Below are 57,671 nucleotides of genomic sequence, written 5' to 3'. Positions count from 1 at the left end.
CCTTTTGGCGATTATGACGCACTCTATGTCTGGGCTTTGCTTCGACCTGAATCGGATGAAATATCCGACTACATCTCTTATATGGAGCATGGCCCGGATCAACACATGTTCGAACAGCTTGTTCCGCATATTCCTTTTTTAACCTTTGAAGAATCTTTACGCATACGTAAAGTGTACGCCCCCCTACTCAAATTATGGTATCGTGATTATTTTCGGGCTTTGGAAGGAGAACTGCGCGTGCTGGCAGAGGAAGACGCTGCAGAAAAGCGTATGCTTCTGAACAAGATGGAGCCGGAGGCATTGGTTGAATACGCAACCGCCGGATTAATCGTTCCGCATATGGAAGATCTGGATACGGTTGTCCTGTTTCCGGTCGTGCACAATCGCCCGATTAATTCATACTGTTTTTATTCGCGCATGCTGCTGATCCAGTATCCGGTTGACATACCCGAGGACAGCGAGGAAGAACCGCCTACCCTCCTGCTGCGGCTCACCCGGGCGGTCAATGATCCGCAACGACTGCGTATTTTGCGTTATGTAGCCCAAGGCCCTAAATCTCTGGAGGAGATGCGCCATGATTTGAGCCGATTGGAAGACACACTCATGTCTGATATGATGATTTTACGAGTGGCTGGTCTGCTTCGCATTCATATCGGACGCTATCACAAGGAAAAATTCAGCATCCGTCCGGACGGAGCGGCTGATTTACAGGTATTTTTGGAATCCTATATTGGACTATAATTTAAACTGCACCTTTAGTTAAACGGATCGCCATACGTTATACGGAACGCCGTTAAAGCTTTGGTTTTGGAAGGAGTATGTAGCATGCCGTATCCGAAGCAGCACATTTTATTTGATCTTGATGACACTTTAATCTACTGCAACAAATATTTTGACCTGATTCTCAGTCACTTCTTCGATCTGCTTCAGGAATGGTTTGCAGACTATCATCTAACGAAAAATACAATTCGTGAGAAACAAATCGAGATTGATGTGGCTGGAGTTCATCAGATCGGCTTTGCCAGCGAGCATTTCCCACAATCCCTGATAGATACGTACCGCTTTTTCTCGAAGCAATTCGGACGCCATATCGATATACGGGACGAGCAGGAGCTTCACTCGCTTGGCCGAAGTGTGTACGAGCACGAAGTCGAACCGTATCCGGGAATGGTTGAAACATTAAACTCGCTCAAAAAAGCGGGACATTCCCTATATCTCTACACCGGCGGTGAACAGGTCATTCAGAAAAGAAAAATTGATCAAATGAAGCTGACCAATTATTTTGATGATCGTATCTACATTCGCCAGCATAAAAATGTCGAAGCACTGGAGGAAATCATTCAGACGAATCGACTGGACCGGAGCATCACCTGGATGATCGGCAACTCTCTGCGTACCGATGTATCTCCAGCTCTTGCGGCAGGTATTCATGCGGTATATCTCAAGCAGCCCAAGGAATGGATTTATAATATGGTCGAACTGCAAAAAAACGTGAATTCCATGATGTATACGATACAGAAGCTCACAGAAGTGCCACGAGTGATACACGAAAGCATACAAATGCATCAACAGAAACGAACCCTCTGATAGAAAGCCGATAGGCTCTCCTCCAAGTAGACCCTCAAAGAAGTCCACCTTGTAATCATGAGCATCGAGGGAAACCAAACGGGGCTGTCCTAAAAGTCATAAAAATGACGGGACATCCCTTTGTTCAAAGATGTAAAACAAAAAGTAACCGTTCTTGGTAAAACGGGTTGCGGGATTCTCTTTCATGTTGTTTCATCAACTCCTGTAAAATTTTTCTAGAAAAAATTGCGTTTTCGTTATAAACGATAACCCTTATCAATTGTATTGGTTGGAGACTGGAAAATGTTTAATGTAATATTAATTTAGTGTATATTAAATAAGGATTTTTAGGATGTAGCATCATGTGCTGCAGCTCCATTTGGCACCAATGGGCATAAAAAAGATGACTGCTGGTGAATTCAGAAGTCATCTAATAACAGCCAAAAAAAGGCCGCCTTTTTCAAGCTGTCGAATTTATGTCACATACCTTTTATATATTCTCCTCACGAACACGAAGCTGTCCTGTATCTGGTTCATTCAGAATAATTCGTGCTTTGACGGTCGATCCATCTTTACGCTTAAAAGATAGCAGCTGTGTCTGTCCCTTCGTCAACAGTGACTTGAGCATCGTCTCCGTAATCTGCTTGCCCGCATATTCCTTCCAGACGACAAAGCTGCAGCCCTGCTTGTAATGGCTGCACCCATATCCTTTGCGGCCTTCAATAATACTTCCGCCGCAATTAGGGCGCGGGCAGCTCCCCAGAGCCTGCCGTTGGCCCGGTGAAGCGCCTGGCCCACCGCTAGACGAGCCGCGTACTGCTCCCGCAGCTGAACCTGTCGCGTCCGCGGTGCGCTCCAGCGTTGCGCTTGCGGCGCTGCTGCCGCTTTCTGACAGAGCGCGCCCTGTCCCTTTAGCGCCAGTCCGTCCACTCGCACCTGCACCGCGAGCACTTCCCTTGCCACCCGCACGCTTCCCCTTCGCTTCCTCGCCAAAAGCATTGGCCGGAGCCGGTGGCTGCTGCTTCACCTTGTCAATGATGGACAACGTAAATCTTTTAACATTGTCCATAAACTTCTCCTGAAGGGCCTCGCCCTTGGAAATTTGGTGCAGGCGGCGTTCCCATTGGCCCGTCATCTCCGGCGAGGCCAGCAGATCAACCCCTGCATGACGGATCAGCTCAATTGCCATTTTGCCCTTATCCGTAATGAGGATTTTTTTCCCCTTCATTTCTATGTAGCCGACCTTCTTCAATCGTTCAATGGTGGCGGCACGGGTCGCAGGGGTACCTAATCCGGCATCCTTCATGGCCTCGCGTAATTCCTCATTCTCCATCTGCTTGCCTGCACTTTCCATCGCTTTTAGCAGTGTGCCCTCGGTATAGCTTTTCGGTGGCTGAGTCACCTTTTCTTTCATCTCGGCGCGAGTACAATCCACCTGTAGCCCAGCGTCGATCTCGAACTGCTTGTCCGTCCACTCCTCTGTCTCCTCTTCTTCCTCCTTCTTGGACGCTTTGCTCTTTTTGCCTTTATCCTGGTCAGCCTTGCTCAAAACCACCTTCCAGCCCAAGGATAGAAGCTCCTTAATACTGGTTTTGAATAAGTGCTTGTCCACCTGGGTCATCACAGTGTGCATTTTATATTCAGCAGGCGGAAAAAAATGAGACAAAAATCTGCGAATAATCAGGTCATAAATATTTTGCTCCTCCTTGCTCAGCGTTCCTGGTCTTTTTAAGGTCGGCAAAATAGCATGGTGGTCTTCAACACGCGACGGATTGCAGACCGACTTATTCTGTTTATGGACCAAATTAGGATTGGCTTGCTGTGCCAGCTCGGCATATGGGCCTGTACCTAGCATACGCAGCGCTTTGTGCATGCCGTCTATATTTTGTTCTGTTACATAGTTAGAGTTGGTACGCGGATATGAAATGACCTTATGGCGCTCATAAAGGGCCTGTGCGATATCCAATGTTTTTTTGGCCGAATAACCGTACTTGGCATTCGCTTCGCGTTGAAGCAGCGTCAAATCATGCAGCTTAAAAGGATACTCCTTCGTCTGCTTCGTATCATATTTGGTAATACTGCCTGTTTTGCCGCGAACCGCCGCAGCGATCGCCTCGGCTTCTTCCGGTTTGGTCAGCCGATCTCCCTGCCACGTCCCTTTGTATTTGGACTTGTCTTGCTTAAATTCCGCCCATACATCATAAAAAGTTTGGGACTGAAACGCCTCAATTTCCTTTTCCCGATCATGAATCAATGCCAGTACAGGGGTCTGTACCCGTCCTACCGACAGCAGCGTGTTATGTCGTGTTGTGAAGGCTCTGGAGGCGTTCATGCCAATCAGCCAATCTGCTTCACTTCGTGCCCGTGCAGCCTGAGTCAAAAATTCAAACTCTGAAGCATCCCGTAATCGTTCGAAGCCTGAAGCAATACTTTCCGCGGTCAAATCTGAAATCCACAGCCGCTTGACCGGCTGACGGAGCTTCAACTGCTGTTGAATCAACGCAAAAATATACTGCCCTTCCCGCCCGGCATCACAAGCATTCACGATGGCATTGCAGCGTATGGCCAGCTCACCAATCATTTTCAGCTGATCTTTTGTTTTGGGATTCGGCACGATTTTGAATTGCTCGGGGATAATCGGAAGATCCTGAATATTCCATCGTTTGTACCTGGCATCATATGCATCCGGCTCAGCCAGTCCCAGCAAATGACCGATTGCCCAGGTTATAATATACTTCTCCCCCTCCAAATAGGTGCGGTTATTTTTAGCCCGCGGCTCCATAACAGCGGCAATCGTTCGCCCCATATCCGGTTTTTCAGCAATAATTAACGTTTTCATTCATATTCCATTCCTTCCTGACGGCCTTCTGTTTTCCTACCACGACTTATACATATATGGGATGTACGGGAAACACAGGTTGCATGGCCTCATGCAAAAGGAGCTTTCTTTCCACGAAAGCTCCCGTGTAAATTCATTAAGTCTGACGCTTCAACACTATACGTGTATTATATCATAGATAGCCTTGTTCTCTCAGTTCATGATTTACGAAACTTGGGAAGAAGCATTTTTCTATTCCCATTTTGGGTGTGGCCAGTTATATTCCTGTGTTTCAGCTCATTATCACCTGACAAACGCAGCAAAGCCCCATCCGAAGATGGAGCTTTGACTTGATCGTAATGATTGAGCTTTTATTTACACTAAAACGGTAGCACCCATGAGGTATTTGTCGACCTCACGCGCAGCTTCCCGGCCTTCATTAATAGCCCACACGACGAGACTTTGCCCGCGACGCATATCACCTGCAGCAAAAACCTTATCCACATTTGTAACATATTGGCCACAGCACGCTTTTACGTTGGAGCGACGGTCCGTTTCCAAACCGATTTCTTCTATTATCGTTTGTTCAGGACCATCAAATCCAATGGCAATGAATGCAAGCTGTGCCGGAAATACGCGTTCTGTCCCCGGAATCGGTTGATAGATTTTACGCCCTGTTTCATCGACAATACGTTGAATTTGGATGGTGTGCAGCTCTTTCAAATTGCCGTTCTCATCACCTACAAATTTAGTCGTCATGATGGAGAATTCACGCGGATCTTCCCCGAATAACGCCTTTGCTTCCTCCTGTGCATAGTCAAGTGTATACACATTAGGAAATTGTGGCCAAGGGTTGGCAATCGGATCACGTTCCATCGGAGCTTTGGCATGTGTACCAAATTGAGTGACACTCCGACAGCCGTGACGCAAAGAAGTAGCTACACAGTCCGAACCGGTATCACCACCACCGATTACAATAACATCCTTGCCCTCGGCAGATAAATAGTTGCCATCTTGTAGCTTGGAATCCAGGTAGCTCTTGATGGTGCCATTCAAATAGTCCATTGCATAATGAATCCCATTCAAATCGCTGCCTTCAATATTAAATTCTCTCGGCTTGGTCGCACCACCACATAATACAACCGCATCATACTCAGCGATCAACTGCTCAGCAGGAATGTCCTTGCCAATCTCCGTATTGGTAATGAACTGGATGCCCTCAGCCGCCAGCAAATCTACACGACGCTGTACCACCTTCTTATCCAGCTTCATGGAAGGGATTCCATACATCAGCAATCCACCCACACGGTCCGCGCGCTCATACACAGTCACACTGTGTCCTGCTTTGTTAAGCTGGGCAGCAGCAGCTAAGCCTGCCGGACCTGAGCCGACAATAGCTACTCGCTTGCCTGTACGCTTGTCTGGCGGATCAGGGACAACCCAGCCCTCCTCAAAACCTTTTTCAATAATAGCTTCCTCGATCGTCTTAATGGTTACAGACTGCCCGATCAGGCCAACGGTACAGGAGCCTTCACACGGCGCAGGACAGACACGGCCTGTGAATTCCGGAAAGTTATTCGTTTTGTGCAGCCGATCCAGCGCTTCCTTCCACAAACCGCGATATACGAGATTATTCCATTCCGGAATAAGGTTATGAACCGGGCAGCCTAAAGTTGCTCCCATGAGATCCATCCCCGTATGACAATAAGGAGTTCCGCAGTCCATACAGCGCGCCCCTTGGGTACGCAGTTCTTCTTCAGACATATGCCTATGGAATTCTTCCCAATCCTTAATACGCTCTACCGGGTCACGGTCCGCAGGAATTTGTCGTGTATATTCCATAAATCCAGTTGGTGTAGACATGTTACGTTCCCCCATCTCTTCGCTTATGAACCCCGTTCATCCATTCAGAATTTGAGTCAATTCGAATTGGTCTGTTTGTATCATGAAAGGGTCTACTCTCGTTGAATTTGATTTATTGTATCACAATACAGCGCAAAAGTAATGAAAACTTATGCAACTTTCTGCATCAACAGCCAAAAGGATTTTTTATATGGTTCATAGATTTTTCAAATGGGTGTGATCCATTGTACACTAACCTTACGTTGTTCTCTCGTAAATAACAAAGCGATAGTCATACGGATTTCTGTCATCCTTGATGCCTGGAGTCTCACTGACGACATGCCAGTCACTCCAGTCCAGCTCAGGGAACGTTGTGTCCCCTGCAAACGTCTCCTCAATTCGGGTCACGATCAGCCGGTCAGCATATGCCCAAAAGAGTGAATATATTTCTGCTCCGCCGATGACCATCAGTTCCTCTTCCGCTGCCAATCGGAACCCTTCCTCGAGTGAATGGATCACTTCCGCACCCTCGGCTTCGTAGTGCCGATCCCGGGTCAAAACCACGTTGCGCCGGTTGGGCAGACTTTTTCCTCCAAAGGATTCCCATGTCTTGCGCCCCATGAGTACGGTTTTGCCCAGCGTCTGCTCCTTGAAAAAAGCCATGTCCCTTGGGAGACGCCAAGGAAGACTGTTGTCACGGCCAATCACACCATTTTGGGCCATGGCCCATATCATCGAAATCCCCATGCTATCCACTCCCCTCTAATCAGATGGCGACAGGCGCCTTGATCGTTGGATGATACTCGTAATTTTCAAAGACAAAATCCTCGTAAGTGTAATCAAAAATAGAGTCTGGCTTGCGCAAAATCTTCAGTTGAGGCAACGGGTAAGGTTCACGCTCCAGCTGTGTGTGCACTTGTTGCATATGATTTGAATAAATATGCACATCACCCCCTGACCAAATAAATTCACCCGGCTCCAGGTTACATTGTTGTGCAACCATATGCGTTAACAATGCATAACTTGCGATATTGAATGGCAATCCAAGAAAGGTATCCACCGAGCGCATGGTTAGCATGCAGGAAAGCTTTCCTCCAGCGACGTAGAATTGAAATACAAAATGACAAGGCGGTAGCTTCATTGATTCAATGTGAGCCACATTCCAGGCGCTAACGATGTGACGGCGTGAGTCCGGGTTATTTTTAATCGCCTCGATGACATTGGCAATCTGGTCAATATGCTGCCCGTCGGCTGTTTCCCACGAGCGCCATTGCGATCCGTATACAGGACCCAAATTCCCCTGTTCGTCCGCCCATTCATCCCATATCGTAACCCCGTTCTCCTTGAGGTAAGAAATATTGGTTTCCCCCCGTAAAAACCACAGTAACTCATGAATCACCGATTTCAAATGTACTCTTTTGGTGGTCACCAAAGGGAAGCCTTTAGACAGGTCAAACCGGAGCTGTCTGCCAAAAACGGATAGCGTCCCCGTTCCTGTACGGTCCTCTTTTTTCACACCATTCTCTAATATATCCTCCAGCAATTCCAAATAGTTGCGCACTTTGTTTCTCTCCTTTAAGCATAGATAAACATCTGGCAGCGCCAGATTCCGACCTTGAAAAGCCACTTTCACACATTATATTTAGTGTATCATGGACGATGCTTCATTGACCATGCACTGTGTGAATTTTCATGATCGTCCTAGAAAATCCTAATGCATACAAAAGAGGCAAAGAACGCATTGCGCTCCTTGCCTCTGTTGAACACGTATGAAAAGCAAAAACGAGATAATGAAACGGGATTAGCGACGTGGCACCAATGCGTGGATTGGGTGGCCCATTACGACTTCCGCTGCTTCCATCACGAGTTCGCCCAGTGTAGGGTGAGCATGAATAGTCAGGGAGATATCTTCGAGTGTAGCACCCATTTCAATCGCCAGACCCAGTTCGGCAATCAGGTTGGAAGCTTCCAGACCTACGATTTGCGTACCCAGTACCAGACCCGTATCTGCGTCAGCTACGATTTTTACAAAGCCTTCAGCAGCGTTCAGGGAAACGGCACGGCCATTTGCTCCATAAGAGAACTTGCCAACTTTGACATTATAGCCCTTTTCTTTGGCTTGAGCTTCTGTGTAACCTACGCTGGAGCATTCTGGATCTGTGAACACAACAGCCGGAATACATTTGTAGTCTACAACAGAAGGCTCTCCTGCAATTACTTCAGCGGCCACTTTGCCTTCGTAAGAAGCTTTGTGAGCCAGAGCGAGACCAGGAACAATATCGCCGATTGCGAAGATGTGAGGGATGCTAGTGCGTCCTTGGTGGTCAACTTTCACCAATCCGCGTTCATCCAGTTCTACACCGATCAAATCCAGACCCAGTTCTCCATCTGTATTTGGACGACGTCCAACAGTTACAAGCAGGTACTCAGCAGTTACTTCTTTGCTTTCGCCGTTAACAGAGAATTTCACTGTTACGTCTTTGTCTGTTTGTTCCGCACTTTCCGCTTTAGCGCCAGTGAAGATTTCGATGCCTGTTTTCTTCATGCTTTTCGCAACGATGGAAGTCATGTCTTTATCAAAGCCAGGAAGAACGGTATCCATACCTTCAATGATGGTTACCTTGGAACCGAATTTGGAGTACATTTGTCCAAGCTCTGCACCAATATATCCACCACCGATAACGATCAGGCTTTTCGGAATTTCAGGCAGGTTCAACGCTTCAGTAGAAGACAGAATGCGTCCGCCAAACGGGAATGGCTTCAATTCGATAGGGCGGGAGCCTGTTGCAATAATTGCATTTTTAAAACGGTAGCGTGGTGATTCATGTTCGTTGAATACACGCGCTTCGTTTTCATTGATAAACATGCACTCGCCGTTGAAAACTTCGACTTTGTTGCCTTTGAGCAAGCCGCTTACGCCGCCTGTCATTTTCTTAACAACACCGTTTTTAAATTCTTGTGTTTTAGCAAAGTCTACTTTTACATTCTCAGCCGTAATACCGAAAGTCTCGCCATGTTTAGCTGCTTCGTATTGATGAGCTGCAGAGATCAAAGCTTTGGATGGAATACATCCACGGTTCAGGCAGACACCGCCTAGCTCGGATTTGTCAACGATCAATACGCTTTGTCCCAGTTGTGCAGCACGGATGGCAGCTACATAGCCGCCAGGACCCGCACCGATAACCAATGTGTCAATATCCAGAGAAGCGTCTCCTACTACCATTGATTACACCTCCATAACAAGCAGCTCAGGATTAGCGAGCAGCTGTTTAATATAGTTCATAAAGTTTTGCGCAGTTGCACCGTCAATAATACGGTGGTCAAAGCTCAGGGAAAGAGCCATTACTGGAGCGGCAACAATTTCGCCGTTTTTCACAACTGCTTTTTCGCTGATGCGACCTGTACCCAAAATCGCAACTTCAGGGAAGTTGATGATTGGCGTAAAGAACATACCGCCAGCGGAACCGATGTTCGTGATGGAGATTGTGCTTCCTCTCATTTCGTTGGCAGCCAATTTTCCATCACGGCCGCGTACAGCCAGATCACGAATGGAATCAGCGATCATCCAGATGCTCTTACGGTCAGCATCTTTGATAACAGGAACGATCAGACCGTTGTCTGTATCTGTAGCGATACCGATGTTGTAGTACTTTTTGTAGACAATTTCGTTAGCTTCTTCGTCGATCGAGGCATTCAGAGCCGGGAATTGACGGGAAGCAGCAACCAAAGCTTTAACGATGAATGGCAGGTATGTTACTTTAGTACCTTTCTTCTCAGCAATTGGTTTCAAGCGAGTACGGAAAGCAACCAGATCGGTTACATCCACTTCGTCCATAATTGTAACGTGCGGAGCTGTGTAAGCCGATTTAACCATGGCATTGGAGATAGCCTTACGGATACCTTTAAATGGTACGCGCTCTTCCTCAGCACGCGGATCTGCGACTGGTGCGGCTGGTGCTGCAGCTTTCGCTTCTTTTTTAGCAGGCTCTTGTGCTTTTGCAGCTTCTTTTGCTGCTGGTGCAGCCGCTTGGCCACCGCCATTTTTGAAGGCTTCTACATCTTCTTTGGTGATTTTGCCGTTTTTACCGGTACCACTCACTTGAGCGATGTTTACACCTTGCTCACGAGCAAATTTGCGCACGCTAGGTGTAGCCAGCACGTCTTTGTTCGATGCAGCTGGAGTTGCAGCCGGTTTGGTGGCAGCTCCACCTTGTGCAGCACCCTGTTCTTGCTTAGCAGCCGCCGGTGCGTCTTCTTGTTCAGGAAGCTCGCCTTCGGCAGCAATGACAGCCACAACTTGACCTACTTTAAAGATGTCTCCGTCTTTGGCGAATACTTCTTGAATCGTACCATTAACTGGACATGGAACTTCAACCACAGCCTTGTCGTTTTGTACTTCCATGATGATATCTTCATCAGTTACTTTGTCGCCGGTTTTGATGTGCATCTTGATGATTTCGCCTTCGTGAAGACCTTCACCCAGTTCTGGGAATTTATATTCAAATCTGGCTGCACCTGCAGCTCCACCCGCTGCAGCACTTGGCTCAGGGCTAGCAGCAGCCGGTGCTTCCGGTGCACCTTCTTGCTCAGGAAGTTCACCTTCTGCATCAATAATAGCCACGACTTGACCAACGTTAAAAACGTCACCATCTTTGGCAAATACTTCTTGTACTGTACCATTGACTGGACAAGGTACTTCAACTACAGCCTTGTCGTTTTGTACTTCCATGATGATGTCGTCATCTGTTACTTTGTCGCCGGGCTTGATGTGCATCTTGATGATTTCGCCTTCATGAAGACCTTCACCCAGCTCCGGAAATCTATATTCAAATTTTGCCACGTTTAAAACCTCCCAAATTTACGGTGTGCTTTAATTAAAATTCCAATACTTTATTAACCGCATCAATGATACGCGTTGGCGTTGGCAACCAAGTATCTTCAATTTGAGCAAAAGGATAAACGGTATCTGGACCAGCTACACGCAGAACTGGCGCTTCCAGATGGAGAATTGCTTTTTCGTTAATTTGTGCAATCACTTCAGCAGCTACGCCGGCGCTCTTTTGCGCTTCCTGAACAACGATAGCACGATTGGTTTTTTGGATAGAAGCAATGATCGTATCAATGTCAATCGGGCTAATCGTACGCAAATCGATGATTTCCACTTTGATGCCTTTTGTTTTTTCCAGCTCATCAGCAGCCTTGATGGAAGTGTGTACCATCATACCGTAAGTAATGATCGTTACATCGGAGCCTTCACGAACCACGTTTGCTTTACCCAGCTCAATGGTGTAATCATTCTCAGGAACTTCAGTGCGGAATGCATGGTACAGGTTCAAATGCTCCATGAAAAATACTGGGTCGTTATCGCGGATAGACGCGATCATAAGACCTTTTGCATCATAAGGGTTGGAAGGAACGACAACCTTGATACCAGGTGTTTGGGCCAAAAGACCTTCCAGGGAATCGGTATGCAGCTCAGCTGCCTTAACACCGCCACCAAAAGGTGTACGGAATACGATTGGAGAATTGTAACGTCCACCGGAACGGTAACGCATACGGGATGCTTGAATTGCCATTTGGTCGAGTGCTTCAAAGATAAAGCCTACGAACTGGATCTCAGCTACAGGGCGAAAGCCTTGGATACCGAGACCGACAGCAAGCCCCCCGATTGCGGATTCCGCCAGCGGAGTATCGAATACACGCTCTTCGCCAAACTCTTTTTGCAAACCTTCTGTTGCGCGGAAAACGCCACCTACATGGCCTACGTCTTCACCGAAGAGCAGGACATTTGGATCGCGTTTCAACTCTACGCGAAGTGCGTCACGAATAGCTTCTTTCATGTTCATTTGTGCCATTGCTTCATTTCCTCCTTAAACATTACAGATCAGTTTCAGTTCAGGTCCAATTGAAAAACAGACCGGATCGGGTTGCCACCCGGTCGCTTTCAAGATCAATTATTTAAAATCAGCCTTTTGTTCTTCCAAATGTTTAGGCGTAACTTCGAACATGCTGTCGATCAGACCAGGAATTGTCATTTTTTCTGTTTTCTCGGCTTTTTTGATCTCTTCGTTCACTTTCGCTTTAGCCTCTTCTTTTACACGAGCTGTATCTTCTTCAGTCCACAGACCTTTTTTCTCAAGGTATTTCGCAAGACGGGCAATTGGGTCTTTCTCGCTCCATTCGCTTTCTTCTTCTTTCGTACGATATTTAGATGCATCGTCGGAAAGGGAGTGCGGACGGAAACGGTATGTTACCGCTTCAATGAGTGTAGCGCCTTCGCCATTGCGTCCACGTTCTGCGGCTTCTTGAACAGCCTTGATAACGGCAAGCACATCCATACCGTCAACTTTCACGCCTTTAATACCGGCAGCAACCGCTTTGTGAGCGATGGAAAGGGCAGCTGTTTGCTTCGCAAATGGAGTCGTGATAGCGTAGCCATTGTTTTGCACAAAGAAAATAACTGGCAGCTTGTATACACCAGCATAGTTCAGACCTTCGTAGAAGTCTCCTTCGGAAGAACCGCCGTCACCTGTATATGTAATGACGACTTGTTTTTGTTTTTTCAGTTTGTAGCCCATTGCAATACCCATCGCATGCAGAATTTGCGCGCCGATGATAATTTGCGGCATCAGTACGTTAACGCCATCCGGTACTTGACCGCCATGTTGATGACCACGGGAGTACAAGAAAGCTTGGTATAAAGGCAGGCCATGCCAAACGAGTTGCGGAATATCGCGGTAGCCTGGTGCAACAAAATCTTCTTTTTGGAGTGCAAATTCACTACCAACCATGGTTGCTTCTTGTCCGGATACCGGAGCGTAGAAGCCGAGACGTCCTTGGCGACCCAAGTTAACAGCACGGTCATCCCAAGTACGTGTAAATACCATACGATACATAATTTCTTTCAATTGATCATCTGTAAGTTTAGGCAATTTATCTTTATTGATAATTTCACCATCCGGAGAAAGCACGGATAGAGCCTCAACTTCCTCTGTGTACACTTCATAAGGAACCTTGCTCATTTTCTTCACCTCAACAAAAAAATTTGAATATCAAGTTCCGCTGTTATAGAATTATTATACACCTGTTATATTGCCGGCGTCAAAGATTTAGTTATTTTTTTTGAGTTTGTCATATTTTTGTGTATGTAACAGGTGTACAAAAATAATACAACAGCTTAGTACATGATTGGATTTTTAAGCATCTTTTAAGCATTTTTTAAACATCTATTGCAATCAGGGTAATCTTAACTTATTGTGAACCCGAATGCAAAATAATAACCGAGAAAGGTGACGAAAAATGACGGATTCCCGGTTTTTAAAACGAACCATCCTTAAAGACGAAGTAGAAAGCCGCTTTCTTGGCGAAACCAGAACCCTCCGTATATACTTGCCGCCCGGCTATAATGAAATATTGAGTTACCCAGTCGTATACTGTCAGGATGGAGAGGAATTTTTCAATTTTGGCCGCATAGCAACTCATGCCAATCGCCTTATCCTGGATGAAGGCGTCGAACCTTTCATTATTGTTGGTGTCGAAGTTAACACCAAAATCAGAACCCAGGAATACGCCCCCTTTGGTGATCGTTTCAAGGCGTATACCACCTGTTTTGCAGAAGAGATTATTCCCTATGTAGAACAAAAGTATCCTATAAGAAGTGATGCATCGTCCCGCATTTTGGCTGGCGATTCGCTGGGAGGCAGTGTGTCTCTGCATTTGGCCTTGCTGTATCCGCAGCTCTTCAACCGTATCATCAGCCTGTCCGGCGCTTACTATGAGGCTTCGCAGGAGATCATCGCCCGTGAGAAAGATCTGTCCCGCCTGCGGGTGTGGATGACGGTCGGCCTACAGGAGGATGCATTTGAGAGCGATACCGGCATTTATAACTTTGTAGAGCTTAACCGTCAATGCTCAAATTTGCTGCGCGAACGGAACGCAGAGGTTTCGTACCGTGAAAAGGATGGCAAGCATTTGTGGGGCTTTTGGCAAAACGAGCTGCCTGACGCGCTCATGTATTTTTTGGAACGCGCCTGAGCCTCCTTCTTCCAAGCTTCAGCTACAGGAAATGGGCATGGATCGGCCAGATTTGGCTGTCATGCTCTTTTTCGCTTTCACCCAAAATGATTGCGCTTTCAATATGTTTGAAATGAAAAACGGCAAGCATTGCCGCTTTCTGTCGTTCACATTATAGCTTTTCCTCTGCGATTTTGTCCAGCAGAGCCTCGCATCCTGCGTCCATTAACCGATAAGTCTCCGCAAAATTGCCGGTGTAATAAGGGTCAGGTACTTCTCTCAGCTTTTCTTGCGGAAGCAAGTCCATAAATTTAAGAATGTCAACGTGCGCACCGCCTGCAAGCTTACGCAAGTTACGTTCATTCGAATCATCCATGCACACAATATAATCAAACGCTTCAAAATCACGCTCCCCTATTTGCCGCGCCTTTAGGCCCTTCCCGCTGATGCCGTGCAGCTTGAGCTGTTTTAGCGTTCCTTCATGCGGAGGTTTTCCGATATGCCAGTCACCTGTACCAGCCGAGTCTACCCTGATTTGCGCTCCTAGTCCCCGTTCCTGCGCTTTATGTCTTAGCACCGCTTCCCCCATTGGGGAACGGCAAATATTGCCCAAACACACAAATAAAACGTTAATCATTTCATTCTCCTTCCTGCTGCACGCTGCACTGTCTTTTTCTGTTTCATTGTAGCTGTGCCCTCCAAAATTGTGCAAGCCATATTTAACACGTTATACTTAAAAGCTGATGATACATAGACGGACTTAAGGATGAAAGGATGTTAGATATGAAGAAAAAGCGCGCCATTGTATTTTCCGGCGGTCGCCTTGGCGAAGAAGACTTGCAGTACATACAACCTGAAGATTTTATTATAGGTGCAGATAAAGGAGCTCTTTTTCTGATTGAGCACGGTATTATACCACATGTATCTGTAGGCGACTTTGATTCGATAACACTGCAGCAAAAAGAACAGGTTGAATCGGCAAGCAAACGCATGATTGCATGTGATCCAGTGCATAAGGACCTGACAGATACGGAGCTCGCCTTGGAGATCGCGATGGACGAGCAGGTAGATCATGTACTCATGCTTGGCGTAACTGGCACGCGATTGGATCACACGCTGGCGAACATTCAAATATTGGTACGCGCGATGCAGCATCGTATGAGCTGCGCTATTATGGACGCACATAACTATATCGAGCTCACCGGATCAACACTCGAGATCAAACCTATGGGCTATACATACACATCGCTGCTTCCTATGACCGCTGAAGTCACAGGGATAAATCTGGAAGGATTTATGTACCCGTTGCACAATGCCACCCTCAAGATGGGTCAATCGCGGGCTGTCAGTAATAAGCTAACCGCTTTGAAGGGTACGATTTCCATCGAAAGCGGGCTATTGCTTGTCATTCAAAGCAAGGATTAGTTATGACATTATTGTAATCTTCACAAAGGCTACTTTGATGCTCAAAACACTTGCTACGATAGCATTTTTCACAAATACCAGATTTGTAGTGTGTTTTATTTTTTTACAATTTGTAATTTTTAATCGTTTTTTAATAATTGCCATGCAAGCCTTGTCCCTCAAGCAATCGGGCCTATTTTTCCAACTATTGGGAGGCTCCAAAGCTGTTATACTCAACGCTGTCAGTAAATTAGCAAATCAGCAAAATTTTGCACCAATCATTTTTTGGAGGTACCTACAACATGAACAGGCACAATATCATAAAAAAGGTAATTATCGCGGGAATTGCAGCCACGATCGGTTTTGGAACATTTGCAATTGAGGGAACAAATACGGCACAAGCGTCGGCTGCTACTACGACTTCACTAGGTCAAAAAATAATTAATTATGGTGAAAAATATATGGGAACTCCTTATCAGTTCGGAGCTTCTACAAGCACCACCCGCTATTTTGACTGTTCTTCTTTCATGAAGCATATTTTCAAAAAACACGGGGTAGACTTGCCGCGTACTTCTGTTCAGCAGTCAAAAGTCGGACGAGCTGTATCCAAATCCAATCTGAAAAAAGGCGACTTGGTTTTTTTCTCAAGCGGCAGCCGTGCTAACGGACACAATATTACCCATGTAGCCGTTTATATGGGCAACGGTAAAATTCTGCACACTTATGGCAAACCTGGCGTTACCATTTCCAATCTGAACTCAGGCAACTGGAAAAGAACTTACATTAAAGCACGTCGCGTGCTGTAAGTATCAAACTTGTTTAAATATGTAAGCCGGGAAGAATAGTTCCCGGCTTTTTTATATCCCTCAATGCTAATGCTATTCTGCTGGAGGCGGTGTTCTGAGTGAATAGCCAATCCCCCGTACTGTACGAATCATTTTGAATTTCTGCCCTTTATCTACCTTCACTCGCAAATGCCTAATATACACGTCGACTACGTTCGTATCTACGATATAATCATGTTGCCAAACATCTTTCAAAATTTGCTGTCTGCTGCAAACCTGATTAAGACGTACAGCAAGATGAAACAAAAGATCGAATTCCTTTGGAGTTAATTCCAGCTTTCGCCCCCCTCTATTCACCATCCTGCTTGCATGATCGATGTGTAAATCACCCGCCTTGATTGCCCCAGCTGCATCATGTACAATACCAAAAATCCGCAGTAAATTAGCCACTCTGGCTAGAAACACTTTGTGAGAAAAAGGGTGTGCCATTACATCGTGTGCTCCCTGCTCAAAGCAGGAGACAATATGGTTCTCGTCATCCGATGAGGTCAATACAAACAGCGGTACATGAGAATGGCTTTGCCGTAGGATACGAATCATGCCGTATGCATCCGCTTGCTCGTCCCTGTTGTTCAGAAGCAGCATATTTATAGGACTATCGGCTGCGTAGTTCCTTCCCTCCGACATATGACGGGCGTTAGCCACCTGATAGCCTGCCTGCTCCAACAAATGTACATATACATCAGACACTTCGTTTGCATCTACAAGTAAAATGAACGGGCTCATCTTTTCACCCACCTGAATTGGACATGCATTACATTAGGAAACGAACCATTTGTTTTGGATCAGCCATTAAAGCATATTTATATTATTGTAACAAAAAAGCAGAAAATCATTCCTGGAAGAATGGTTTCCTGCTTGTTAGAGTTAGCCTAAATAACGGTGATATATACTCTTTGCTTCTGACACGTCCTTAGTTCCGTGAATCAACGCTCTCCCATCTGCAAATACGACTAGGCGAAGCATGCCTGTGCTCAAGGAGACCAGAAACGGATTTTGCTCTACCTTTCCCGCTTCCACCGAAGCAAGTCTGTCTGCTAATTCATTAAGATTCAGCTGTGTTGGTTGGACAGGTCGAATCTGAACGGTGTCCCGACCGCACAAAACATCTGTTTTCTGCCGATGTGAAGCTGACAAATAAGGGTACGTCGGGTGATTGCCGCAAGAAGGACAATCCGCTTTTTTCAAGCTGTGAACGGATATCGCTGTGTATTCGTTACGCCATACATCAAACGAGAGCAGCTTCCCTCTCAGCTCTTTCGGATATCCACCGAGAAGCTTGAAGGCTTCTGCGGTCTGGTTAGCTGTGACCATTTGTACGGCCTGCGGTATAATTCCGGCTGTATCACAAGTTTCTCCTCCAAACGGAACGGTCCCGAGCAGACAGTGAAGACATGGTGTTTGCCCAGGCAAAATGGTATAGGTTACCCCATAGCTTCCTACACATCCCCCGTAAATCCACGGTATATGATGCTTTAGCGCCATGTCGTTCATGAGCAGGCGGGTCTCGAAATTATCGGTTGCATCCATCATCAGGTCAACTCCCTGAATCAGCGCTTCCAGCTCCTCTACCCCGACGTCCAGTACATGGGCGTGTATGACCGTTTCCGAATTAATGTCTCTTAATCTTCGCTGGGCAGCCACCGCTTTGGGACATCTCTCCACGGCGTCGCTCTCCTGAAAAAGCTGCTGTCGCTGCAAGTTGCTCCATTCCACATAATCCCGGTCTACAATGCTTACCGTACCTACGCCTGCACGGACCAGCGTTTCCGCAATACCTGTACCGAGCGCTCCAGCGCCTATGATCAGTACATGTGAGGAAGCGAGCCGGCGTTGTCCTGCTCGTCCAAAAGGAGCGAATCTTTCCTGCCTGGAATAACGATCGCTTTTCATTCCTTCTACCCCGGATTTTTCAGCTGCCATCATGCCTGAATCATGCCTTCTGTCGGGCTGCTTGCTGAAGCATAACGTTTGACGGGAATCAGTCCTGCCTCAAAACCATATCTGCCCGCGCAAACAGCCAGCTTCATGGCCTCGGCCATTTTCACAGGGTCCTTTGCTCCCGAGACAGCCGTGTTCAATAGAACGGCATCTGCTCCCAGTTGCATTGCCATTGCCGCATCACCGGGCGAGCGAATACCTGCATCCACAATGACCGGGACCTCTGCCTGTTCAATAATTAACTCCAATGCAAACGGATTAAGCAGGCCGCGTCCTGTACCAATCGGTGAGGCTCCGGGCATAACGGCATGTACTCCCAGCTCTTGCAGTCTCTTGGCCAAAATAACATCATCCGATATATAAGGCAGCACAACAAATCCTTCCTCCAGCAGCTTTTCACTCGCTTTCAATGTTTCAAAGGGATCAGGCAGCAGCGTTTGGCGATCGCCAATAACCTCCACCTTAATCATATCGCACAGGCCCGAGGCTTTGGCCAATTTCGCAATGCGAATGGCCTCCTCCGCTGTCGTCGCTCCTGCCGTATTAGGAAGAAGTGTATACCGGTTTAAATCCAGCGTATCTAGAAAATGCGGCTTATCTCGTTCGTCCAGATTTAATCTCCGCACGGCAAAGGTCAATATTTCAGCTTCTGCAGCTTCTACAGCCCGGGATTGGATATCCAGGTCAGAGAATTTTCCCGTTCCCAACAACAATCTGGATGTAAAAGATGCTTTTCCAATGGTTAACATGATCAACCGCCTCCCACAAAATGTACAATTTCAAGGCTATCCCCGTCCCGGAGTACCGCTTCTGCATGATCCTCCGGGGTCAATATGTGCCGATTCAGCTCCACCACTACCGTTTTTACCTTTAAATCAAGCTCTTGCAGCAACTGATTCACGTGATTGATTTGGTTGGAAAAGGTCATGTTCTGACCGTTAATCGTCAGTTTCATACAATTTCCTCCTTATAAGCACTCGGCAGAAAATCCACTTATTCCAAGTTCAACCGCACCAGCTCCTGCAAGCAAAGCAGCCATTGCCCGCCCGGTAGCATCACTCAACAGGACACCATTGCGATAATGTCCTACTGCAGCATATACCCCTTCCAAACCGGGAACAGCCCCAATGAAAGGACGTTCCGCTGCTGCCTGGGGACGCAGGCCCGCCCACGTGCGTATAAAAGAAGCTTCACGGACACGCGGCAGCCAAGCAGAAGCACGTGCCAGCAACCCTGTCAAACCGGCTATAGTTACTTCATCGTTATCGTGGTGCGGAAGACTTGTCGCCCCAATCCAAAGCTCGTTATTCTGCTTGGGTACAAGGTAAATATCATCGGCATAAATGGTATATTCCAAAGGATGCTCCTTTAAGGATACGGCAATAGCTTCCCCCTTGACCGGGTATAGCGGATAATGAAAGCCAACCTGCTCTAGCAACTGCATGCTGTCCAAGCCCCCGGCAATAATGACCTGGTTGCAGGTGAAAAAGCCCTTGTCTGTTACTACACCGCGAATCCGGCCATTCTGTACGACCAACTGCTTTGCATGAGTACCTGACCATATGCTGGCTCCCAACACAGCAGCAGCTCCTGCATAAGCACGGCAAAGCTGTACTGGAGCCAGCTGTGTCTCCTTTGATCGGTATATAGCTCCAATTGTTTGACGATCCAAGCCCGGAATCCGCCTGGCCAGCTCTCTGGCATCCCACCACTCAGCATGGTCATTCTCTTGCGTCCTGGCAGCTTTCCAGCGTTCATGTCCTTCGGTCTCCGAACGAAAAGGAGTTACAAACCCTTCTGTGCGAAATTCTACGGAAACCCCTGACAAGCGCTCCAGCTCCCGCACAAGCTCTGGGAATGCATCCCGGCTTGTGCGGGCAAAACGCGCCAGCTCCGGGTCGGTGAATTCCTCACTCTCCGCTGCCAGCATTCCGACGGCTGCTTTTGAGGCTCCTTCCCCCGGAAGCAAACGTTCAAGCATGATCGTATTGTGCCCTTCCCTAGCTGCATGGTAAGCTATGGAGCTGCCAATCACTCCTCCACCTATAACCAAGCATTCAGCGTGTCCTATAGCCGATGCCTTTGTGTGTATTTCTGGCATTTAGAACCTCTCTCCTCTCCCATTACCATTTTGTTCAATTTTTTTACTCTCGTACTTTCGCTACAGCCTGTGGACTACGTAATCTGCCATGCGTCTATATTCCATCGCAGCCGCGATTGGCGATTCCGCTTTCCATATACCGGACATGACTGCAATTCCGCTTGCTCCGGCATGATAAAGCTCCGGAATATGATGTGGCTGTATGCCGCCGAGCGCAACTACCGGAATATTCAACAGCCTGCATATGCACTCAAGCTGCGCTATACCCCGTGGCGTAACACCGGGCTTGCAGTCGGTCTCATATACATGACCATAGAGTACATAGTCCGCTCCAGCCTGCTCGGCGCTCCGTGCCTCTTCCAAGGAATGGACAGACACTCCACAGCGTATCTTCTCTGGAAGCAGGCTTTTTACATCCCTGACAGGTAACCCGCCAGCTGGAAGCTGAACAGCTCCTGCCTGAGTAAGTAAAGCTACATCCACACGGTCATTGACAGCAATGTGCTGCAAAGGAACTCCCCGAGCCTCCATGCTGCGGATCAAAGCCAGCAATGTTGAGGCCGTCTGCTGCTTCAACCGTGCGTGCACATAATGAACATACGGACAAATGGCAGTAGCCACTTGAGCCACATGTGCATGGGGAACACCTTCCATTGTAATTACGTGTAATTCAATCTCATCTTCACCTCACATCGGGCATAGATATTAGCTGAACGTGTTATGGAGCAAGCCACATGTACCAGCAATAATGAAAGGAGGTCCTATGTAAATCCGAATACGAAAGTCCGACGGGTAAAAACGAATGAGACACAAAAAAACCACTTCCCGGAGGAAGTGGCTTACGAACGTCTCATATATCGAACGGAGATTATATCCGTATACGTATATCGTCCCGCGCACAAACAAAAGTACGGATGCAGCTAGCTTGTCTGTACGGCACTCACTTCCCTACGCTGGTATGACCCAGATCAGGTGCAAAGGGTCCGAAATCCATTTATTCCGTCTCAGCCGCATGGGCGGCTCCCCTAGTGTGACTATTTGATTGTATCAGCTAAAGATAGCTTAGCATATTTTTCTAATTCTGCAAACCCCAATTTTTGCAGCAGTATAGAACTGGATTTTCATTGATTTTCATTGATTTTAATTCGCTTTACTGGACCATTCTTCCACATTCCACGTTTTAGTTACCCAATCCTCATAAAAATCCGGTTCATGGGATACAAGCAATACGGTTCCTTTATATTCCTTCAGGGCACGTTTTAGCTCATCCTTTGCTTTAACATCCAAGTGATTGGTCGGCTCGTCAAACAGGACCCAGTTGCTTTCCCGCATTAACAATTTGCACAGACGTACTTTGGCCTGTTCACCACCGCTGAGTGCGGATAAAGGACGTGTGATATGCTCATTTTTTAAACCGCAACGAGCCAAATGCGCTCTCACTTCGTGCTGGTTCAAATGTGGGAACTCATTCCATACATCATCAATCGGTGTGATTTTTCCTGCCTTTACTTCCTGCTCAAAATAAGCCGGCTGCAAAAAATCACCTTGATAGGTTTTTCCGCTGATTGGTGGTATTTTGCCCAGAATGGTTTTGAGTAATGTTGATTTTCCGACACCGTTGCAGCCTACAATTGCAATTTTTTCGCCACGTTCAATCGTCATAGACATTTTAGGTAAAAGGGCATGGGTATAGCCAATTTCAAATTCAATCCCCTCAAATACCGTTTTCCCGCTCGCACGCGCCTCTTTAAATTGAAAGGTTGGCTTGGCAGCTTCTTCAGGCTTATCAATCCGTTCAATCCGATCAAGCTGCTTTTCACGGCTCTTTGCCCGACCTGATGTGGATGCACGCGCCTTGTTGCGCTGAATAAAATCTTCCTGCTTTTTAATATATTCCTGCTGTTTCTCATAAGCATCAATATGCTGAGCCTTGTTCAGATCCGCCATTTCAAGGAACTTTTCATAGTTCGCTGAATAGCGGGTCAGCTTGGAAAATTCAAGGTGATAAATAACATTAACAACCTGGTTCATAAACTCAGTATCATGCGAAATAAGAATAAATGCATATGGATAATCCTTCAAATAACGCGTGAGCCATTCAATATGCTCTACATCTAAATAGTTGGTAGGCTCATCCAGCAGCAGAACATTAGGTTTTTCCAACAGCAGCTTAGCAAGCAGTACCTTTGTCCGTTGTCCACCGCTAAGTGCGGATACATCCCGATCCAGTCCAATAGCCGAGAGCCCCAATCCGTTCGCCATTTCTTCGACCTTTACATCAATCAGGTAAAAGTCACCTATATCCAGCTGCTCTTGAATTTCCCCCATCTGCTCCAACAGAACTTCCAGCTCTTCAGGCGAAGCATCTCCCATTTTGTCTGTAATTAGCATCAATTCCTTTTCCAGTTCCAATAATGGAAGAAATGCATCTTTTAATATATCACGTACCGTTTTACCCGGTGTCAGCTTGGTATGCTGATCCAGATAACCATAACGTACACGTGGAGTCCATTCCACTTTGCCTTCATCTTTAAGCAATTTCCCGGTCAAAATGTTCATGAGTGTCGATTTGCCGACACCGTTAGCTCCTACCAATCCTACATGTTCGCCTGCAAGCAAACGAAAGGAAACATTTTTAAATAATGCGCGCTCCCCAAAGTTGTGGGATACATTTTCTACAGTCAATAAGCTCATATGCTGTTTTTGGCTCCTTATTGTCATCGGCGAGGCCGACTGTTTTTATTTCATATATGAATCTCTTTCTTTCAAAGCCCTATTGTAGCACACTCGGCAACCTTATCGGAATATTGAAGACAGCTAATTTTATGCTTTTTCATGTAGATATGCTTATTAAAGAGAGAAAAACACTCGTGAGAGTGATCATTCAAATCTATTATAGCATTTAAATTCAAAGTACCCCGCTGCTGCGGCCGATTTCTCATCCGGGAAACGCTCTTTTGCTTTAAAGGGGGCCGGGCAGGAATCTCTGTAAAAATACTTCAATCCGGCATCCGAGTCTAAGCCGCCAATAATAGCTTGTTTTTTTACGACTCTTCCACCACCCAACCCATAGTTATTGTAAAACCTGTCTCCGACCGGAATACCTTGGATAAACGCCATCAGCCCCACATCATCTACTGTGTTATACCACTCTTCCTGCGGAATAAGCGGCAGTGTAAACGTATAGGCCACGCCATTGCGTGCTGCTTTTTGATTATGGCGATTAATAAGATAGGCCAGATCTTTCTGAACACTATGAACAATAGTAGAACGTCGTACTTGCTCAAAAGATTCAGGATTATTCAGCAGCGAAATGACCGTCTGATGCTGAAGCTCTTTTTGAAAACCCTCCACCCACCTATGATTACGTTTATCATACGCATATACATATTGATCCAAAGTGAATCCCACACTATTCCCCGCTGAATCGACATAGGCGTATGGTTTTTTTTCACTCCATTGGGGGGCTGAGGCAGCTTCCCCCTTCTCATCCCTATATGTTTCCAAGGTGAACGTATAATAACCATCATAATCCAGAATTACAATGGCAGGTATGTAATCCAACAAGGCGCGTTGTGCTACCATATCTCCCTCAATACCTATATTAAGAAAAAGAGTGCGCAGGAACGTGTTTAGTGCTTCTTCTTTATCAACGCGAAAAAATTTGTCTGATCCGTATCCGGCCTCCCGTTCCTGACGCTCGTTCTGTGACAGCACGGCACCTGCATCCTGAACTGCAGTATGAAGAGCTGATGTATATTTCATTTCCAACCGCTGCACTTCACGCTGATCTTGTATTCGCAAATCATAAATTACACCAAAAGGAAAAAATAGCAGTATAAATAAAACTGCAAAATCAGTAATCCTCATTCAGAACCATGCCTCCGTATGAAGCTGTAACCGCCGGCTTTCCGTCATCTATCCCGATCAGAAGCCATGATTTGTATATATCCGCAGGTGTCCGATTGGTATTGTGCAGCCGCACCGTAAAATAATCCCCCGCCATCAAGGTATATTGGCGTGTCTGGTCTGACTTTGGCTGCTGATTGCCAGGAAACAATACAGTCAAGATTTGCGGATTATAAAATCCATCATATACCGTCTCGTAATTCCCCAAGAAACTGTCCGGTTTCGCAGCATCTGCATATTCCGGTACATATTTTTTGTGCATATGCTCCAAGCCAACTTCGTACGTATTGCCTGTAAGCTCCAGCTCACGCATAAAATCGTTATACATCGTCGGTGTAATGTAGCCCTTGGTCCTTACCATATCTACAAAACGTACCGTTGAATGATACACATGTAACCCTGATATATCATCCTGCCGTTCAGCGGCTTGAGCTGCGGGTACAATGTATAAAAGCAATACAGCAAGCAGGACCCCCAGCAGCTTGGATATTGATTGAACCACTTCAATCCTCCTTCAATTGTTCAAAGCGTACAGATGTTACCTCTCCATGCTGATTACGCTGTGAGTACATAGAATATAAAGATGAAGCATTCAGGGTCGATACATCAGGTTCAAACGGATCAAAATACACATCATACTCCATCCTGTCGACTTGAACCGGAATTCCATCCTGCAGATTTATGCGGATCGCCTGAATAACCTGAGTCCCTTTTATCTGTTCCGGCATTCCTGGCTCCGCAATACGGCTTATCCTTCCCTCGGAATGCTCCTCCTGCTCCGATCTTAATTCTAGTGCAGTACCCATCTGACTGGACAAGTCTGCTGTTGCTGTACATGCGGTTATGAACAAGATAAATGACACAGCAAGCCGCAGCATGCTTGAAGCATGATCAGACATACCCCCATCTCCTCATTCATTATGATATATCTTCACGGTAGTGCTCAGGATTGGGTAAAAAGCAACCCGCGTACAACATTCGATTTGTCTTTGACGATCTCAGCCTTGAATTTACCGCTTGGATTTACGTATTCATTTTCTTTCTCATTCAGCGTATTTGCAATTTTCCCAGTCTTATCACTTCCACCGTTCACCGCACCATACTGCCCACTGTCTGGGCTTATGTTCAATGCGTTTCCATACCACTGACCTGCCATATTTTTGCCGGTTTTAATCAGAATGCCAAATTGATCTTTCCCCTGAAACTTGCGCAACGCATTGGTCACCTGCGATCCGCTGATCGTTGTACCGTCATACACCGTAAAAGAAGCTTGAGACAACTCGGTCTGGATATCAGCAAAATTGTTTTGTGCCGTTTTAGTTGCCTCCTGGGCTGAAATAAACAGAATGACTACTATTGTAATTAGGGCAATGGTCAAAAATATACCGGCAGCTACCTTTAAGGCAGTTGATGCGTTATTCATTATACTTCTCTCCTTTGCTTGTTATATCGTTGTTAGATGACATAAAATTTGTTTATTGAATTTTTTGTATTTGCTCATAATAGCTTTCCATTTGAACAAAGCTCATGCCGATCAATGGGATCACCAAATATAAAAAGATAAGACCATACATCGGGGAAAAACCAATCAGCCGCCCCCAGATAGCCTTGCTGTCGATTATTTTTTCATATTCCTGTTTTCTTTGCTCAAAATAGTAGGACATTTGGGAATCCAAATCGTCAAAGGCCTCTCGGATCGTAATTTTGCCCAAAGACAAATGGAGCTTGTCCACCAAAAGCTGGAATTCAGGCAAAGGCGCTTCTTCTTTCAACAAATCAAGAGCAGCTTCTGGTCCGTGCTCATAATGAAGCAAGCACTTTTGCAGGGGTCTTTTGAAAATAACCGAAAACCGATTCAACCACTCCAATATTTTCTCGACAGACATTCGTTCCATGGACCGCAAAATGGAAATGACCGTTTGGAACTGGTATACCTCATGCCTCATATCCAAACGCCGCATTTTCCGCTGCAAATATAACAGAAGCACAGGCATTTGATAACCTGTATACCCGATGGCCAAGCTGACCAGCATTTCCCACCACTTGATGTATTCCCCGTTCCACGCTTCCAGCTTTTTCAAGATACGACGGGTTTGTTTAGATAGCTGTTCTGCAGTGGCTGTGCCGCCTGCATCACGCTCCAGGGCTGCATACGTCTGTTCATACGTGCTTTCCGCTCTCATGTTCAGTGCATGCATGATTTTGTGGTCAACTTCACTCTGCTTCAAAGCTTCCTTTTCCTCTGCGGGATTTAAACGTCCGAACATTTGGCCCGATTGCACAGGAGCGTAAAGAATATGTGTTTTCTCAGCTTCATGTAAAAAAAATGCCGTACTCATACTAAGCACCAATCCTGCAATAAAAAGAGTGATTCTCCGTATGTACAACCACTCCAGTTTGATTTCCGCACCACTTTCCTTAAGCAGGCGGGCTATCCGGTAGTAGGAGGATACTTGCTGCTGTGGAATTAAGGCATTCACCACATTATGAATGATGGAAGAACGATATAGCCTTTGCTCCCAGATCATTCGCCCCCTACCTGCATGATAACCAGTTTCGTTTGTCTGTTGCAGCTTTTGCAGCAGAAAGTAAGAGACGATAATGACAAGATAGACAGACAATTTCGTAATATATCCCCATTTCCCCTGATAAAAATCATCCATGGACGGAAAACTGCCTCTCGCCCATCTTTCGATAGGCGCCGTAAAGAAAACAGGAGCTAGCGCGATCACATTCAGACTTTTGAGCAAATAGTCAAGTTTATTTCTGCGCAGCAGCTCCAACTGGATTTCGCATGCGAGACTGCCAAGCCCCTTCAAATAGATGGAGCCACCCTCCTCAGTCCGGTCACCAAACTCCATTACCATATATGAGATGCCAGCAAAGGCTTTTAAAAATCGGTTAGGAGCCGACTCATAGTATCTTTCCAATGCTTCATGTGGATCAATTGCTGTCAGCGCTTCATAAATGAGTCGCCCGTGCCTTCCAGCCTCAGCCCCCGCCAAATCGACCGCTTCAGATAGGGCCTCTTCCACCATGCCATGCTGATGATAATGATGGCGTACATTGGCGAACAATTCGATCATCTGTGCAAGCAGTCTTATTTCCATCCGGTTCGTTGCTACATCCAAAATGAGACTGTTGATCACCACTCCACATAAAAGGGCTAATACAGCAAACTCCAATCCAGATCTCATCATTAAAAGCACAACGCCGCTGCTAATAAAAACAACCCATACCAGTAGTGTCATCTTCATCGTCTGCAGGCGAAGCTTATACTCATCGTAGGCATGCAAAGCGGATAGACGCTTACGCACACTGTTAATGTATTGGCATGTGATAGGAACTCTCATTCCTAGCGTATACAGCTTGTGCAAGAAGGCTTGCAGCTGTCGTTGCAGCACCGCTTTTCCCTTCCGCCCTTCCCGCATAGAATGAACTCGCCCACTACTGACTGCATAATAATTGCTTTTACGTAGCCACCATAAAACTAGATATAAAAATATAAAGGTCCCACCTGAAATGAGTAAAATACACAATAGCAGCTCTTTAAGACTCATACTGTCCCCCCCAATAACGGGCCAAAAAACTACGGAAATCTCGGGCATCCTTGGCATTCATTTGCTCACACATTTCCTTTGCGCTTTTGGCTGTCAGTGGCTCCATCGGCATGTAACATCCATTTCGGTGCTCCATAACATGTCGATAGCTATAGGTTGCCGAAGAACTGGAACCGCTATCCGTGTGATCCAGGTCATGCGGCACACATTCAGTGATCCGTTCAATATATCGTCGCCCTTCCGCATCACGCTTGAGGTGTACATCAAAATTAATGACATGAACGACCTGCTCCTCAGCAATACCCTCATGCTGAAATACACCTGTTTTGAGCAGTGAATTACGGAGTGAGAACACGAGATCACGAAATGTTTTGGCATGGTGAGTAAAAATGGTGAATAGACTGGCAACCTGTGACATCTGAATCATCCAGGCCGCTACTTCATCACTCGCAACCTCGCCAAGGATATTAACGGTTCCGTCCGTCTTTTTCTGCAGATCAAGTCCTTGCTGCCCGGAAATATGGTCTGTTTCCCGAAAAGTAAGAATATTACGGCGGCTATAGATGCTACGCAAATGCAGCTCGAAGGCCATTTCCTGTACACGAAGCGTATACGAAGCATAAATGTGCTTGACCATCGCCATCAACAGGGTCGTCTTACCTGATCCTTGTGCTCCTGTAATGGCAGTAATCCGGCTACCCTTCATTAAATAAGACAGGAGTTGGATCGGAAAATCAGCATTTCCGCCCTTAATTAACTGCTCCAGTGATGCGCTTTGAATATCAAATTTACGGACAAAGAACGCCCACGATTCGGAGAAAGGAGGTCGAACCACCACCACCCGTGACCCATCCTTCATTTCGTTTACCTTATAGCCATTGGCTTCGGAAAGCTGTCCCGGATAATTATACTTGTAAATATTTTGGCACACCCTTTTAAGCTCACGCTCTGAGCCAAAGGAAAGGAACGAAAGATGAATCGTTTTGCCTTTATAAAAAATCCACACGCTCTTATAACTGTATTCAGCAGATTCGGAGGCTTCTTCTAATGTATACTGAATCGAAGACCGATCTGCCGATACCGAAGCTCCGCCTTCCGGCATGCCGCTAACCCCCCCGCTTACTCCGTCAATTCGCTGATCGCGTATATCATCAATGACGGAGAAGCCTTTGTAATCCTGATAAATCCGCTGCACAATAATATCTACTTTCTCCAAAAAGGAAAGGGGGCGATGCTCACAATCGTAGATATAGCGAACATCCTCTTCCGTAACGAGATAGCTCCCATTCTCTTCATCTTGCGCTGAATACCTCATTTCAGCCAAATCATAAGTATCCAGCAAGCGTGACAGGGCATCAGCGCCAAACTTTTGCTGGTACTGATAAAATACAATTTCAAATTGATCCTGTACGCTTAACAGCTCCGGTCTGGAAAAGGACATAACGGAATCTACGATCTTTTCGTTTAAGCCGTAACCGTTAATCAGCAACTCAGCCATTAAATTTTTAACAAAACGTTTATCTCCACTGCTGCCATTGGCGCAGTCTTTTAGCGCTCTACGCAGTTCCGCTCTTTGATGGATACGCCTTCTATATTCTTCTTCATGCAATCCGGCATCCGCCATCTGGCTATGACTTAGTTCATGAAGCGCATTTTTGATATATTCCATCAGAGTCTCCAAAGTAGCCTCTTCATTCTTTTCGCTGACCCGAAGGCTTGGATGGCGCAAGTGAAGATTCCCTCGATATTTAACGATAAATAACATGATACCAGACAGCAAAATGCAGGCAAGTATGAACCCGTTGATCATTTGAGCAGACAGCATCAAGCACTCCTCTCCAAAGCCTTAAGCCGAAGATCAGACTCTACCGCCTCCAGAACAGCTTTGCTGATCTGCCGTATGCTCTGCCCCCATCCTATGGGCATAAAAAGTTTGAGATGCTGCTCTTTCTCACTTCGAACACTACGCTGCACATGCCCTACCACATCCCTGCGGTTCCACGCGTCCAGAAATTTGGTGCTATAAGGGATCGTATGCAAAGCCCCCTTGTAACCATATCTCCTGCGGATGTTCGCTACATTTGCTTGAGCACGAACATCATATTTTCCGAGCACCATCAAAAACGGCAATGCCGAGTAAGTCGATAGCGGAGACACAGATTCAAAAAAAGCATCCAGCTCTCGTATATTTTGAGTCAAGGACAGAACGGCCAGTTTGGCTCGCGTACATGCCTCATGTTGTACAGATCCCCAGCCTGCTCCACTTCCTGCATCAACCAGCGTCAAATCATAATATTGGTCCGCCGTATCCATTACTGCCCGTACAAGTCCTGAGGATAGCAGCGGTGGAGCAACTCCAAAACCCGAGGTTCCCTCAAGCATGTCCAGGGTCTGCTCAAGAACAGGTGTCGTATAATTGCTAATATTATCTCTGGACAATGTTCCTCGCAGAACTAACCGTGCGACTGCATCCCAGCCCCCTTCCTGAAGCTGTAAACTGGGATCGTCCATACGATGCTCCTGTATAGGGAATCCAGTTTCAATCCCCGTATGTCTGTGCCCCAAATGGGTCAATAACAATCTTCCTCTATAGAGATTCCCTATCGTAACTGCTACAGACGCTGCTAATGAGCTGCTTCCACTCGCTCCCTTCATAGGACTCCAAAATAAAATGATGCTCATACTCTTCTCCTTTCCGCACGCTTTAGCGCACGCTGGCTCTCTTTTAATTCCCAGCCCATCCATTCTCCAATACAACGGCATAATTCTTTCTTATACATTCTGGAGAGCGGTTTTAGCTGAAGCTGCTGCTTATGCTCATTTTCCAGCTTCAGAGCTAGATGCCCCTCATCCCATGGCAATACATACGGATTTCCATTCCAGTAAGCAGGGAAATCGTTCATATATTCCCACAAATATGACTCCTCTACGCCGCAATCCACAGCTTGTAAAAATAATTTGTCAAATACAAGATCTTTAGGAAAATCAGGTTGATCAAACAATTGCTCAAGCCACATCCGTCCCTTGTGCATTAGGATTCGGCTATAATCACTGACCCAAATTCGCCGTGCAGCTTGTTTCCAAACAGATATTGGACAAAAATCCGGCAGCTCTACGTCCAAAATAACAATGTCGTATGCCAGCTCTACCTTTTGATCAACCATCATTCCAATGTTCAGATCTGCCCATGATCCAAAACCAGTCGCCACATCAAAACCACTAAACTGCGTAATAGGAAGTGGTTGGTCGAGCATACCTATACTATACCGATACTGTCCCCGCAGCGTAGCATCCACAAGTAGTACCTGTTGGCCGGAAGCTGCTAATATGCTGCTGATGTATAACATGGTATCGCTTTTGTCACAAAGCCCGGCAAATATCCAAGTTTTCATACTCCCGTTCCTTTTCATTTATTTATTGACATACGGATCAGAGCTTCCGCCCTGCGTCAAAACTTCTGCCTGTTCTTTGTGATCCTGTCCGCTCCCATATTTAATCCCTGTACGCTCATTCCTATCAGATACACTATCTTCTACCATATTCGTATGGGCAGCAATTTCCTCACTTAAACTCCTTTCAATCGGTGTTGAAATCACATTATTTGACAAATTAATGGCATCTTCAAGCGAACTCCGCAGCTGTTTGGACAATTTAAGTTCAGCCACGCGTATCAAATTCGGATCACTATTCATTAATGCTAACACTTGCGCGTTAGGTGGATATGTCGGGATGGCCTTGGGCTGAAATTGGGGATCGACATATGTCAACGCATAGATAGATGCTTTATGCAGATAGGCATCCACAATTGCGCTCGAAAATGATAATAATTCCTGCTCATTCATTGTGACCCAGACAATGGGGCCTTCCAGCCTGAGAATTTTCTTTTTGGATAATAGAATGTAATCCTCGCCTGTCGGAAATTGAATGCGGATATCCACCTCGTCTCCCTGCTTCAGGCTGCTTGGCAATACTACCACCTTTAGCTCACGGTTGCGCAAATCTTTAGGTGTAGCCTCATTAGCGGTAACCATTGCAGACGTAAGCACAGTCCCTTTTTTCAATTCAATCCTGGCTGTACTATCGGAAGCTTCACTTTTATCTGCCATCAAATTTGCTGGAGCCTGAGAACCTGGAACCGTAACCCCCTTCAAATCAAACGATGTAATCCGTTCACCCGAAGATATATCTCGAACAACAACCCAGCCTTTTTTGGCAGTGCGTTGATCTTGTTCGTACACTTTCCATTTTCGTTCTGCGTCTACTTCCGCCTGTTTCCTGACTTCATTCATTTGATGGGTATTGGCGATAAGGTAAACTGCAAAAATAATGCCGACTATACCCGCGCCGATACAACCAGCGTACAGCTTTTGCTTACTGCTCTTTCTTAGCTTGGACACACAGCTTCTCCCCTGCCTTTTTTGATGTATATCTTCAAATTAGCGCTGGCGTTTAAGAAATCCGAAGCGTTTTTTCCGGGTGTACGGAATGACGCCACGAAATAGTTCGTCCAGCACCTGGTCCATCCCTGCGGCTCTTTCAAATGGATCAGAATGGTATGGCAGCGCAAATACTTTGTCATGATTCAGCTCCTTACGGAGCCTTTGAACCGCCTCCAAGGGGGCCAACGGCAAGCAGTAATTCCATTTATCCTGCGGGTGACGCTGGAACGACCGGGCCAATCCGGCTATCTCCTGAATTCTCCATTCGGCTCCTGAACCAACGACCAGCGGGTAATCAGCCCTCAGAAATTCTTCCAATCGCTCATTATCTGGTGCGCTCCCCAAATCCAGTACGATAAATCTGTAGGAGCCTCCCAGCAAAGAAATGACGTCCGCGCGAGATGTCTGTCGCCAATAATGAACTCCGTCTACCTCAAAACGTCGGCTTGAACTCGTTTGTCCGGAAGATACTCTCTCAACCACTGCTTGAAGCCGGGCGAACGCTTGGGCTGTACTATGCAGCTCAACCAAAGCGACCGAGCGGGATCTTCGAGCCAGATAGTGGCTGACCGCAATTGCCGTGTGCGTAGCACCGCTACCGGAAGACACACCGAGCACAGCCACTACTCTTGTACCTGCATATTCCAGCGAAGTACCACCGACAGATGCTTCGTGCTTAGCAGGTTGAAATTCTGTACTGCGCCGCAGCTCTTCAATAACCTCTCGGGCAGACTGAAATCGTTCCTCAGGATGCTGGCGCAGCAGCTTTCGAATGACCGGAATCAAATGGCGAGTCACTTCCCCGCGAATATATCCTTCTACTCCCGCAGTCCATTCACTATATTTGCCTCCGGTACAGAGATACAACAATATCGCTCCCAAACTGTACAAGTCTGAGCGAGCATCCGTTTGGCCTGCTCCATATTGCTCAGGGGCTGCAAAGCCCACGGTTCCCAGCTTTACCGTATCCTGATCCAGTTCAGCCTTGTAGCTCCGCGCGATGCCAAAATCGATCAGCTTAAATTCCATTTCCGGGGTCAGCATGATATTCGTCGGCTTGAGGTCGCGGTAAATGACAGGCGTTTGCCGGGTATGCAAGTAATCCAGCACATCCAATACCTGCAAAGCGAGTGGAATGATCTGTTCCTGAGGAATACGGCCTTGGTAGCCCTTCAAATAGGCTTCCAGCGTCATTCCTTCAATGTAGTCCATCACCAGATATACTGCACCGGATCGCAGATGCTCAAAAAAATCAACAATTCTCGGCAGACGTGGGTGGCTTAATGAAATCAGCATCTCTGCCTCTGCCCTTACAAGCTTCATCATGTGAGTATCTGCAACCGATTCCTTCACCGCCCATTGCTTGCCAGGCAACTTCAAATCCTCTGCCATAAACACACGGCTCATTCCTCCTGTACCCAATGTGCGTATAATTCGATAACGCTCACCGACAATGGTGCCGTATTCTAACCGTGATGGCTTCTCTATCATTCTTCTACCTCCTTTCTATATCCAAACAACGCAAAAAAAGGGAAAGCCGCCGCAAAACACAATCTTCATGTCACCATGAAAATAAATTTCGCGGGATGCTTTCCCTTTATTTAAACGTAGTTATTATTTTTTGAGGAACAATTTGGGTTTATTATACAGCATACCTGTACTCATTGTAAAGTATTATTTTCCATACTTGATCATGTACAGGGTAATCTCATCCCGGTTATGGAATAGCTGCTTAGCCCGCTGAACCTGCATGCCGGATTGCTCGAAAGAAGCGATCACATCATGAATGAGCGCCAAAGGCTTTTTATGCATTAGTTTGACCGTAACGATGGCCGTGCCCCCAGTCCGCAAGCTATAAATTAAATCAGTTACGAGCCTGGCCATCTGCTTCGGACTCCAGCTCATATCACAAACGAGCAAATCGAACGTATTCTCTTTAAATTTGACTTCACTTGCATTTTTACGTAAAAAAGTCAGATTGGCGTATTTCATCAGCGATGGCTCCATCTTTGCCGGGTCAACCGCTGTTACCTTAAGCCCCCGCTCCAGCAAGAAGGAAGTCCATCCACCCGGTGCTGCCCCAATGTCCAGTCCCTGATGAAAAGCGCTAAAATCAATGCCGAACGTGACTTCTGCTTCAAGCAGCTTGAATTTGGCACGAGAGATTTGTCCTTCTTCCTTCTGAAAACGAACCGCACCTCCGCTCCAATCGGAAAGATTGTCCTGAGGCCGTGATAGACCTGCATACCACGTATCCGTATCGGCAAAAACGGACACAATAACGTTGGCCCCTTGTACCGTCTGCTCCATGGGTAGATCACTTAATCGCTCAGTCAAAGCCTGTTTGAGTGCCCCCGCGCTTTCAGTCCAGCTACTGCTGGAGCCTTTGCGTACCTGCAAAGAAACACGTTGATCGATCAGTTCCCGACGATTACGGATAAAGGCAACCAGACGTTCCAGTACCTGGTCCAAGTCTGTTCCTTCCTCCTGAAAATGTACAGGGAACAAATGCCGCAAAAACATTGGCGGCTGACCTGTAATCATCCCTACGGCCTCGCTGGCTTCCGCGGGTAATGTGGCCAGAAAAATTTCACCGGGTAAAAGCATCGTGCTTTTCACGGACCCAAATAATCTTCTAAGCTCCTCTTGGGCATAAGGTGCAAAACCATGATTAGCGGTGCAGATAAATCTTGATGATGACAAAGCGGCCTCACTCTGTTCTTGTGTACTCATGTATCGTTCCTCCAAAGTAACATTACTTTCCAGTGCGCACCCGAATCCAGGGACGTTCTTCATCCCAATCCAGCTCAACCGGGACTTCATATGTGTGCATAATCAATTCTTTCGTTAAAACTTCTTTTTTGGGTCCCGCTGCTGCGACCTTGCCATCACGGATCAACGCAACATGCGTAAAGAGGGGAACAATCTCCTCGATGTGATGAGTTACGTAAACCACGGACAAATTCCGTTTGCAAAGCCGATCAATCTCGATCAGCATTTTTTCCCGCTCAAATAGATCCAGCCCGGCACAAGGCTCGTCCATAATTAGTAAACGGGGCTCCGCCATCAGCGAACGCGCCAGCATGACCTTTTTGCGCTCTCCTTGAGATAGCGTCCCCAGCGGATGATGAATCAGAGCACCTAAATTCATGCCCTTCAATAGTGATACGGCTTTTTCCTTTGTCTCTGCCGGAATCTCCTGATAGAAACGCAAGAAAGCATACGCACCAGTTGCAACCACTTCCCACACCGGATCTTTTAAGGCCAGCTTTTCGAGCAATGTCTGGCTAATATAACCGATCTGCTTGCGAACTTCCCGCACGTCACATTGACCATATGTGTATCCGAGCACCTCAACGGTTCCACGGCTTGGAAACATGTAGCCTGTCATCATTTCCAACAGTGTTGTTTTGCCGGAGCCGTTGCGTCCCAGAATAGCCCAATGTTCGCCTGCTCGTATTTCTAGACTTACATCGTCCAAAATTTTATTTTCTTCCCGCTGTAATGTGATGTTTTTTATGGATATCATTTCATCACGCTCCTTATCCTGTTCAGCAAATGTTCCACAGATTCCATTTTGTAGATGATTTCAGGATATTCATTTTGACCATTAAACAGAAGAAGCGCAGGTACACTGGAAATCCGGTAATCCTGCACCAATTCAGGAATATAGTTAATATTGCTTTGAACTACTGTACCCCTGGGAAGCAAGTGCTCCGCTACCTCCAGCATGCGGCGGGCAGCCGTGCAGGTTCCACACATGGGAGTGTATACAAACCAAGCCAGCTTGCATCCCTCCCATATGGCACGGCGTGCCTCTTTTTGTCCTATTTCCCTCATCCTTCTGACTCTTTTCTGATCACGCGCATACGTTCCTCGGGAATTGGGCCGTTATGTACGCTTACTCCTTCTGGCTTGTGGGCATAAAGCAGCTCATACATGGTACGGCGACCTTCCGGACTGGAGGAATGCAAGTAAATTTCAGGCGGATATAATTGCTTACTAGCAATGACGGCAGCCACATCTTTTCCGGTGAGCTGGCCCGGACCCAAATCATAATCCAGCGATAGCACTGCGACCGGATACTCTTGAAGCAGCAACAAACACTCATGCGCGTCCCTTGCCAGTTTAAAGCCCGGAGGACAAGGCCGATAATCATCCATAAACAAATTCATAGGCTTCTCCTCCTTTTCCCACAGAAATAAGCTTACCAAGCCTCAAAATGATCCATGCTCTGTTAGGTGACTTACTGCCAGCTTTGAATCTGATGGATGTCTTCCCGATGTGTTCCATCAGCACCCGTTTCACTTTCCAAGACAACCGGAATGCCTCTTACTGGCTCCTGTTCTGTCATCCAGCGCATGCCCTCCAAACCGATGCAGCCCTGCCCAACACGCGCATGTCTGTCTTTTTTGGATCCATACGGGTATTTGGAATCGTTCAAATGAACTCCGCACAGGGCTGCCCAATAGCCGAGACGCTCCCCTTTTTCAATCAACGCCTCGTCCGCTCCACCGTTCCACAGTCCTGCTGCATATGCATGACAGGTGTCCAGGCAAAAGCCGATGTGGTCAGAATATTTGCACAGCTGGCGGATTTGTACCATTTCCTCCAGCGTGGTTCCCATCGGTCCGTGGTCCCCTGCCTGATTTTCAATTAGTATTTTGGCAGTTCCCTTCCAGCCCTCGAGCACATCATCAAGACAGCCAATAATATTTCGGTAGCCTTCTAATGGATCAGACGAATGCATATGCCCGAAGTGAATGACAATCCCTTGTGACCCGCAGGCTTCAGCAATATCCAGGTCGTTCCACAATGAAGCCACCGTCAGCGCATAAAGCTCCCGATCACGATCACTTCCAAGTGCCGGATTTACGGGATATGGCGAATGAGCAATCGATTGAAGCTGGTGCTTCGAGCAATAAGCTTTACAATCGGCAGCATCCTTGATACTCCATTCCTTCAGCCTAAGACTGCGGGGATTTTTCGGGAAATATTGAAAAGAACGCCCCCCTTGCTCTCGCGCACGCATAGCGGCTTTGGAAAAGCCACCACGCGTACTCACATGGGCACCGATAAGCAACTCAGGCGTCATGCTGGTGCACCGGACAATAAAATGCTTTTTTCCCTGCCAGCTCAACCTTTATAATAGTCCCGCCACTTGGGGATTTTTCACCTTCACGGTCATATACTCGGCACTGCCGGTCGAAGCCGCCTGTTAATGTGTCTCCTTCCATTAGGGGCATTTCTATATAACCGCCTTCCGCTGTAGCTTCACGAAGCACGGATTGCGTGGCATGGTACAGCTTTTCCACTTTTTCAGGTGACTGAACGATGTTTTGTACTTTGGAGTCCGGTGTAAATCCGGCGATATAAGCAATTTCATCCGAATAACAGTTGCCAATACCCGAAAAAATGTGTTGGTTCACGAGCGTTGTTTTCAAAATTCCTCGCCTTCCCTTTAGACGTTCTGTGAACTTTTCCAATGTCATGCGGCGGTCCAACGGGTCGGGTCCAAGATCTGACAAGGCCTCCTCTGTCTCCTTAGCCGTTAGCAAGTGAAGGTAGCCCAAGCGCAGCCCGATAAAATAGAGCTTCACTCCACTAAAATCCAATTCAATCTGAACCGTTCGGTTCGGACGCTGCTCTTCTGTTCCCAGATACAGCAACCCACCCAGCATCAGGTGCAGTATAAGCCGTCCTCCCGTATTTAGATGAAAAATCAAATGCTTGCCACGGCGTTCTAAATATACAACCGTCGCGCTGAGCAAATGCTTTTCAAATGTGTGCACGTCAGTATTAATGGATTTTTCACGATTAACCGTGACTCCAGTAATCGGAATGTCTAAAATTTGTTTTGACAATAGCATTCTGTAGTTTTCCATTTCAGGAAGTTCCGGCATATTAACATCTTTCCTTTCGTAGCTGCATAGCTTTTAATTCTCACGATTTATTAATGATATCAGTTATCATTTCAATTCTTCCTTGATCCAATCCTGCAGTTCATCCAGATTTTCAAATATCAGATCAGGTTTTACCCCTGCGGTACGCATATGTTCCTCTATATTGGCATGAGTCGTCACACCTGACAGTACCAGAGCAGTTTTACACCCTGCCGCGGCACCTGCAGCAATATCGGTAAGCATATTATCGCCCACAACCATAGCTTCATCCGCTCTAATATTCAAACGATCCAGCGCGTAGTTCATCAGCACGCTTGAAGGTTTGCCGATGACCACTGGTTTTACCTGTGAAGCCGCTTCAATCGCAGCGCCAATCGTTCCTGCCCCTGGCGTTAGCCCGTCATGAGAGGGCAATTGCAGATCCGGGTTTGTCAAAATAAACATGGCCCCTTCCCGAATCCAGCGCATGGCAGCAGCCAGTGTTTCATATGTAAATTGACGATCTATCCCCTGCACCACATAATCCGGATGTTCCTGAACAAGCTGTAGCCCAGCCTCTACAAGCGCCTGGCGTAATCCGGTTTCACCAATACAAAATACTCGGGCTCCCGGGCTTTGCTGTGCAACATATTGTGCAGCTGCCAATGCCGAAGTACATACTTCATGACCGCTCGCTTCAATTCCCATGCCCACCAAGTGCGCTGCCACCGATTCAGGTGTACGTGAAGCATTGTTTGTGACATACGCATAAGGTATCTGGTCTCTACGTAATTGGGATATGAACTGATCCGCCCCCTGGATCATCCGGTTTCCATGATACAGTGTACCATCCAGATCGATCAGTATCGATTTCATCGTAAACTCCTCCCCCACTTATTTAACCACCTTAATCATTCAGGTCATAAAATAAGTTGACATCTCCATTTCATCTTATCTATCTTAAGTCAAAATTGCATAGGAAGTCTATGAATTGCCGGTAAACCGTGCAAAATAGTGCCATCCCTCGCTAAAAAACACGTCGCTTTCATAAGGGATAAGCTTACATCCTCGTCGAAACCCATCGAAGGGATGATGCTTTCAAGGAGAATTCCCTGTATTTCCTCACACTGCTCAACATATAAAGTACTTCAAATTCGAAATATAGAAAATCAAATATAAAAGGCCTCTATATGTGGTAGCGCAGGGCTCATCCCCACCCAATTGAATGCTATTCGCGTCTCTTGTCGCATCCTGCGCTTTCCCGGAAAATAATTACGGGCGAAAAACAAAGGTACCGGAGCAAGCTCCGGCATCCTTGAATATATATCTGCTCTTCAAGCGTTAACTAACCGATATCGGGTACGGGTAACAGCACATGCTGCTCTGCAAGCAATGAATTGGGGAATACGCTTTTCGCTTCTTCCAGCAACGGCCCAAGCTGTTCCTGATCTTTATATCTGGAACTAAAATGCGTCATAATTAGCTGACCAGCGCCTGCAGCTTTTGCAGCTTCTGCCGCCTGAAGCGCCGTACTATGATGATACTCGTAAGCTGTATCCGCCAGCTCATGCTGAAAAGTCGCTTCATGAACGACAACGGTTGCATCTTGAGCCAGCATTACCGTATTCGGACAAGGCCGTGTATCACCAAGAATAGTAATGATGCGCCCTTTTTTCGGTGACCCCAAAACATCCTGAGGATGGAGAATCACTCCGCCTTCTACCTCCACGCTCTCTCCACGCTTTAATTTGCCGTAGATTGGGCCGGGCTTAATTCCGTATCGCTCCAGCAGCTCTTGGTTAAGCTTACCGGGCTTATCCATCTCTACAATTCGATAGCCGAAGCTGTCGATCCGGTGATCCAGCAGAGCTGATTCTACACGGAATTGCCCATCATCAAACAGCACTCCGCCCGTATGTTCCACCATATCCAGTTGGTAATTGATTCGAGATTGGCTGATCCCCAAAGACAGCTCAATGTATTGCTTGAGCCCTGGCGGTCCGTATACCGTTAGCGGTGCCGTACCTCCCTGGTATGCTCTGCTTGACAGCAGGCCCGGGAGACCAAAAAGATGATCTCCATGCAAATGGGTAATAAATATCTTTTCAAGCCTGCTCAGCTTGAGCGGCGAACGCAGTATCTCATGTTGAGTGCCTTCACCGCAATCGAACAACCACATGCTTCTTCGTTCTTCCAGCAAACGAAGCGCGATGGACGTTACATTCCGCTGAATCGTAGGCACCCCTGCATTCGTACCGAGAAAATAAAATTCCATAACTTTAACCTTCTTCCTGTTGACCAGCAAAAAACCTCCGAAGCTCGGAGGGTCTTTACTATCCCATCTGATAAAGGTGCTTAAACCTTTTCGACGTTAAAATACTGCGCCTGCGGGTGGCTGAACACCATGGCTGATACAGAAGCCTCCGGTTCCATCATAAACCCTTCCGTTAGCTCAACGCCAATATCCTCTGGTTTCAACAGCTGGAACAACGGTCCCTGATCCTCCAGATCCGGACAGGCCGGATAACCAAAGGATACCCGTATCCCCTGATATCTGGCACCATGCCGCTGCTTCATCGTCATATCGGCAGGATCCGGGAAGCCCCAGTTGTCCCTCATCATATGATGAACCCGCTCGGCCAGCCCCTCTGCCACTTCGAGCGCTACCGCTTGAAGCGCATGGGAGCGCAAGTAATCTCCTTGTTCCCTCCACTTGGTAGAGAGCTGCTGTATTCCATGACCGGCAGTCACAACCATAAAACCTACATAATCCATAACGCCAGACTCAACAGGCTTCAGAAAGTCAGCCAAGCAGAGATAAGGCTCTACTTGCTGACGCGGAAAGGTGAATGTGTGCAACACCTTGCTGATATCCGACGGATCATAGATCAGAACTTGATCTCCTTGTGATTGTGCCGGGAAGAAGTGATACATGGCATGTGCCTGGATAATTCCATCAGTAACGGCTTCAAACATAATGCTATCCACTGTATCCTTGAGCTGGGACGCTTTGGGATCGCCCTCTGCCAGCAGCTTCTCCACGTTCCCTCGCAAGCCAAGATGATGCCCCATCAGCATCTGCATATTTACATAAGGCAAAATGTAATTTAACGGATAGTTGCGCAGTACATGACGTTCTGTGTCCGGTGGAATATAGACTGGCAAATCCTGAGCAATGTCAGAGCGTACAGCCCGAGTAAGCTTGGGTAGCTGTTTGGTTTCCACGACGATTGCCGCTTCTGCCTCTCGTTCAGCTTCCATATCTGCTTCCATTTTTTTGCGCGACTCAGGGTCCATCAGCTTATTGGCAATATCCAGGCCATCCATCGCATCCTTCGCATAGGCTACCAGGCCATTATACTCAGGACGGATCCGGGTTTTAGTGAACTTACGCGTTAATGCCGCTCCGCCGACCATGATCGGAATATCAATATTGGCATTTTTCAAATCCTGGGCGGTCAGCACCATCTGTTGCGCCGATTTAACAAGCAAGCCGGATAAGCCGATTATATCGGCCTTTTCTTCACGATAAGCCTCGATAATACGTTCTGGTGGTACTTTTATACCCAGATTCACGATTTGGTAACCATTATTGGACAGAATAATCTCCACCAGATTTTTGCCAATGTCATGAACATCACCTTTAACCGTGGCCAGCAAAATCTTGCCTTTTACCGAGGATTCATTTTTCTCCATGAATGGTTCCAAATAAGCCACCGATGCCTTCATCACTTCAGCGCTTTGCAATACCTCAGCAACAATCAGCTCGTTGTTGTTAAACAGCCGTCCTACTTCTTCCATGCCTTTCATCAACGGGCCGTTAATAATCTCCAGTGGAGAATATTTTGCGAGCGCCTGCTCCAGATCTGGAATCAGTCCCTCCCTGCTCCCCTCTACTACATAAGAAGCCAGCCGTTCTTCGAGCGAAAGATTGGATACCTTTTCTTTTTTCTCTACTTTTTTGTTACGGAAAGCGACCACAAAAGCGGATAAAGTCTCGTCATTCGTTCTGTAAATCAGGTCTTCGGCAAGCTGCCGCTCATGCTCAGGAATCGATGCATAACGTTCCAGCTTTTCCGTGTTTACAATGGCATAGTCCAGACCCGCCTTGGTGCATTCGTACAAATAGACCGAATTGAGAACTTCACGCCCGGCTTCCGGCAAACCAAAGGATACGTTGCTTATACCCAGGATGGTATGAACCCCGGGAAGGGCTTCTTTAATAATTCGAATGCCCTCAATGGTCTCCTTCGCTGAACCGATGTACTGCTCGTCACCTGTACCAACTGGAAATACGAGTGTATCAAAAATAAGATCCTCCGGTGCCAGGCCATAGCGGTTTACCAGCAGATCATAAGAACGCTTGGCTACCTCCAGCTTATCCTCACGCGAAATAGCCTGACCGCGTTCATCAATCGTGCCGATTACAACAGCCGCACCGTACTTATGAATAAGCGGAGCCATTTTCTCAAACTTCTCTTCTCCATCCTCCAAATTAATAGAGTTAATAATCGCCTTGCCTTGCGAATATTGCAGCGCTTTATCTACGACTTTGATATCCGTAGTGTCAATTACCAGCGGCACTTTTATCTTGTTTACCACCAGCTTTAAAAATGCTTCCATATCCACCATTTCATCGCGGTCCGGGTCCTGTACACAAATATCTATGACATGCGCCCCGCTTTTTACTTGGGCACGGGCGATTTCGGAAGCCTCTTCATATTTGCCTTCCACGATCAAACGCTTGAATTTGCGGGAGCCCAGAACATTCGTTCGCTCACCGACCATATATGGACGATTGTCTTGTTCAATATATACAGGCTCAATGCCGGATACTGCAGGAGGATGATGACCTGTCAGCGGACGCGGCTCAAATTGGGCCATTTGCCTACTCATTACCCGAATATGCTCAGGTGTGGTACCACAGCACCCCCCTGCAATGTTGAGCCAGCCTTTTTCAGCGAATGCCGCCATCTTGCGTGCCAATGACTCTGGTGATTCATGGTATTGACCATTTTCATCAGGCAAGCCCGCATTTGGATAGCAGCTAATGGCGGCAGAGGACATTTCGGAAAGAGAACGAATATGATCCCGCATAAACTCCGGGCCTGTAGCACAGTTCAGACCAATCGATACCGGATGCAAATGTTCCAGTGATATACAAAAGGATTCGATATTTTGCCCTGCCAACGTCGTACCCATAGGCTCAATCGTGCCCGAAATCATTAGCGGAAGCTTCACACCCGTCTGCTCAAAAGCCTGCCGAATTCCGATGCTTCCCGCTTTGACATTAAGCGTATCCTGTGAAGTCTCCAATAAAAGTACGTCCACGCCGCCTTCAATAAGCGCCAAGGCCTGCTCCTGATAGCTCTCAATCAGTTCCTCAAACGTAACACCACCTGTTACAGACAACGTTTTCGTCGTCGGTCCCATCGCTCCTACAACAAAACGAGGCTTGTCCGCCGTATAGTATTTATCCACCGCATTGCGTGCCAGCTTGGCAGCGGCCAGATTAATCTCACGGGAGCGTTCAGGGATATCATAATCTGCCAAGACGACAGATGTAGCTCCAAACGTGTTTGTTTCAATGAGGTCCGCCCCGGCCTCCAAGTAGGCTTCATGAATCCCTTGAATGACATCCGGTCTCGTTAAGACCAGCATTTCGTTGCAGCCTTCCAGCTCTTCTCCGCCAAAATCTTCAGGGGAAAGGTTCTCTTGCTGAATCATGGTGCCCATAGCTCCGTCAAGAAGAAGAATTCTTCGTTGTAAAGCATCCTGCAAGCTCACTTTATCCAAAATCTCTTCACCCCCGCAAAACGTTAAATCCTAGTTTAGCAGAAACTGTATCATTTAGATAGATTGAAGTAAAAACATACGTTTTATGCACCTTGCTGCTTGACAGTCATCATGCTTATCCAATTAACAAATTTCAGTTTTGGAGAGAAGGTAAAATCTATTTTTGGGATTTAACATAGCCGCAAAGGCATTTTCATCATTAAAGATCCCAAAGAAATCGACTATTTTAATGTAGAGCTTTCACCGGGTGATGTGATTTCCGTGCCCGAAAATACCCCTCATTTCTTCACCTTAATGGAAAATCAAAAGATCGTTGCCGTCCGCTTGTTCATCGAGGAAATGGCTGAATTGCCGAGCGGTTTGAAGATCCTTCTTTTATGAAGGCATAATACGAGCTTTTCCTATTGTAGAAAAAGCAACTCCCTCTGCTCCAAGCACACCGAGCAAAGGGAGTTTTTGATACTTATTTTTCTGGAAAAAGCAATGAATTTTTTTCTTATGCGAACGATTGAATAATTGCGACCAATTCAGACAAATGCTTGATTTGGAATGCTGGAATGATTTCTGTAGTATTGGTTTTGGCGTTGCGATTCAGCCACACAGAGTGGACGCCTGCTGACAGAGCTCCCTGAATATCAGTAGTCAGCTTATCCCCTACCATTAAAACATGTTCAGGATTGATACCCAGGAGTCCGAGTGCATGCTGGAAAATGGACGGATCAGGCTTGCCTTTGCCAAATGAACCGGAAATGACAATGTGATCAAAAAAAGGAGCTAATTGAGGTACTCCATCCAGTTTTTCCTGCTGCAGATCAGGGGAACCATTGGTCAACAATAACAGCTTGTAATTCCCTTTCAGCTGTTCCAGAATCTCAAATGTTTCTTCATACACATGGGGACGTGCGCGTCTTTCAGCAGCGAATTGGGTGGCCAGCTTTTGCGCCAGCTCCTCATTATCTATTCCAAGCTGCTTAAGACCTCTGCGCCATGATTCTTTACGATAGACAGGTGCCAACTGTTCCAACTGGCGAAATTCAGGCTGTTCTCCTGCTGTAAAATTTGCCCATAACCCTTCAAATGGATTAATACCGATCATCTGAGTAAAACGGAAGGTCTCATAGGACTCATACAATGCCCGTGCTTCCCTGCGAACTGCTTCCTCTAGAGCCTTCGGATCAACGCCGGCTGCCCGGGAGCCTGTTTGACAGGCTGCACCAAATGCCTCTTCTACACTACGTTCATCCCATAAAAGCGTATCATCAAGATCAAACATTACCGCCTGAATGGCCATCTGAATTATCCACTCTCTTTCCACGTTATATGTATGCCCGTTCCGCATGTCTACGTCTCACAAGCATTCCAGTCCTTATGTCCCCTATTACGCAAGTAGCCGCAACGTGTCAAATGGTATATAACACCATGCGGCCTTACATCCAGAAATACAGGTTAATCAGTTATTTTTTCTCCACCTGTACCTGATTGGATAGCGCAAACTTCTCAAGTCGCTGTGCAATGGCATCCGTGTCATATCGTCCCAGTGATTTTGTTAAAATAAAGTTGCCGCCCTTGCCCTTTCTTACAATCGTTACGTAACCCTTTTCAATTTTGATAATTTTCATATCCTCAGCCGTCATTGGGCGTTCTCTGCCGCCTTTTAGCATATAAAGCGTGTCCTTCCCTACCTTCAAATAAGGACGACGAATGAAAAAGATCACAGCCAGCATCAAGTACAAGCCGAATACAAGCCAGTCCATTCCTCTCATACCGGTCTTGGTCAAAAAGTAACTCATAAGCATGTACAATACGGCAAGTCCAGCGAGCATAATAGGTGAAGTAATATTGCGACCGCGGAAAATTTCCATTGCAGAACCTGCACCACTAATGGTTTTCATGCCTTGTTTTTTGCGTGTGTTGTTTAGCTGCGCTGTGTTCTTGCGTACTTTTCTTTCAAATGATCGGGCCATCTCTCAATTCCCTTCCCATATATATTGCATCAAAACGATTGCCTGAAAGCCAAACTATATAGATACCGAAAAAGATATGCCGAAAATAAAGGCATACGGGCTAAGCAGCTTTAGCGAATCAGTGCTTCGGCCCGCGTTTTCCCTCCGGTGTGTCATCATCCACAAATTCGATCGTTTCAAGCTGTTGCCGAAAATTACGGCGAATATTGCCTAAATAAATTTCCCGAAGATTGGCGCGCTCTATCGTTTCTTCTTCTGTCAAGCCCTCGGATTTTGCTTTGCGCGCTAATTCATTGATGCGCTGTACCAAGCTGTCTATATCCAAATTGTGTCCCCTCCATAAAAGCAAAGATATAATACACTTTGACATGTAGAAAAGAGCTTGTCAAGGTTCCTGCATCACGCCCCTGACAAGCTCTAATCGTTATATCAGAAGTGCGGGAGTTTAAGCACCTGGCCTGCCTGCACTCCCCGATCTTCCGTCCATTGATCCGTACAATTCTTTCTATATATACACGTGTATCCATTTGTTCCGGTTTATACTTGAATGCAATCTGCCACAACGTATCCCCGGGTTATACGGTCAGCTTAGTTGCCTCTACCTTCGAAACTGAAGGTGCTGCGAAAACTGTAAGTACGCCTGCGCCTGCAATCCAAGCGACAATTACTACAATAAGAAGCTTAAGCAAAAGAGTATTGGTCATGATCTGCGTAAATCCCGGCTGTCTTTTCTTTTGAGCTTCCTACATCGTTTCCAAATTCATTGGGAAAATACTTTGATATGTGCTATATTTCAACATTGGCAGCATCCTCCAAACGTCTGTTCTTATATCCGTTCACAATATAACACGAACATTTGTTTTATTCAACAAAAAAGAGAACAAAGGTTCGCAAATATTTTTGCGCTACATTTAGAACTTATGTTTGTACGAACGGGGGTTCTATGTTATAATTTTCCCAAACGTTACTAAATGGGGTTGATACGGTATGTCTAAGATTTCGAGCCGCCAGCAGGCCATTCTTGAATTTATCCGCAATGAAGTGCGTCTAAAGGGCTACCCCCCTTCTGTACGCGAAATAGGCGAGGCTGTCGGATTGGCCTCCAGCTCTACGGTTCACGGTCATTTGGATCGTTTAGAGAAGAAAGGACTTATTCGCCGCGATCCTACGAAACCACGAGCCATTGAGCTACTTGGCCAAGATGAGGCGGATAATAGCAACTTGATAAATTACTCCATTAGTCGTGTTCCCGTCGTCGGCAAAGTAACTGCTGGTCTTCCTATTACAGCGACAGAAAATATTGAAGATTATTTCCCTCTTCCCCAACATTTTGTTGGTGAAGATAAAATATTTATGTTATCTGTTGTAGGCGAAAGCATGATTGAAGCTGGTATTGCTGACGGTGACTATGTTATCGTACGTCAGCAACAAACCGCCGATAATGGTGATATTGTTGTAGCCATGACAGATGAAGATGAAGCAACTGTTAAAACCTTCTACAAAGAAAAGGATCATATCCGGCTTCAGCCGGAAAACCCTGCCTTTGAACCACTTCGGCTGACACATGTCAGCATTTTGGGCAAGGTCGTTGGACTCTTCCGGGACTTTCACTGATTTTTTTCTTTCTTCCCCGTTATTCTATCCACTACTCCAAAACCGGCTGCCCCAGGCAAGCCGGTTTTATTTTATATGTACATATTTCAGCATATATACCCTTCTATATTCTAGATAAATATTGCATCTCGCTCTGTTTACTATATGTAACACCTTCCAAATATAAAGCCGGATTGAAGAGGATGGCGAGCATACGGTTTTTCATGAAATTTTAGAATCATAGGTATTCGCTTTTTCTGCTTTTAATAGATTTATGCTTATACATTACTAGTAGTATTGACATATATATAAGGTAGACCTAAGCAAAGGAGATGTTCCGATGATCAGAAATAAAGTCAAAACGTTTAAACATCGCATCGGGAAAAACAAATATCTGGTCGTTAAAATCTTTCAAGCTGCAGCCGCTGAAACAAGAGGCGGAAATGCTCTGGCAACCAATGCACTGAATATTAAGATTTCCAAGCGCAAACGCAGACATAAAAACCAATGAGACCCAACCGTACCTTCAATATCTTTTGAAGGGAGGTGAAATGATGAGAAGAAGACATTTTAAACGCATCTTAAGAAGAAGATTAAACATCCGGTCTAATCAAAGAGCAACTGCACGTGCCAGAGGTAATGCACTTGCTGTTAATCTGTTTAGTGTAAATGATAGCCAACGCAGACGTTAATCATCGTTTTCAGCGAAAAGTAGGAAGACTTCTTCCTACTTTTTTTATGCCATATCATGCACGTTGCCACAAGAGATTCCTTATGGAACTGCTCAGAGATACCGCCCCTTCAAAAGAAAATCCCTCGGCGCTTAGAGCGTCAAGGGATTCCACACTTTAGTATAGTGTGTAAATTAGTTCTTTTCTTTTTTCTTTAACTCTGCTGGTACTGGTTTAGCACCAAAAATTGTTTTTTCTGTTTTTGTAGATTCTTCGGCGTATTTACCCAATTTTACATTTAAAATTCTAGCCAATTTCATATCCATTTACGTTCACCTCCTTTCCATAAAGGCAGAATGCTGACAGACTGTACCGCCAAAGATAAGCATATTACTGGTGATTGTATAAAAAAATTCAACGCGCAAATAACAATACAGATCACTTTATAGTATTTATGATTTTTAGTCTTATTGATATAAATAAAATGATTAGGTGCATAAACAATAAATATGAGTAATGAGCAAACATTAGCAATAAAGATCACAAACAAGCTTAGGTTAATAAAAGGAATGGCTATACATAATATCGTTGTAAAAAAAACACAAATCGTAAGGTTGGAAAAATGAATTCCACCCGAGAATTTTCTAATTAGCATTAGACTTCCAAGAGCTAATAAAGAACCGAAAAAATGTCCGGTAAACCATCCTATAATTGAAACAAGAAATATCGCTGAAAATTCGGTAAGTTTTATTGCAAGCACATACTCCATTACCTCAACACTTGTGGGCCCGTCAGGATCAGCTTTCTTTATCGCTGCCGCGATACGCCTCGATACCGCTTCTAGCATCCTTATAATCCCCTTTCTCTGAGAAAAAATAAGATATGCCAAATGTAAATAATGAAATTGAAAGGAGTCCTATCGCATTAGAATTGTAAAGCATATATAGGGTTATCGAAATAGTTATAGCAGATATTAACACACCTACAATTAACATTTTATTTAATGATGAAAGGTAACTTTCTCCTTTCAAAAAAACATACGGAGGTTGTAAGATAAACGAGAACCCAAAATTATATTTGCTCATAACAAATGAAATCAAAAAGACAACAGCGGTAGAGAACAATTGAATAAAGTAAATGGGGAATCCATCCGTGTCGTGTATAACCTCAGGCCTGGCTATTCCAAACCAATTGGCAAATATAAATACAATTAGTTGTAAGTTAATATATACCGTCAACCCAGCTCCAGTTGCGAAGGCTGCCAAATGTGTTTTTACACCCAACCCAAATCTGAAAAATAAAATCATAAAAATATATTGTAATGGCAAATCTAGCTTTGGTATCCCGATAACTACACGCATCAAATAAGAGAATAAAGCGATAACTATTACATAAACAAGTATTCTTTTCCGGTATTCGAACAGAGGCAGCTTATAAAGCTTCAGAACCAAAGTAACAGATGCGAGGGCATCAAATACACCGAGCAGGACATACAACAAAGCAGATAACAAATGAAACACCATCCTCGAAACTAGGCTGCTATTATTGTATATTCAATTTTCGGCGTATGGCAATGCAATTAACCGTATTATTGGAAATTTTTGTGTTATATGTGAGATAAATATTTTTCTAAGCTGCAATTATAATATCCTCCAGCTTAATCCAGCTAGGACTTTCCTCACATGATAACCTTTATTCACGTCTAGCGGTGTTGATTACTGTTTCGATCACACAACCTATTTTCTACTACAAATATGTGACTGCTCATTACTGGACAGCACTGTAAAATTACTAGTGCACTTATGACAGGACCCTTATGGCAGTCTTGTCCCATCCATCAACCGTGAAACGTCTTTCGAATTCGCCACGGGCAGCAGGGACATCCAGGTCTTAGCCCTATGTCCATACTCTCAATCTGAACTACAGACTTCATGCGGACGTAGTACAGTTGAAGCCAGACGCAAAATGGATACAGTTGAGGAAACATTTTTTCGACTGCAAAAAAAATGATGTTATCTTATACCCAACATGCTTTTGTTATAATTACCAACAGAATAAACAAGACTAGGATAACCTGTAGAAGTCAAAACATTGTGACAAGGTTTCACACAATCCATTTATAATACCTCCCCGTTTTTATGATACGCTTTAGTGTATGTACAGAAGTCCGCTTAGACTCGGCACTTCGGCCGTTATACTATGATTTTACTTATACTGAGGTTACCTTCGAATAGAAAAACATCCATCTAATGCTTGCGATTATCATTGTTCCTTGAGCAATACCAGCCACTTTTACAATATCAGATATTTTTGTCTTCTCTATCCCATTTTGAATAAATACCTCTGTGGCGGCACACACGATCCGTTCTTTTTTGTCTTCGATAGAAATCTCCTCCGATCAAGTTGACTGAATGTCATTCAATCGATAGCCTTTCACTGATTTATTGGATCGTTACAGCGATGTTGTTATTTACTGAAATAGGTGATTTTGTAAAAGCTTATATGTATGATTTATGTTGATCACATCAAATATCCTCTGCCAACAAAGCCCAATAAGCGCAACAACGATCATAGCAGGAATCCCGCAAGTATTCGGTAAGAACTTAGTTAACCAAAAGAAAAGCGAATACTGTAGCTACTGCCAAATAGCCTATGCGCTCATTGGGTTCAATTTTTTACCATCCAATTGACTCAGGTAAAGTGGTATGATCCCACAATTTTTTTCACAGGATTAAACCCAACATGCTTTAGTGATGATAACCAAGAGAATAAAGAGCACCAAAATTGCCGCTGTAGAAGTCCACACACCGCGAGTACCTTCATATTCACCCATGGCTCTAACCTCCTTTATTTGTGGTACATTTTATTATATGTATAAATACGTTCTGTGACAGGGCATGCAGGTAAACAAAAAACACCCCACCGGCTCTGAAGTGCACCCCTTAGAATAGACATTGGAACAAACACATCAGAAAAAAACATTTACTGCTAATTTTGGAGCCAGTTCCTTTAAACATCCGATTCCGGAAGGGTTTTTGCTTTACCAAGATTCAGGTACATCTACAACATCTGGTTCGTCTGAGTTAACGGAACCAGCACAACTTACAGGCGACCGCACCATTCTGACTGTAACGATGGACACAGGACTTATTAAAGAATTCCCATTTGAGTAAAAAAGAACTGAATGTCTTCATTACTTGGTATAACGCAAAAGATGCTGGTAGAGACGCTTCATTCTTTGCCATGATAAACACAATAACAACGAAGGACTCCACACTGGTTACATACCAGTTGAGTCCTTTTTCACATCTACTCTAAATTCAAAACGATCAACGAAAAAGCATTGTCGACCATAAGGTTAGCAGAGCTTTTGATTTAGAATCCCCCAATGGTAACTTGAGGCTGAATGTTATGGTGGTTAAAAACTTGATCAGGCACATTAACAATAAACAAAAAGCTAGCCGCTATGAGCAGCAGTACCGTTTTTTTCAACATTCTTCATCCACACCTTTTCAATAAGATTTAGGAATTCTGCTTTGGTTTCTGGAACCGCATAATCCTTAAAATGTAAAAACAGACCCATACAATTTATAAAGTATGTCTCATTATTTAGTGTATGATAACTTACCATTGAATACATCAAATGTTTAAAACCATCATTGTACACACCCCGATGTAAATAATAATACGCTAACTCGTAACCAAACCACGCGATATAGTCCGGTATCACCTGTTGCGTATACATATCATCTGATGATGGTTGCTGTGAAAAAGACGCAATCTCTGTTTCAAATCGTTTGAGTATATCGTCTACATCTATGCTATATTGGTTTGCTGCAATTATAACATTCAACAATTTTGAGATTTGTTCATTTGAGGCTACTGTTTCGGCAATGTATTCAACATAATCATGTAGCACACTTATATCTCCCGATAAAAGCTTATATACGTAAGTATTACCTTCTGCCCAACTTTTGAACAAGTTAACCCAGTGTTGAGTATCGTCGTCAGTCTCCAAGACCCAATCTAAATCAGCATAGGCGTATGTATATTGTAGGGCTTGCTGATAATCGCCTTGAGCTTCACATACACTGCCACACAATAAGTCAGCATAAGCAATGTATCCAAATAATGGGCCTCTTGTTTTCTTTTCTTTCGTTCCCTCCTTGCGTTTCTCGTTATGGATGAACGAATATTGGATCTCTGCTTTTCCTCTCATTTTCCTTGCCATTTCGTCAACCTTGTCCCACTTTCGCAAAGACCTATATACGTTAGCCAAATCCTTCAATGCATCAAGTTGGTCAATTTCATCCAGGCGCTCAACAAAAACTTCAAATACCGTTGCTACTCTAAGATTTTGTCTTTGATCGTCTCCAACCTGAATCGTGAATATACGATATTGACAGAGTGCCAAGCGTTCAGAGTGCTGATATTTCTCAACTTCTGCCACGTTCTCATAGAGTATCAATGCCGCTTCATGTTGACCCTGCGCGAATAGGTCTTCCGCAATTTCAAATAGTTTTGATGAATAGAGTGGATTGTCCATAATGACTCCCACCACTTTGCGGATCGTATCCAGCTTGTTCAATTCTACACAGCGATGCAAAAATGGCTCGATTCGTCTCATATTTGGAGGATGGTCGATGATGAAGTTTTCTATAAACAAGTCGTAAAAATGACCTTCTGGTAAGTCCATAGCCTCAGTAATTTGGTCAAGTTGGTTAATGGATATAGGCTTATTTCCTGATACAATGGCACTTACTGCTCCCCTATTTATGCCTGCAATTTTCCCGAATCGTGCTAAGTTCAAACCTTCTTGTTGGAGGTATCTGTCTAATTCTGCCCGAATCGTAGGTGTATGCTTCATGTCATATCCACCCTTCATACAGAAATTCCAAAACTTTTATATTATTGTATTCTATTTTTGTCCATAATTTAACAGTTGTCAATACTTTTGAAATTTATACCCATGCAATATTCAAATGAATTATATATTTTGTGTATATTGTCGAACCAAGTAGGATAAGCAGTACCAAAGAACCATTTTCCAAAACCTTTATATATTTATACAGACATTTCCTTTTTATATGGTATAATGGTTTAGCAGCATGGATATGCACCAGTATACTAATTTAAAGGAAAAGGACGTGTTGTTTTTGTTAAAGTTTAAAAACACAGCAATTATCCTTACAGGTGTATTAGCTATTAGCGCTTACCGCAGTAGCTCCGCTGGCTGCTTCTGCACAATCAATCGAATCCTCCATTGAACAAACTACCTCCAATTCACAGGCAACCGAGATTAATACGCCACAAGACTACATTAATTGGCTCAAAGGACAGTCCGATGCCGAAGACGCTGCACAGAAGTTTTCTGATCTGTCTCAAGCGGATCAAGAAAAGTTTGTCCAATACATTAATAATCCTGAAATCAATAAGTCAATGATGAACGCAATCGCTACGAGCAAAGGGGACAAGATATCGCTAAATGGGGGAGACATAACAGTGAGAACGGAGAATACTGTTGACCTTAGCAGGGTAGTGTCTCCCCAAGCGAAAGATTATGCCGTACATCAACGTGCAATTTCTACGATTATGGGTATTGAAGTTGTACACATAACGGAAAGAGTCGAATATCGTGTTGAGGGAACACCATCCAATCGGCGAGTTACGGAAGTGCTTAATGGCGGTGGTGTACTAGACAAGTATTTGATTCCAATGGGCAGAATGGACATAAAGGATGACAAGGGGTACGTTAATTCAAGTGGTCTTGCGACACAAAGATCAGTCTTCACCACCTCCTTTGTTCACCCTAAGTTTGGTCTAGTACTAGCCACCAATAGCTTTACGGTATACGGCAACAAATACGGATCACTTGAAGATTGGGTGTTTAATTAATAAGAAATGAAAAAGAAAATATTAAGCATAATTGGAATTATAGTGGGTGTCCTTCTTGTCTTCTATTTACTGAATTTATGGGCAGCTAGCGGTTTACATGTACCTCAATAACCGCTGGCAAGTCATTGTGTATAGGTTGATAAGTTTAGGGAGTGATTGAGTGAATGTCTATTTATTTGTTGTCCTTGTTTTAATCCTTGCTGGCGGATTGCTGTTTAACATCTTCAAGAAAAGTAGAGGAGGGGACAGCAAAGCTCCAGATATAGTAACAATTGTAGGACTTCTTGTTGCAGTCGTTATCGGTATCGTCCCTGTATTCCTTAGTGGGCTACAGGCATGGACGTGGCATACAACAGTCCTGATTGTTGGATGTGCGTTAGTCATTGGTCGCATCCTATATAGCTGGAGAAAAAGCAGCCAATCAAAAAACGGCTGAGTTTGACTTCATAAGCAACTAAACCAGAAGTTGAATAATTGGTTTGTTACTAATGTCGGACCGTAACCTTGACTGCATTATTAGTTACATTTACAATTAAAGCGAGTTGCCATATCCAGCGTAAAAATGCAGAAGCCTTCCTTTAGGCTTTTATATTACATATCAATCAAATCTAAATCCCAAACAATCTTCAAAATACCCTACCAGCCGAAGCCGATAGGGTAATCACTCATTCTTAAGCAGCTTTATCCTCTTTCGTCGTCCCTGGTCGATCCTTAAACGCCAGTTCAAACAGCCCTGTCGCTGAAAGCCCGGCCAGTCCACCAGCCCACAGACGCAAGGTAGTATCCAAATCAGTAAACGGTGAAGCCACCCAACCAATCAGCAGGCCGATTACTACACCCACAGCAGGCACTACATTTACAGGCAAATTAATTGTCTTCTTCACCAGTTGCACCAAAGAAATAACTACCACCGCCAAAACCGAAGCAAAGGCTAAAACTTGATTCATGATCTCCATAATTACTTATCCCCCTTGAGAATGTTTTTACGTAAACGACTAAGAGCAGCAGCAGCCTCTTCCCGGGTAATCGGTGCGCCCGGACGGGTTCCATCAAAATATCCGTTTTCGGTCATCTCAGCCCATACATCCGCCGCCCACGGGCTGACCTTGTTAATGTCTCTTTGCTTTTCTATCACTGTACTTTCCCCCTTCTTATTGAACTGCGTCCGAAGTTCGTCCACTGTACCATTAAACTCGTTTAAATCGACTGGCCCGGCAATACCTGACACCTTGCGTGTACCACTTGGAAGCATCCCACCAGTGCTGCCGTCGCTGTACTGCCAAAAGTCCCAGCTTGTCCAGCCGGATGCATCCGGTGGAACCTGCGAGGCGCTATAACGCGCAATCCATAACGAATAATCTGACAAACCAGTAAAATTACCGATGAATGATGGGTAGGTGTACACAATAGGCCGAACACCAGTAAGGCGCTCTACTTCCTGCAAAAACGCTTTGGCTACGACTGTAATCGCCGCTTTACTCAGGCCGGACTGATTGGACTCATAATCCATAACAGGCGGCAAATCGAAAGCCTGCATGCCTCCAGCGTCCTTCATTGCACTTACAAAGTTTGTTGCTTCCTGTCGGGCCGCTTCCGGTGTAGTTGCTGAATCGTCCACATAATGGTATGCACCTATCAGCAGACTAGCTGCTTTTGCGTCCCTAACAAATTGTAGAAACGTCTTGGAGCGAAATGACTTGCCCTGTGTTGCCTTTATAAAAACAAATGATATGCCGTCAGCAGCCACCTTTTTAAAATCAATAGCGCCTTGATGATGTGATACGTCGATTCCCTGGGCGTTACCTTGTTCCCTTGCCTGCATCCTCTTTCTCCCCTTTCTGATTGCCGCCTTTGCTTTTTAAAACTTCTAACGCCTGGCGGATAATTGGCGGAATCGGCGCACCCACCCTATTCCCGTTTTCCACAATTGAAAGCAATTCGTTAGACAGATAGAAGTAGGCCACCGTGTCTCGAAACAAATGGCTATCTCCCAAAATGCCGTCCACAATGTGACCAACGGCTACCATCGCAAAGATAAAAACCTTGCGGGAAATACCAATAAGACCAATTTTGCTTTTTAAACCAGGCCCCATTCCCCTTCTACCCTCTACCCACGCTGCAAAAAGTCCAGTCACATAATCAATGATTGTAAATGTAAGGAGTGCAGCTAGAGCAAAGGACCATCCTCCAAAAAGATACGTTACTGCGCTTCCACCAAAAGCAGCGCCAAATTTATAAAACTCCGACTTGTCCACTTGTCTCCCCCTTTTCTTTTCACTCAATATAAGGTGGAAAGCCATAAAAATAGCGCACTCAGATGAACCACGCTCAGAATCTTTCTAAAATCTGAGTCTTCAATTACTTTTTTTCGTAGACTAAAAAAAGTTATAGACTGGGCGTCAGGCGAATACACCACTCATCAAATCATTACCGAATCTTCATCCTGTGATTTAATTCTCCCAATATCATAGTAATGAAGGATGGTACAGATATCAGAGCAGCGAGTATACGTCCGGTTCTCTGCGGAGGCGGACGCCGCAGAATTAACAGCCATGTAGAAACGTAATCGGGAGTTGTTTGAGAAACTTTCGCCAAGCAATCTAGAGGAGCACTGTACGGAGGAGCATCAACTCCAAGCAATAATAAATAGTAAGACTGACAGGGAAGCGGATAAGAAATATCGCTTTGTGGTGTGCAACAAGGATAACGGTCAAATTATTGGTGATGTTAATCTGTTTTTTGTCGAGAGAGGGCCTCTTCAGAGCTGTATGATTGGATACAGCTTAGATCAGGCTTATAACGGTGGCTATATGACGGAGGCCGTGAAGCAGGTGGTTCGCTACGCTTTCGATGAGTAAAGTTTCACCGGATCGTTGGGGAGGTCTCTCCTCGGAATCCAGGATCAATCCGCGTGCTCGAAAAGGCTGACTTTCACAAAGAAGGCATCTCTCGAAGCAACGTAAAGATCAACGGAAAGTGGGAGGATCACCAAGTTTTGGCGATTATAAATCCATCAGGGGATATCTATAGTTTTCCAAAGTGAAAATAATCGTCAACTAACGGGAAACGTTAGTGGATCGGCTACACTTAGTTGGACAATAAAAATGAGGGCTTGTAGAATAAACTATCCTGTTAAGGGAGCGGATCTCTACAATGCCAAAACAACAACGGCGAACCTATCAGCAGTGTGCGGCGTCCTACAAATGGCAAGAAGTACGTTCTACTATGAAGCCAGGGAACGGGTCGATGAAGACGATATGACCGAAGCGGTTGTGGATATCTTCCAAAAGCCTACGGCACACGCAAGATCAAGGTCATGCTCCATGAACGCGGATTCGTGGTATCCAGACGCCGAATTGGCCGGATCATGAAAGAACAAGGACTGGCTTCCACGTACACGGTGGCACAGTATAAGCCACACAAAGCCGCATT

Annotated in this window: 58 protein-coding genes, 3 pseudogenes and 1 riboswitch (1 of these 62 cut by a window edge); of the genes and pseudogenes, 14 read left to right on the top strand and 47 right to left on the bottom strand. The window is 45.5% G+C overall.

Annotation, left to right across the window (positions count from 1 at the left end; all coding sequences use genetic code 11):
* Positions 1-741: the 3' portion of an ArsR family transcriptional regulator gene (locus tag JO375_RS17615; protein ID WP_229525683.1), read on the top strand. The gene continues 177 nt to the left of window position 1, outside the view; 741 of the gene's 918 nt are visible here — the last part of the coding sequence; its start codon lies beyond the left edge, outside the window; it ends in the stop codon at positions 739-741.
* Positions 742-825: 84 nt separating this feature from the next.
* Positions 826-1,587 (top strand): HAD family hydrolase, encoded by a 762-nt coding sequence (locus JO375_RS17610; RefSeq protein WP_229525682.1) that lies wholly within the window; start codon positions 826-828, stop codon positions 1,585-1,587.
* A gap of 469 nt (positions 1,588-2,056) precedes the next feature.
* On the opposite strand, the gene JO375_RS17605 is transcribed toward JO375_RS17610, so the two are convergent.
* The 8 genes from JO375_RS17605 to pdhA all read right to left on the bottom strand — a co-directional run bounded on the left by JO375_RS17605 (position 2,057) and on the right by pdhA (position 13,248).
* The gene (locus tag JO375_RS17605; protein ID WP_229525681.1) at positions 2,057-4,405 is read right to left on the bottom strand and encodes a type IA DNA topoisomerase; all 2,349 of its coding nucleotides are present in this window, start codon (positions 4,403-4,405) and stop codon (positions 2,057-2,059) included.
* Positions 4,406-4,759: 354 nt separating this feature from the next.
* On the bottom strand, positions 4,760-6,247 hold the full coding sequence (locus tag JO375_RS17600; protein ID WP_229525680.1) for a glutamate synthase subunit beta: 1,488 nt from the start codon (positions 6,245-6,247) through the stop codon (positions 4,760-4,762).
* 237 nt (positions 6,248-6,484) lie between these two features.
* The gene (locus JO375_RS17595) at positions 6,485-6,973 is read right to left on the bottom strand and encodes a dihydrofolate reductase (protein WP_229525679.1); all 489 of its coding nucleotides are present in this window, start codon (positions 6,971-6,973) and stop codon (positions 6,485-6,487) included.
* 19 nt (positions 6,974-6,992) lie between these two features.
* Entirely contained in the window at positions 6,993-7,787 is a 795-nt protein-coding gene (thyA, locus tag JO375_RS17590; RefSeq protein ID WP_229525678.1) for a thymidylate synthase, read from the bottom strand.
* Between the two features lie 240 nt (positions 7,788-8,027).
* Positions 8,028-9,449: a dihydrolipoyl dehydrogenase gene (lpdA, locus tag JO375_RS17585; RefSeq protein ID WP_229525677.1), complete on the bottom strand. Its 1,422-nt coding sequence runs from the start codon at positions 9,447-9,449 to the stop codon at positions 8,028-8,030.
* A 3-nt stretch (positions 9,450-9,452) separates the two neighbouring features.
* Positions 9,453-11,066, bottom strand: coding sequence for a 2-oxo acid dehydrogenase subunit E2 (locus JO375_RS17580; RefSeq protein ID WP_322098752.1), 1,614 nt, complete (start codon positions 11,064-11,066; stop codon positions 9,453-9,455).
* Positions 11,067-11,100: 34 nt separating this feature from the next.
* The gene (locus JO375_RS17570) at positions 11,101-12,081 is read right to left on the bottom strand and encodes an alpha-ketoacid dehydrogenase subunit beta (protein ID WP_229525676.1); all 981 of its coding nucleotides are present in this window, start codon (positions 12,079-12,081) and stop codon (positions 11,101-11,103) included.
* Positions 12,082-12,180: 99 nt separating this feature from the next.
* The gene (gene pdhA / locus JO375_RS17565; RefSeq protein ID WP_229525675.1) at positions 12,181-13,248 is read right to left on the bottom strand and encodes a pyruvate dehydrogenase (acetyl-transferring) E1 component subunit alpha; all 1,068 of its coding nucleotides are present in this window, start codon (positions 13,246-13,248) and stop codon (positions 12,181-12,183) included.
* Between the two features lie 277 nt (positions 13,249-13,525).
* On the opposite strand from pdhA, the gene JO375_RS17560 reads away from it, so the two are divergent.
* Complete coding sequence (locus JO375_RS17560) at positions 13,526-14,260, top strand: alpha/beta hydrolase (RefSeq protein ID WP_229525674.1); 735 nt, start codon at positions 13,526-13,528, stop codon at positions 14,258-14,260.
* A 151-nt stretch (positions 14,261-14,411) separates the two neighbouring features.
* Here the strand turns inward: JO375_RS17560 and JO375_RS17555 are convergent, their stop codons facing one another.
* Complete coding sequence (locus JO375_RS17555; RefSeq protein ID WP_229525673.1) at positions 14,412-14,876, bottom strand: low molecular weight protein-tyrosine-phosphatase; 465 nt, start codon at positions 14,874-14,876, stop codon at positions 14,412-14,414.
* Between the two features lie 146 nt (positions 14,877-15,022).
* On the opposite strand from JO375_RS17555, the gene JO375_RS17550 reads away from it, so the two are divergent.
* A complete protein-coding gene (locus JO375_RS17550) occupies positions 15,023-15,664 on the top strand; it encodes a thiamine diphosphokinase (RefSeq protein WP_229525672.1) in 642 nt (213 codons plus the stop codon).
* A gap of 281 nt (positions 15,665-15,945) precedes the next feature.
* Positions 15,946-16,449, top strand: a complete 504-nt coding sequence (locus JO375_RS17545) for a C40 family peptidase (RefSeq protein ID WP_229525671.1) — start codon at positions 15,946-15,948, stop codon at positions 16,447-16,449.
* Between the two features lie 72 nt (positions 16,450-16,521).
* Here the strand turns inward: JO375_RS17545 and JO375_RS17540 are convergent, their stop codons facing one another.
* From JO375_RS17540 to metH, 26 genes are all read right to left on the bottom strand, one after another.
* A complete protein-coding gene (locus tag JO375_RS17540; RefSeq protein ID WP_229525670.1) occupies positions 16,522-17,214 on the bottom strand; it encodes a response regulator transcription factor in 693 nt (230 codons plus the stop codon).
* Positions 17,215-17,355: 141 nt separating this feature from the next.
* A complete protein-coding gene (locus JO375_RS17535) occupies positions 17,356-18,414 on the bottom strand; it encodes a ThiF family adenylyltransferase (protein WP_229525669.1) in 1,059 nt (352 codons plus the stop codon).
* Positions 18,411-19,178: a thiazole synthase gene (locus tag JO375_RS17530; RefSeq protein ID WP_229525668.1), complete on the bottom strand. Its 768-nt coding sequence runs from the start codon at positions 19,176-19,178 to the stop codon at positions 18,411-18,413. The genes JO375_RS17535 and JO375_RS17530 overlap by 4 nt, the downstream gene beginning before the upstream one ends.
* Before the next feature lie 2 nt (positions 19,179-19,180).
* Complete coding sequence (thiS, locus tag JO375_RS17525) at positions 19,181-19,384, bottom strand: sulfur carrier protein ThiS (protein ID WP_229525667.1); 204 nt, start codon at positions 19,382-19,384, stop codon at positions 19,181-19,183.
* Positions 19,385-19,396: 12 nt separating this feature from the next.
* Positions 19,397-20,530 carry a glycine oxidase ThiO gene (thiO, locus tag JO375_RS17520; protein WP_229525666.1) on the bottom strand — a complete coding sequence of 378 codons (1,134 nt, stop codon included), beginning with the start codon at positions 20,528-20,530 and terminating at the stop codon, positions 19,397-19,399.
* A 60-nt stretch (positions 20,531-20,590) separates the two neighbouring features.
* Positions 20,591-21,184: a thiamine phosphate synthase gene (locus tag JO375_RS17515; protein ID WP_229525665.1), complete on the bottom strand. Its 594-nt coding sequence runs from the start codon at positions 21,182-21,184 to the stop codon at positions 20,591-20,593.
* Between the two features lie 274 nt (positions 21,185-21,458).
* Positions 21,459-21,567: riboswitch (TPP riboswitch) on the bottom strand.
* Between the two features lie 103 nt (positions 21,568-21,670).
* Positions 21,671-23,224 carry an ABC-F family ATP-binding cassette domain-containing protein gene (locus JO375_RS17510; protein ID WP_229525664.1) on the bottom strand — a complete coding sequence of 518 codons (1,554 nt, stop codon included), beginning with the start codon at positions 23,222-23,224 and terminating at the stop codon, positions 21,671-21,673.
* Positions 23,225-23,410: 186 nt separating this feature from the next.
* Complete coding sequence (locus JO375_RS17505; protein ID WP_229525663.1) at positions 23,411-24,400, bottom strand: hypothetical protein; 990 nt, start codon at positions 24,398-24,400, stop codon at positions 23,411-23,413.
* The gene (locus tag JO375_RS17500; RefSeq protein WP_229525662.1) at positions 24,387-24,941 is read right to left on the bottom strand and encodes a hypothetical protein; all 555 of its coding nucleotides are present in this window, start codon (positions 24,939-24,941) and stop codon (positions 24,387-24,389) included. Before JO375_RS17500 ends, JO375_RS17505 begins: the two co-directional genes overlap by 14 nt.
* A gap of 1 nt (position 24,942) precedes the next feature.
* Entirely contained in the window at positions 24,943-25,338 is a 396-nt protein-coding gene (locus JO375_RS17495) for a hypothetical protein (RefSeq protein ID WP_229525661.1), read from the bottom strand.
* Between the two features lie 44 nt (positions 25,339-25,382).
* Entirely contained in the window at positions 25,383-25,862 is a 480-nt protein-coding gene (locus JO375_RS17490; protein WP_229525660.1) for an ABC transporter permease, read from the bottom strand.
* Between the two features lie 52 nt (positions 25,863-25,914).
* Entirely contained in the window at positions 25,915-27,999 is a 2,085-nt protein-coding gene (locus tag JO375_RS17485) for a hypothetical protein (RefSeq protein WP_229525659.1), read from the bottom strand.
* The gene (locus JO375_RS17480) at positions 27,989-29,824 is read right to left on the bottom strand and encodes an ATPase, T2SS/T4P/T4SS family (protein WP_229525826.1); all 1,836 of its coding nucleotides are present in this window, start codon (positions 29,822-29,824) and stop codon (positions 27,989-27,991) included. The genes JO375_RS17485 and JO375_RS17480 overlap by 11 nt, the downstream gene beginning before the upstream one ends.
* Positions 29,824-30,681: a hypothetical protein gene (locus tag JO375_RS17475; protein WP_229525658.1), complete on the bottom strand. Its 858-nt coding sequence runs from the start codon at positions 30,679-30,681 to the stop codon at positions 29,824-29,826. The genes JO375_RS17480 and JO375_RS17475 overlap by 1 nt, the downstream gene beginning before the upstream one ends.
* Positions 30,678-31,391, bottom strand: a complete 714-nt coding sequence (locus tag JO375_RS17470) for a hypothetical protein (protein WP_229525657.1) — start codon at positions 31,389-31,391, stop codon at positions 30,678-30,680. The genes JO375_RS17475 and JO375_RS17470 overlap by 4 nt, the downstream gene beginning before the upstream one ends.
* Before the next feature lie 18 nt (positions 31,392-31,409).
* Positions 31,410-32,396 carry an SAF domain-containing protein gene (locus JO375_RS17465; RefSeq protein WP_229525656.1) on the bottom strand — a complete coding sequence of 329 codons (987 nt, stop codon included), beginning with the start codon at positions 32,394-32,396 and terminating at the stop codon, positions 31,410-31,412.
* A 39-nt stretch (positions 32,397-32,435) separates the two neighbouring features.
* Positions 32,436-33,929: a serine/threonine protein kinase gene (locus JO375_RS17460; protein WP_229525655.1), complete on the bottom strand. Its 1,494-nt coding sequence runs from the start codon at positions 33,927-33,929 to the stop codon at positions 32,436-32,438.
* 183 nt (positions 33,930-34,112) lie between these two features.
* Entirely contained in the window at positions 34,113-35,171 is a 1,059-nt protein-coding gene (locus tag JO375_RS17455) for an SAM-dependent methyltransferase (RefSeq protein WP_229525654.1), read from the bottom strand.
* Between the two features lie 22 nt (positions 35,172-35,193).
* The gene (locus JO375_RS17450) at positions 35,194-35,967 is read right to left on the bottom strand and encodes an ABC transporter ATP-binding protein (RefSeq protein WP_229525653.1); all 774 of its coding nucleotides are present in this window, start codon (positions 35,965-35,967) and stop codon (positions 35,194-35,196) included.
* Positions 35,964-36,278 carry a thioredoxin family protein gene (locus tag JO375_RS17445; protein ID WP_229525652.1) on the bottom strand — a complete coding sequence of 105 codons (315 nt, stop codon included), beginning with the start codon at positions 36,276-36,278 and terminating at the stop codon, positions 35,964-35,966. Before JO375_RS17445 ends, JO375_RS17450 begins: the two co-directional genes overlap by 4 nt.
* Complete coding sequence (locus tag JO375_RS17440; protein ID WP_229525651.1) at positions 36,275-36,613, bottom strand: cyclic-phosphate processing receiver domain-containing protein; 339 nt, start codon at positions 36,611-36,613, stop codon at positions 36,275-36,277. Before JO375_RS17440 ends, JO375_RS17445 begins: the two co-directional genes overlap by 4 nt.
* 71 nt (positions 36,614-36,684) lie before the next feature.
* Entirely contained in the window at positions 36,685-37,533 is an 849-nt protein-coding gene (locus JO375_RS17435) for a deoxyribonuclease IV (RefSeq protein ID WP_229525650.1), read from the bottom strand.
* The gene (locus JO375_RS17430) at positions 37,523-38,341 is read right to left on the bottom strand and encodes an Fpg/Nei family DNA glycosylase (RefSeq protein ID WP_229525649.1); all 819 of its coding nucleotides are present in this window, start codon (positions 38,339-38,341) and stop codon (positions 37,523-37,525) included. Before JO375_RS17430 ends, JO375_RS17435 begins: the two co-directional genes overlap by 11 nt.
* 66 nt (positions 38,342-38,407) lie before the next feature.
* Entirely contained in the window at positions 38,408-39,196 is a 789-nt protein-coding gene (locus JO375_RS17425; protein WP_229525648.1) for a TIGR01457 family HAD-type hydrolase, read from the bottom strand.
* Positions 39,197-39,665: 469 nt separating this feature from the next.
* Positions 39,666-40,595, bottom strand: coding sequence for a ribonuclease Z (gene rnz, locus JO375_RS17420; RefSeq protein WP_229525647.1), 930 nt, complete (start codon positions 40,593-40,595; stop codon positions 39,666-39,668).
* 80 nt (positions 40,596-40,675) lie between these two features.
* Positions 40,676-44,116: a methionine synthase gene (gene metH / locus JO375_RS17415; RefSeq protein WP_229525646.1), complete on the bottom strand. Its 3,441-nt coding sequence runs from the start codon at positions 44,114-44,116 to the stop codon at positions 40,676-40,678.
* Between the two features lie 183 nt (positions 44,117-44,299).
* Between metH and JO375_RS17410 the strand changes: the two are divergent.
* Positions 44,300-44,505: pseudogene (locus JO375_RS17410) on the top strand (acireductone dioxygenase); the annotation flags it as partial.
* 107 nt (positions 44,506-44,612) lie between these two features.
* On the opposite strand, the gene JO375_RS17405 reads toward JO375_RS17410, so the two are convergent.
* From JO375_RS17405 to JO375_RS17395, 3 genes are all read right to left on the bottom strand, one after another.
* The gene (locus JO375_RS17405) at positions 44,613-45,407 is read right to left on the bottom strand and encodes an HAD family hydrolase (RefSeq protein ID WP_229525825.1); all 795 of its coding nucleotides are present in this window, start codon (positions 45,405-45,407) and stop codon (positions 44,613-44,615) included.
* Between the two features lie 163 nt (positions 45,408-45,570).
* Entirely contained in the window at positions 45,571-46,080 is a 510-nt protein-coding gene (locus JO375_RS17400; protein WP_229525645.1) for a hypothetical protein, read from the bottom strand.
* Positions 46,081-46,198: 118 nt separating this feature from the next.
* On the bottom strand, positions 46,199-46,405 hold the full coding sequence (locus tag JO375_RS17395; protein WP_229525644.1) for a DUF896 domain-containing protein: 207 nt from the start codon (positions 46,403-46,405) through the stop codon (positions 46,199-46,201).
* Positions 46,406-47,067: 662 nt separating this feature from the next.
* Here JO375_RS17395 and lexA point away from each other — a divergent pair.
* Together lexA and JO375_RS17385 are read left to right on the top strand one after the other, a co-directional pair.
* Positions 47,068-47,694 carry a transcriptional repressor LexA gene (gene lexA, locus JO375_RS17390; RefSeq protein ID WP_229525643.1) on the top strand — a complete coding sequence of 209 codons (627 nt, stop codon included), beginning with the start codon at positions 47,068-47,070 and terminating at the stop codon, positions 47,692-47,694.
* Between the two features lie 319 nt (positions 47,695-48,013).
* A complete protein-coding gene (locus tag JO375_RS17385; RefSeq protein ID WP_229525642.1) occupies positions 48,014-48,184 on the top strand; it encodes a hypothetical protein in 171 nt (56 codons plus the stop codon).
* A gap of 354 nt (positions 48,185-48,538) precedes the next feature.
* On the opposite strand, the gene JO375_RS24605 is transcribed toward JO375_RS17385, so the two are convergent.
* From JO375_RS24605 to JO375_RS17365, 5 genes and pseudogenes are all read right to left on the bottom strand, one after another.
* Positions 48,539-48,670, bottom strand: a complete 132-nt coding sequence (locus JO375_RS24605; RefSeq protein ID WP_267497743.1) for a hypothetical protein — start codon at positions 48,668-48,670, stop codon at positions 48,539-48,541.
* Positions 48,661-49,191, bottom strand: coding sequence for an accessory gene regulator ArgB-like protein (locus tag JO375_RS17380; protein WP_229525641.1), 531 nt, complete (start codon positions 49,189-49,191; stop codon positions 48,661-48,663). Before JO375_RS17380 ends, JO375_RS24605 begins: the two co-directional genes overlap by 10 nt.
* Positions 49,142-49,864 (bottom strand): hypothetical protein, encoded by a 723-nt coding sequence (locus JO375_RS17375; RefSeq protein ID WP_229525824.1) that lies wholly within the window; start codon positions 49,862-49,864, stop codon positions 49,142-49,144. Before JO375_RS17375 ends, JO375_RS17380 begins: the two co-directional genes overlap by 50 nt.
* A 698-nt stretch (positions 49,865-50,562) precedes the next feature.
* Positions 50,563-50,727: pseudogene (locus JO375_RS17370) on the bottom strand (TetR/AcrR family transcriptional regulator); the annotation flags it as partial.
* Positions 50,728-51,075: 348 nt separating this feature from the next.
* On the bottom strand, positions 51,076-51,177 hold the full coding sequence (locus tag JO375_RS17365; protein ID WP_229525640.1) for a YjcZ family sporulation protein: 102 nt from the start codon (positions 51,175-51,177) through the stop codon (positions 51,076-51,078).
* Positions 51,178-51,307: 130 nt separating this feature from the next.
* Here JO375_RS17365 and JO375_RS17360 point away from each other — a divergent pair.
* Positions 51,308-51,700: pseudogene (locus JO375_RS17360) on the top strand (hypothetical protein); the annotation flags it as partial.
* Positions 51,701-51,801: 101 nt separating this feature from the next.
* Here the strand turns inward: JO375_RS17360 and JO375_RS17355 are convergent.
* Positions 51,802-53,211: a tetratricopeptide repeat protein gene (locus JO375_RS17355; protein ID WP_229525639.1), complete on the bottom strand. Its 1,410-nt coding sequence runs from the start codon at positions 53,209-53,211 to the stop codon at positions 51,802-51,804.
* Positions 53,212-53,846: 635 nt separating this feature from the next.
* Between JO375_RS17355 and JO375_RS17350 the strand changes: the two genes are divergently transcribed.
* Both JO375_RS17350 and JO375_RS17345 read left to right on the top strand, forming a co-directional pair.
* The gene (locus JO375_RS17350; RefSeq protein WP_229525638.1) at positions 53,847-54,239 is read left to right on the top strand and encodes a hypothetical protein; all 393 of its coding nucleotides are present in this window, start codon (positions 53,847-53,849) and stop codon (positions 54,237-54,239) included.
* A gap of 160 nt (positions 54,240-54,399) precedes the next feature.
* Positions 54,400-54,675, top strand: a complete 276-nt coding sequence (locus tag JO375_RS17345) for a hypothetical protein (RefSeq protein ID WP_229525637.1) — start codon at positions 54,400-54,402, stop codon at positions 54,673-54,675.
* A gap of 235 nt (positions 54,676-54,910) precedes the next feature.
* Here JO375_RS17345 and JO375_RS17340 read toward each other — a convergent pair whose 3' ends face one another.
* The 3 genes from JO375_RS17340 to JO375_RS17330 are packed head-to-tail and all read right to left on the bottom strand — an operon-like array spanning position 54,911 to position 56,539.
* Positions 54,911-55,186 carry a holin gene (locus tag JO375_RS17340; RefSeq protein WP_229525636.1) on the bottom strand — a complete coding sequence of 92 codons (276 nt, stop codon included), beginning with the start codon at positions 55,184-55,186 and terminating at the stop codon, positions 54,911-54,913.
* 11 nt (positions 55,187-55,197) lie between these two features.
* Entirely contained in the window at positions 55,198-56,061 is an 864-nt protein-coding gene (locus tag JO375_RS17335; RefSeq protein WP_229525635.1) for a glycoside hydrolase family 25 protein, read from the bottom strand.
* Positions 56,039-56,539, bottom strand: a complete 501-nt coding sequence (locus tag JO375_RS17330) for a phage holin family protein (protein ID WP_229525634.1) — start codon at positions 56,537-56,539, stop codon at positions 56,039-56,041. Before JO375_RS17330 ends, JO375_RS17335 begins: the two co-directional genes overlap by 23 nt.
* Positions 56,540-56,812: 273 nt before the next feature.
* On the opposite strand from JO375_RS17330, the gene JO375_RS25115 reads away from it, so the two are divergent.
* The 3 genes from JO375_RS25115 to JO375_RS25110 form a co-directional block, all read left to right on the top strand.
* Positions 56,813-57,097 carry a GNAT family N-acetyltransferase gene (locus JO375_RS25115; RefSeq protein ID WP_377530852.1) on the top strand — a complete coding sequence of 95 codons (285 nt, stop codon included), beginning with the start codon at positions 56,813-56,815 and terminating at the stop codon, positions 57,095-57,097.
* 345 nt (positions 57,098-57,442) lie between these two features.
* Positions 57,443-57,610 (top strand): hypothetical protein, encoded by a 168-nt coding sequence (locus JO375_RS17320; protein ID WP_229525633.1) that lies wholly within the window; start codon positions 57,443-57,445, stop codon positions 57,608-57,610.
* The coding region (locus JO375_RS25110; RefSeq protein ID WP_407672831.1) for an IS3 family transposase at positions 57,556-57,671 on the top strand (116 nt) is incomplete at its 3' end. The genes JO375_RS17320 and JO375_RS25110, both read left to right, overlap by 55 nt.

This window comes from Paenibacillus farraposensis (assembly GCF_020736845.1).
Classification (GTDB): Bacteria; Bacillota; Bacilli; order Paenibacillales; family Paenibacillaceae; genus Paenibacillus; species Paenibacillus farraposensis.
The sequence above is the reverse complement of the archived record's forward strand: the minus strand, read 5'-3'. Positions and strand labels throughout refer to the sequence as shown.

Excerpts from the sequence above, each read along its gene's own strand:
- JO375_RS17610 (WP_229525682.1), top strand. The coding sequence starts at position 826 with ATGCCGTATCCGAAGCAGCACATTTTATTTGATCTTGATGACACTTTA.
- JO375_RS17605 (WP_229525681.1), bottom strand. The coding sequence starts at position 4,405 with ATGAAAACGTTAATTATTGCTGAAAAACCGGATATGGGGCGAACGATT.
- JO375_RS17600 (WP_229525680.1), bottom strand. The coding sequence starts at position 6,247 with ATGTCTACACCAACTGGATTTATGGAATATACACGACAAATTCCTGCG.
- JO375_RS17595 (WP_229525679.1), bottom strand. The coding sequence starts at position 6,973 with ATGGGGATTTCGATGATATGGGCCATGGCCCAAAATGGTGTGATTGGC.
- lpdA (WP_229525677.1), bottom strand. The coding sequence starts at position 9,449 with ATGGTAGTAGGAGACGCTTCTCTGGATATTGACACATTGGTTATCGGT.
- JO375_RS17570 (WP_229525676.1), bottom strand. The coding sequence starts at position 12,081 with ATGGCACAAATGAACATGAAAGAAGCTATTCGTGACGCACTTCGCGTA.
- pdhA (WP_229525675.1), bottom strand. The coding sequence starts at position 13,248 with ATGAGCAAGGTTCCTTATGAAGTGTACACAGAGGAAGTTGAGGCTCTA.
- JO375_RS17560 (WP_229525674.1), top strand. The coding sequence starts at position 13,526 with ATGACGGATTCCCGGTTTTTAAAACGAACCATCCTTAAAGACGAAGTA.
- JO375_RS17555 (WP_229525673.1), bottom strand. The coding sequence starts at position 14,876 with ATGATTAACGTTTTATTTGTGTGTTTGGGCAATATTTGCCGTTCCCCA.
- JO375_RS17550 (WP_229525672.1), top strand. The coding sequence starts at position 15,023 with ATGAAGAAAAAGCGCGCCATTGTATTTTCCGGCGGTCGCCTTGGCGAA.
- JO375_RS17545 (WP_229525671.1), top strand. The coding sequence starts at position 15,946 with ATGAACAGGCACAATATCATAAAAAAGGTAATTATCGCGGGAATTGCA.
- JO375_RS17540 (WP_229525670.1), bottom strand. The coding sequence starts at position 17,214 with ATGAGCCCGTTCATTTTACTTGTAGATGCAAACGAAGTGTCTGATGTA.
- JO375_RS17535 (WP_229525669.1), bottom strand. The coding sequence starts at position 18,414 with ATGATGGCAGCTGAAAAATCCGGGGTAGAAGGAATGAAAAGCGATCGT.
- JO375_RS17530 (WP_229525668.1), bottom strand. The coding sequence starts at position 19,178 with ATGTTAACCATTGGAAAAGCATCTTTTACATCCAGATTGTTGTTGGGA.
- thiS (WP_229525667.1), bottom strand. The coding sequence starts at position 19,384 with ATGAAACTGACGATTAACGGTCAGAACATGACCTTTTCCAACCAAATC.
- thiO (WP_229525666.1), bottom strand. The coding sequence starts at position 20,530 with ATGCCAGAAATACACACAAAGGCATCGGCTATAGGACACGCTGAATGC.
- JO375_RS17515 (WP_229525665.1), bottom strand. The coding sequence starts at position 21,184 with ATGGAAGGTGTTCCCCATGCACATGTGGCTCAAGTGGCTACTGCCATT.
- JO375_RS17510 (WP_229525664.1), bottom strand. The coding sequence starts at position 23,224 with ATGAGCTTATTGACTGTAGAAAATGTATCCCACAACTTTGGGGAGCGC.
- JO375_RS17505 (WP_229525663.1), bottom strand. The coding sequence starts at position 24,400 with ATGAGGATTACTGATTTTGCAGTTTTATTTATACTGCTATTTTTTCCT.
- JO375_RS17495 (WP_229525661.1), bottom strand. The coding sequence starts at position 25,338 with ATGTCTGATCATGCTTCAAGCATGCTGCGGCTTGCTGTGTCATTTATC.
- JO375_RS17490 (WP_229525660.1), bottom strand. The coding sequence starts at position 25,862 with ATGAATAACGCATCAACTGCCTTAAAGGTAGCTGCCGGTATATTTTTG.
- JO375_RS17485 (WP_229525659.1), bottom strand. The coding sequence starts at position 27,999 with ATGAGTCTTAAAGAGCTGCTATTGTGTATTTTACTCATTTCAGGTGGG.
- JO375_RS17480 (WP_229525826.1), bottom strand. The coding sequence starts at position 29,824 with ATGCTGTCTGCTCAAATGATCAACGGGTTCATACTTGCCTGCATTTTG.
- JO375_RS17475 (WP_229525658.1), bottom strand. The coding sequence starts at position 30,681 with ATGAGCATCATTTTATTTTGGAGTCCTATGAAGGGAGCGAGTGGAAGC.
- JO375_RS17470 (WP_229525657.1), bottom strand. The coding sequence starts at position 31,391 with ATGAAAACTTGGATATTTGCCGGGCTTTGTGACAAAAGCGATACCATG.
- JO375_RS17460 (WP_229525655.1), bottom strand. The coding sequence starts at position 33,929 with ATGATAGAGAAGCCATCACGGTTAGAATACGGCACCATTGTCGGTGAG.
- JO375_RS17455 (WP_229525654.1), bottom strand. The coding sequence starts at position 35,171 with ATGAGTACACAAGAACAGAGTGAGGCCGCTTTGTCATCATCAAGATTT.
- JO375_RS17450 (WP_229525653.1), bottom strand. The coding sequence starts at position 35,967 with ATGATATCCATAAAAAACATCACATTACAGCGGGAAGAAAATAAAATT.
- JO375_RS17445 (WP_229525652.1), bottom strand. The coding sequence starts at position 36,278 with ATGAGGGAAATAGGACAAAAAGAGGCACGCCGTGCCATATGGGAGGGA.
- JO375_RS17440 (WP_229525651.1), bottom strand. The coding sequence starts at position 36,613 with ATGAATTTGTTTATGGATGATTATCGGCCTTGTCCTCCGGGCTTTAAA.
- JO375_RS17435 (WP_229525650.1), bottom strand. The coding sequence starts at position 37,533 with ATGACGCCTGAGTTGCTTATCGGTGCCCATGTGAGTACGCGTGGTGGC.
- JO375_RS17430 (WP_229525649.1), bottom strand. The coding sequence starts at position 38,341 with ATGCCGGAACTTCCTGAAATGGAAAACTACAGAATGCTATTGTCAAAA.
- JO375_RS17425 (WP_229525648.1), bottom strand. The coding sequence starts at position 39,196 with ATGAAATCGATACTGATCGATCTGGATGGTACACTGTATCATGGAAAC.
- rnz (WP_229525647.1), bottom strand. The coding sequence starts at position 40,595 with ATGGAATTTTATTTTCTCGGTACGAATGCAGGGGTGCCTACGATTCAG.
- JO375_RS17405 (WP_229525825.1), bottom strand. The coding sequence starts at position 45,407 with ATGGCCATTCAGGCGGTAATGTTTGATCTTGATGATACGCTTTTATGG.
- JO375_RS17400 (WP_229525645.1), bottom strand. The coding sequence starts at position 46,080 with ATGGCCCGATCATTTGAAAGAAAAGTACGCAAGAACACAGCGCAGCTA.
- lexA (WP_229525643.1), top strand. The coding sequence starts at position 47,068 with ATGTCTAAGATTTCGAGCCGCCAGCAGGCCATTCTTGAATTTATCCGC.
- JO375_RS17385 (WP_229525642.1), top strand. The coding sequence starts at position 48,014 with ATGATCAGAAATAAAGTCAAAACGTTTAAACATCGCATCGGGAAAAAC.
- JO375_RS24605 (WP_267497743.1), bottom strand. The coding sequence starts at position 48,670 with ATGGATATGAAATTGGCTAGAATTTTAAATGTAAAATTGGGTAAATAC.
- JO375_RS17380 (WP_229525641.1), bottom strand. The coding sequence starts at position 49,191 with ATGCTAGAAGCGGTATCGAGGCGTATCGCGGCAGCGATAAAGAAAGCT.
- JO375_RS17365 (WP_229525640.1), bottom strand. The coding sequence starts at position 51,177 with ATGGGTGAATATGAAGGTACTCGCGGTGTGTGGACTTCTACAGCGGCA.
- JO375_RS17355 (WP_229525639.1), bottom strand. The coding sequence starts at position 53,211 with ATGAAGCATACACCTACGATTCGGGCAGAATTAGACAGATACCTCCAA.
- JO375_RS17340 (WP_229525636.1), bottom strand. The coding sequence starts at position 55,186 with ATGAATCAAGTTTTAGCCTTTGCTTCGGTTTTGGCGGTGGTAGTTATT.
- JO375_RS17335 (WP_229525635.1), bottom strand. The coding sequence starts at position 56,061 with ATGCAGGCAAGGGAACAAGGTAACGCCCAGGGAATCGACGTATCACAT.
- JO375_RS17330 (WP_229525634.1), bottom strand. The coding sequence starts at position 56,539 with ATGGCTTTCCACCTTATATTGAGTGAAAAGAAAAGGGGGAGACAAGTG.
- JO375_RS17320 (WP_229525633.1), top strand. The coding sequence starts at position 57,443 with ATGGCAAGAAGTACGTTCTACTATGAAGCCAGGGAACGGGTCGATGAA.